This window comes from Vibrio sp. YIC-376, from assembly GCF_052353105.1.
Classification (GTDB): domain Bacteria; phylum Pseudomonadota; class Gammaproteobacteria; order Enterobacterales; family Vibrionaceae; genus Vibrio.
In genome coordinates this window covers 57,672-115,342 of record NZ_JBBWFK010000009.1, presented here as the reverse complement: position 1 = coordinate 115,342, position 57,671 = coordinate 57,672, and the positions used below count along the sequence as shown (strand labels likewise).

The window sequence follows — 57,671 nt, the reverse complement described above, 5'->3', positions numbered from 1 at the left end:
GAAAGATTACAGGATAAAGCTTGCAGCTGGTGCTGAACATCCGGAATTTAACCCAGATGAGTTCCCGGATTTGGATATTGACCGTACTGCTTGGTTACCTAAAAAATAAAATACGTATAGAGATATAAAGCTCCTTTTGTTATTCACTTGAGCCACGACGCGCCAAGCTGATAGGGAAGGGAGTTTTACCTCAGTCTCGAACATCTACTAGGCAAGAAGCTCCGTCCGTAGATATTGGCTGAATAGTCAGTATGAGAAATACACTGCACTATAAAAGGCCTTATATGGTCCCTGTTTTTCGAGGCCTCTACTTTTTTCGGTTGTTTTCCCTATATGGAGAAACGTTCCGTGGATACTGATTCCGGTCAAACTGAGAAGCTCCATTTACATGATGCTCATCAGGTTGATATCCATTTATTGTTAGACGATCTTTCTTCAAGTGAAGAAGGGCTAACTTCCTCTGAAGCTATAAAACGCCTTGAAATCTACGGTGCCAATAATCTACAAGCTAAGGAAAAAACGTCCGAACTCATTAAGTTCTTGCGCTTATTTCTTAATTACTTTGCTGTGTTATTAGTTATTGGTGGTCTGTTGGCCTTAGTTGCCGAACGTCTCGAACCCGGTCAGGGTAACTTGTACATTGCCTATGCGCTATTTGCTGTTGTGCTGCTCAACGTGATTTTTACTTATATTCAAGAGCATCAGACGGAGCGGATCATGGAAAGCTTCGGTAAGTTGTTACCACAAATGGTGACGGTGCTCCGTGATGGTCAGGCAACAAGTATACGAGCTGATACTGTCGTACCTGGCGATGTCATGCTGTTGTCTGAAGGGGATCGCATCTGTGCTGATGGACGACTGCTCGAACACGCCCAGTTAAAAATCGACCTCAGCAGTTTAACCGGTGAAAGCGAACCACAATTACGTCACCTTGAATCAACCAGTCCTAACATACTCGAAAGCCGTAATATGGTGTTTTCCGGAACACTGGTACAAAGCGGTGATGGCAAGGCCATTGTTTACAGTACGGGTATGAATACTCAGTTTGGCCATGTGGTAAAACTTACTAAGGAAACAGATGAAGTTGAAACGCCTATACGCAAGGAGCTACGACGCTTTACCCGTATAATCGGATTTATTGCCATTGTATTAGGCGTGCTCTTTTTTGCAATTAGTGTCGCTATCGGTAAAGGACAAATCGACAGCCTCATTTTTGCCATTGGTATTATTGTCGCGAATGTACCAGAAGGCTTGTTGCCAACCGTAACGCTTGCTTTAACGATGGCAAATAGACGAATGGCGAAGAGAAAAGCCCTAGTCAAAAATCTGGAAAGTATCGAAACTCTGGGCAGCACAACGGTCATTTGCACCGATAAGACAGGCACGCTAACGCAGAATCTCATCAGTGTGAGAACAGTGATTCTGAACCAAAGGGAATTTGTGGTATGGGACCGTTCCATCATGCAACAACAGGGGGTGGATAAGCTCCTGGATGCCATGGTGCTTTGCAACAACGCTTATTTGCGTCAGGAAGGTTTTACTGGTGACCCGACTGAGGGGGCTTTATTGGTTTACGCGAACGGGTTGACCGATGTCGATAATACAAAACAGAGGTTTCATGAATTCCCATTTGATTCTATGACTCGGCGGATGATCACCATCAATAGTAGTGATACCACCGATAACGGCAGCTACGTCGCGTGGTTAAAAGGCGCGCCTGAAGTAGTATTACACAAATGCGATTCTTATCTGCTCGATGGTGAGCAACAAGAAATGAACGACGCAACCCGGCAGCATTTCTTTGATGATTTTCAGCGTTTAGCCAAACGCGGACAACGAGTTTTAGCGATAGCTTTTCTCCCACTAAGCAAGCCATCACTGGATAGTGAAAACGGATTTTCTCTGATTGGATTGATCGGTATGCAAGATCCCCCTCGACCTGAGGTTCCCGATGCACTTCGTCGTTGTCGTCGGGCGGGAATTAAGGTCATTATGATCACTGGTGATTATGCCATTACTGCAGAGACGATTGCTCGCCAGGTTGGATTGGTCAAGGGGGAGGGTACGGTCATTGGTGGTGATGAACTAGCGTGTATGTCTGACTCGGAGCTACAAGCACGATTAACAGAGCCGGAGATCATATTTACACGAACCAATCCTGATCAAAAATTACGAATTGTCCGTACCTTACAATCGCTGGGAGAAGTCGTCTCTGTTACTGGTGACGGAGTTAATGATGCTCCCGCACTTAAAAATGCGGATATGGGCGTCGCTATGGGCGTAATGGGAACCGATGTCGCTAAAGAGGCCAGTAATATGGTTTTAATGGATGACAACTTTGCCACGATCGTTGCCGCCGTCGAAGAAGGGCGGGCGATATTTGAAAATATTAAAAAGTTCATTGCTTATATCCTGACGAGTAACGTACCGGAAATCTTGCCATTTATCGCTTATGTCTTATTAGATATACCTTTGCCGTTGACCGTGGTCATGATCCTCGCAATAGACTTGGGAACCGATATTTTACCGGCGCTTGGTCTGGGTTCAGAAAAGCCTGAATCCGATGTTATGCAGCAGCCACCACGTCCCCGAGAGGAAAGACTGTTCACGATGAACCTGCTTTTCAGAAGCTATGGCGTCGTTGGTATTATCGAAGCCAGCGCTGGTTTTTTCTGCTTCTTCATGGTGCTGTTTGAAGGCGGATGGCAATGGGGTTCGGCATTGCCAGCCAATGACCCCTTGTATCAAACCGCCGTCACAGCATTTTTTGCATCCATTATTATTTGCCAGATCGCTAACGTTCTAATCTGCCGTACTCGTCGCCAAAGTCTATTTAGTATGGGAATTCTGACCAATCGACTGGTAATACTTGGTATCTCTACAGAGTTACTATTACTTGGATTAATCAGTTATGTCCCTATCTGTAATACCTTTTTCGGTACAGCTCCGCTGCAAACCTGGCACATACTACTGAGTGTTCCTTTTGCGTTACTGATTATTCTTGGTGATGAGCTGCGCCGTATGTACATCCGCAAAGAAAATGCTTTTGTATTGAAATGGCTTAATTGGTAAGTCGTTGCGGCTATTATGTTCTTAGTTGCATTTATCTCGGGGAAGGGAATCCACGCTATTCTTTATGCCGAATAGTCTACCGAACATATATCAAGTACAGTATTACACTTACTATAAGTGTTGAAAGTAGAGCACTTACTAGGTTGTAGTGTAGTTGTTTGTACAAGGTCTGGTTTTTACTATGGTTACTTATGACGACAATAGATGCCATTATTGGTAGTAATATAAGAGGCTTGCTGAGCGCAATATCTAAGAAGATCGAATTCATAATGTAGATAGTTTCGCCAAATAACTCGTGGCTGATCGTCACAAAGTGCTCGCGAGATAATATTAAAAAACAATAACCCCCGAAAATGAATATAGTTGTAAATAGAAACAGCTTATTCGTGAATTTTAAAATTTTGTTTTTTATAGTATTTAAATATTGCACCATCATAAAGTCTCTATTTAGAGCTCTCTGTTTTAGTTGCTCTAATCTGACTTTCATTAACATCTTTCCTATATTTTGTTCTTCCAGTTGAGCTTTGTAGCATATAGGATTGTTTCATCGTTTTTTGGTTATTAACCAATCGATTAGGCTCTCAAATTTAGAGTTAAGGTACTGCAATAAAGGATGTCGAATAGTCTGGAAGCTCCCGATTTCGGCCTAACACATATGAGCCTTCTGCCTGTGAATAGGCAACAACATTCCTTTGGCTGCGTCTGCAGCCAATCCTTCTCGAACAACAAAGTTATCTACTTCGCTTTGTCATTTCGGTCATTTAGCATTACTCACGACAGTGACTCGCATTTCATGTGATAGCGTTACAGTTTTAATCGCTCAACTTTGTATAGCCCCCCCAAAACCATAAACTCTTGCTCTCCCTGTAAGCTATGGGGTAGTAGCGATTCAAAACACGCAATTTTGGCAAGAGGAACCTCAACGGCATACACTTTAGAACCAAAACGGAGTGCACTCTCTGCATCAGCTGTAAACGAACTCAAATTATTGAACAGTTTTACTGCCTGCCCATCAATAGTGTGTTCAGGTAACTCAGCACAGCCGCGATATAAGGTCACATGTTCACTGCCCTTATATCGTAAACGTAACTCATGCTGACAAAAGCAATAAAGCAAATCTAACTGTGCATATAGCTCGTTAGTATTGTATGTCGCTCGGGTACAAGCCTGCCTGAATCTAAGGTATTCAGGGGTATCAGGGCCATGTAGCGACTCTCGATGGAAACAGGTTAATAAACCAAAACGTGACTCAACCCAGCTACGCCATGCCGCTCCTTGTTCATTATCAGAATCAAACAACCACCCCAATAACAAACGCCGATAATTCACCTTTGGTCTGGGTGGTGGATCCGCGTTCTCTTGCGCGTTGTAATCATGTTTCGACAAATGAAAAAGCTGAGTCATGAAGTTCTTAAAATGTTCCGCCCGAGTTTCATAACTATCCATGTTTTTAAGGTTATTAAATAATTTGGGATACCAAATATGAATACCGTCTATCTCCAAAGGAATCGGATTGTCCTGATAGGCGATGCTCGCGAGGAGCCAGGAAGGAACATTACAATGATTAAGTGGTAAGCATATTTGCTGAAGTACCTCATTTTCTTCCAGAGAACATAAATAGTGAGTAGTTTGCAACATAGCCAACTCCGTCATTCACGTTCCTCCGTCGTTTTCCCCTTATGAATTTGCTGGGAAAGTTTGAAAAGTTCATCTCCCAATTCAAAAATATCATCATGCATATAAAGTACATCCAACCAGTCAGAGCGTATCCCACTATGTCCGTAGTAAGCACCGGCTAACTGCCCGGCGATCGCTGCTGTTGTATCAGCATCATTCCCAAGGTTGGCGGCAGCCAGAACACACGATTCAAATGACTCGGTATTAATAAAACACCACAAGGCAGACTCTAAACTCTCAATGACATACCCACTTCCTGTTAGCGTGGTATACGTCTTATTGACGAAAGCGCCCGATTTTATAAGCTGAACTTCTTCTGTTTGTGGTTGGTACGGAAGCTCAAAACAACCGTGCTTCTCTCCACCATTGATAAGATGAACTAATATGGAAGACAGCAAACGACAGGCATCGAGGCACAATTCAGAGCCGTGTGTCGTGCGAGAGCTTTCTGCTGCAAATTCCATCGCATCAGAGAGTGTTCGCTGATAAAAAATGGGAACAGGAGCAAGACGCATGATAGAACCATTTCCTGAGCTCCACCTTGCTTTTGACCCCGCGTACGGGTCACCTGTCTTTTGAAAACGACGTAATGCCGATGACACACCAACACCAACATCAAAACAAACGCCAATACTGCTCATATAACCGTTATTCATCCAATCACAGTATTTGTTCATTTGGTCCCGGGCATCAAAACCTAAACATTCAACCAGACTATGGCCCAAACACAACGCCATAGACGTATCATCCGTCCAGTACCCTTTTTTTAAACAGAAGTGTCCTCCACCAACAATATCAGTCAGTGGTTTAAAGGTTCCTGGTGGCTGAAATTCTAATGTAGTACCCAGTGCGTCACCGACCGCTAATCCTATCAAGCATCCTCTTGACCTATCCTGATTAGCCGTTATGGGTAGTATTTTCTCTGAAGAAAAAGACATAACAACTCCATTGTATGTGTTTTGCTCAATCAGATTAGATTGCCACAGATTTTTGCGTGAAAAACCCACATACTTCTCATGGTTAAATTTTTACGTCGTTATTATGTTTGCAAAAATGGTTGTTTATCTTCAGGCTTAGCCAAGGTTTGCCCGTTGTGGGTTAAAGGCAGTGCAAGAAACACTTCAGTAAGTGCTTCTTTGACTGAATGTTTCTTGCTAACTGTTTCTTGCCAACTGAAAGATAACTAAGGCCTACTGACTCGGTGGCTAGACAATATTTGTGATAGGTGATTAGCACTTGTACGCTAAATTGATTGCCATTATTAATGTCTACGTTTGGTTCTACCGCGTTTATTTCACCTTTCGCTTAAGTTTATAGCCCGCTTTTTAATTATTCAGAGCTAGGGGTTTCTTGATCGTTTTCTTGCTCGTTGAAACGGTTTCCAAAGCAGTCTCCTCTTCCACGTTTATTGTTAAAGTTTCCACCATGGACTTGGTTCATCCACTCCTGCATTGCTTCTGGGTTAGCGTGCATTTCTTCCATCCATGCTTGCATGGCCTCAGGATCACCATGAAGTTTGAGCATGGCTTGATACTGAGGACTATCCGGGTTCATCATTGAGTGCATAGAACCAAAGTTGTTATCGCCGTTATTCATATGTGCGAACACGCTTGCTGAAATAGCCAATACACTCGCGGCGGCCAATAATTTAGTTAACGTTTTCATCATTCATCCTCCAACTGTTCCATTCATTTTCATTACAGCAATTTTTGATAATGTAAGTGTGTCGCAATCCCTTTAGTTTCTTACAAATGTTGGCAATCCCGCAGATTGACACACTTTGTCACACATCCTTTTCTGAAATGTTTATATTGAATAATGTGTATAAGCCATTGAGGTTGTTTGATGGAACAAGCCTATCGAATTTTGGTTGTTGACGACCATCAGGAAATAAGAGACTTATTAAAGCGGTTTTTGACTCAGCATGGTTTGAATGTTGTCACTGCAGGTGATGGAGACGGTATGGCGAAAGCCATGCACCATCAGCGGTTTGATCTAATTATTCTGGACCTCATGTTGCCAGGTAAAGATGGCGTAACCTTGTGTCGAGAAATTAGAGCAGCATCAAATATACCGATCATCATGCTTACTGCTCTGGGTGAAGAAATAGATCGTATTGTAGGTTTAGAGGTTGGGGCTGATGATTACCTTGCTAAGCCTTTTAATCCCAGAGAATTGTTGGCTCGCATTAAATCGGTACTTCGACGTCACTTCACGATTCCCAATGTCAATGAACAAGTATCCACAACGCATACAAATTATGTTTTTTCAGGCTGGTCACTCAACGTAACAACAAGAGAGTTGTTTGATCAGGGCGGAGTCTTGGTTTCCTTAACCTCCACGGAGTTTGAACTATTATTAGCTTTTCTTACTCATCCTAATGTTGTTCTGAAAAGAGAAAATTTACTTAAGTTGGTTCAGGGACGAGGTGCGGATGTCTATGATAGAGCGATTGATACGCTCATTAGCCGGCTGCGCAAGAAAATCGAAGCCGACCCTAAAGACCCGAAGCTGATAAAAACGATTTGGGGCGGGGGGTATCAACTGAGTTGTGAGGTCAGCCATGATTAAGTGGATTCGGAGCCTTCGGTTGATATACCAAATCGGAGCCATTGTGTTAATTGGTTTTGGTATCAGCTCGTACCTTTCCATCCATCTGTTATCATCTGAAAGTTCTAAAAGTTTGAGCTTGCTTTCCTCTGCCGCTGCCGTTCAAAGGGTACTGTCAGTCGTTGACATACTAGGCCAAACTCCAGAATCTCTGGATAGTTCAATTGTTCGAGCCAGCAGCAGCTCGGATCTTTCCCTTTCTATTACTTCAAATCCACAGGTCGTAGAAACTAACGTGGATTCTGAGGAAGCGAGGCTGTTGCAAGAAAAGTTTAGGGACAAAGGGATAAAAGAGGTCAATCTATCGTTAGTGAAAAGAGCTCGTCCAATCATGAACATGAGCGATATGCATAACGCCATGATGTCTGGACGCGTTATGGAAATGCCAAGGGATTTTCACTTGGGTTATCTGGCTACAATTGATGGTTCGATTCAGTTGAACAACGGTAAGTGGTTAAATTTTTCGTCTGGCATTCAGGAAGACATTGCGCATTGGTCTGTCAGCGTGATCGTCGCTTTAGTTGTCGTCATGTTTGTAACTTTGACGCTGTCTATTTTTATTATTCACCGTGCTCTAAGACCAGTTCAAACTTTGGGAAAAGCCGCAAAAGAGTTTGCTTTGAACCGTAAAGTCACACCTGTCAGTGATAAAGGGCCGAAAGATTTGATTCCCACTGTCACGGCATTTAACCAGATGCAGGTCGATATCTCTGAGTTTATAGAAGAAAGGACGCGTTTACTTGCGGCCATTTCTCATGATTTAAGAACACCGCTAACAAGCCTTCGTCTCAGATTAGAATTTGCAGAGGATACAGAAGATAAACAGCAAATGCTTAAATCCATTTCGATCATGGAACAAATGCTCAAAGCGACAATGAGCTTTGCTAAAGATGACAGCAAGTTAGAGGAAAGGCAGCGTGTAAATATTGATAGTCTGTTACAGACTATCGTGGATGAATTTGACGATAAGTCTGTAACGGTTCACTACACAAGTCCGGGCCATTTGGTTGAGTCGATGCCTCCAATAACGATACGCAGAATGGTGGAAAACTTAATTAGCAACGCTTATCAGTATGGCGGCGAAGATTGTGAGATTAGATTAAGTGTTACGAAGCTGCCTGAATGTGTTGAGTTTACGGTTTCCGATACCGGAATAGGTATTGATCCCTCAAAATTTGAAGAAGTTTTAAAGCCGTTTAGTCGACTTGATAAAGCCAGAGATACAGACAGTTCTAATGTGGGGTTGGGTTTGGCGACAACCAAAGCACTTGCTAATAATTACGGTGGGAATCTGTGGCTAAGGAACAATAAACCTCATGGTTTGATAAGCACTTTTACGATCGGTTTGAGTCGGTAAGTCGCTTGTGATGATGACTCCTTATAATTCCAACCGTATAGATTACAAGAAAATGATAACTACATGTGGCCTTGGACGATTATCTCAAGGCCAATTTTACGGATATTAATGGTGGTAGATTCTTTAGCAAAAATGGGGATTGCCTAATACTCGCATTATGGCTGAACAGTCTATGAACGGATTACAATATTTGCTGAACTATGCTTTCGCGAGTGAATCAACATTTATTGCCGATTCTGGTTGCACTTCTGTTTTTCTTGAATTATTTGCAGTAGCTGCGTTCGACGTTTCATTTGAATAATTTTAACTAATCTGGCTTCTCTTGTAACACCGCAAACATCGTGAGGTATCTCAGGCTGGTTCTTACCATCACTTTGGTCAACAGTATTTTTCTTCTCTTTCATATCCCTGAACTTTTTATCTAATTAAACACTCAATACACATTTGTCAGGTTTATCAAGGCTCAAACTCACAACAAAAATGAATCATTTGCGAATTAATGATGATATGCAATCTGCATATATGCTAATGATTTCACTTAAGTTTGAATTAACTCTTAGATATGTGTCAACGATTTTTGTAAACGATTACATTCAAGATTGGCATAAATTATAATGATTGTTTATAACGATGGCGTCATGCTTATGACTCGGGACGAGATCGGTTTTTTTGAAGCCACCTCCAGTGAATAGGTACCCACAGTGGCGGCTATCTCGTTTTACTGTTTGCCTTTTGCCAACTTCTTGCCGATCTCAATCGCTGCGGCGAGTTCTTCACGAGCCTGCGCTTCGCTGATTTTCTCCTCACGCGGCTCAACCTTCATCAGCAGAAACGAGGTCTTATTGTTCTTGTTATCCTGAACTCCTTTCTCGACGACTTCCAGCTCGGTATAGACGGTATCGAGCACACAGGCACCGATAGCCGCTGTTCCTGCCGGTAACTCACGGTCAGCAACGAGCCTTGCCGCCGCTGCGGTTCCCTCGGGAATCTCCAACTCTTTCGGCTGAAAACCAGCTTTCCAGCCGTTGATCTGTTTCAGGGCAGCAGGGTGGGAAGCTATCATGGTGATGGCTGTATGATTGGCAACATCCTGACGGTTCATCAATACACACATTTCGATCGGCGTCGTGATGAACGCCTTGGCGTCGACGAGTCGATATTGCTGAAAGGCTTCCACGGTGGCCTGCACTAGACGTCCGTCAATAGTGCTGTTCTCGACCGCACTAAAGGCAAGGGCACTATTGTCGATAGATTGTCTGAAGGTATTGCTTGGCGTACCCGCAAACGTCACGGGGGCACTTAGCGATGGCTGCTGCTCAAAAAGTTTGGTAATAGCAGCATCGTTGAAACTTCCCTTAGATGCCTGTGCAAAAATAGGTTCACTGGCAACCGAGAGAGTTGAAAACAGAAGAGTGGAGGCGACAATGGTGAGCCTTAGCGGTTTTAACATCCTTATTTCCTTACGATGTGGAGTATGAACGGTTTAGTATGGTTATTTCAAATTTGATAAATAATTATTTGAAATATATGAAAACATAGATAAAGCAACCCTATCGAACGAAGACTTCTGTTTGCTAAATCATCATATAAAATACAATACTTATTTTTCTTTTGAGTTTGGTCGTACCAGTTTTAAATCACCGTTGTGAATATTTAATAAAACAGGTTGTTACATTTAGCCTGAATTTTAAGCTCCCCATAGTGCTTTAAAAAATCTCACTTTTAAGACATTTTTCAGTAAAAAACATCCTAATCTCAATCAGGTTAAATAATATTTTTATCAGTACGGCCGAATTTCAGACCGTGGAGCATGGTAAAAACTACGTCATCCATTATATCGGAGGCTACTATGGCTCGATGTTCAACCCTTGCCGTAAGCAACGTTCATGAGAATATTGTATCTACACCTTTACTACCCCTAATACTACTTGTGCTGACGGTTTCTTTGACACCGCAGGCTGAAGCTAGTAAAGCCTCTCTGTTTCAAGATGTCCATGTAAACGAAGAAAACAGCCAAGACATCAAAATTAAGGGTACTAGTATCAAGACAGCACAACTACGTTCCACTGACGATAGGTCTATCAACATGGAGCTTACTGAAGGTCAAGAGGAACAAGGAGTTACTGGTTCGCAAGAGCCACAACTAAGCCAAGTTACAATATCCTCAAGGGATTCAAGACGCTCAAGGTTCACAAAGAGTTTTGGAACTTCAGAGGATTCAGTGTATTCAATAAGCACTAGGGCAGCAAGGTCTGATTGGTCAGCAGATACCTTAGATATCACTGAAGGGAGTACAAGGATTCCAAGGGGAGCAAGGCAATAAAGAAACACGAGTGTTGCTTTTAGAACTTGTTATAACCGCGTCAATAAGGTCTTATCGCGGACGTTAATAAGTATTAAATAATCGTGCTGTGTGGCGGTGTTTACATTTGTACGCTAACACTTCTAATTTGAACAAGCGCATCATCGAGTCAGCTAGCCCTTAGCTGACTCGTTTGTTTTTGGGTACGAGCTTCTGTATTTGTCTGCTATACAAGTAATTATTCAGATATGTGCGTAGTGCAAAGGAGGTGCAGAAATCACTAAGCCCTGTTAACCAATAGAGTTACCGGCCCGTTAAGATTTAAAGGTGACAGCGTAACTTGTAGAATTGCGGATGAGGAGTGATGCTGACAACAATATGCAAGATATTGCCGGTAAGGCAGGCACTTATATTCATCACCATCCTCATGGATTTAGTTAAACAATAATCTTAGTCGTTATTGGCTACTACTCAATATGCTATGGATAGGCTAGGTGCCAAACACCACTTAAACCATCACCAGTTTTGTCACCGGGCTTTTGATCCTTGACCCAATAATAAAGAGGTTTACCCTTATACGCCCATTGTTTACTTCCGTCATCACGACTGATGATACTGAAATCCCCGCTAGCTGCGGCTTCAGAGGAAGCTGAGAGCGGTGGCCAGTTCATTGCGCAGGGACCGTTACACATACTTTTCCCACTGTTGGTTGCATCTTTATCGAAAGTATAAAGTGCCATTCCATTATCACCGACCAGTCTACCATCTGTGGTTTGTACCGGGATTTCAGAAGCTAGCAGGCTGTTGGCTGTGGCTAATAGGGGCACCAAGACAAGTAACATTTTACGTTTCATATCGTTCTCCGAGGTAAAAGGTAAATTGAGTACGGCACTAAATGTACGAATGTTGAACCACAAATATTCCAGTTTGGTTGATGAACTATCGGCAAGTATATTTTCAACTCTTTGAGTTTAGTTCAGGTTCTGTCTCAGTTCAGCTCGTCATAACCCCTTACAGAATCCCGGCTTCTTATGTTCACTATTTCGTTTCGATGATGCTAGTCAGCTCGGAAAGTTCAAGTGCAACAAAGGATATAAATATTAATTGGTGTATAAGTCTAAATGTCGCTTCTTAGTTCGTTAGCGTTTACCAGTAATCTGCAAATCAATTCAGTCGTTTCTGCGGGTTGATTTATTTTTCGACAATACTCTATCACCGGACCACAGATTTCGTTTACTTCCAAACTACGGCCTCGTTCCATATCCACCTGCATGGAAGTTTTGATATCTCCAAAATTGCTGATCAAATCGAACATTTCTTCCACATCAACGTCTGATAGATTTACACCAGCAGCATTTGCGGCTCTAGCTGTCTCTTCCATCATCGTATGTACTGTTCGGCTTAAAATCGGATCTTTGGTTATCATCCCGGTTTTTTGGTCAGTCAATGCCGTCAGAGGATTAACACCATTATTCAAAACAAGTTTACGCCATAGCGCATAACGGACATCATCATAAAGACGAGTATGTATGCCTGCATCGGTGAAAACAGCTTCTAATGTGTTACAAAGCTCCGCCATGGTTGGATTGCTTTCCGCATTGGGCCAGGCTCCAAAGTCAATTTGTCCTGCTCCTTGTACTTTAATATGGCCCGGACTCACAATATGACCGCTGATATAAATGCCCAGACCACCAATTGTCCGCTCCCGGCCAACGTGTTGCTCAATGAACTCCTCATTTGTTACTCCATTCTGAATGGACAGAACAGGGACATTTCCTTGCGCTAGCCAAGACTTCATTTCGTCAAGTATTGATTCGGTTGCTCCGCTCTTTGCGCCAAGGATGAGTAAATCAAAACTATTACAATCATATTCCCGGCATAAACCAACAACGTCGGTAGCTTCAACTGGGGCATTAAACTGAAAATCAGGGTGATCAAGCTTCAGACCATCTTTTTGTAATGAATTTAAGTGCTCACCCCTGGCGACTAATACGCATTCATGACCCGCATCAATAAGTCGAGCTGCAAAATAACAACCGATGCCTCCTGCACCTAACATTGCAAATTTCATTGTATTTCCTTATTTTTCTTGATGTTTCTACTCTCGTAACTTCAGCTTATTTGTTAAACGCGATTTCATGGAGAGCGTTTGCCAACAAAGGCTTAGATTCTGTCTACTATGTCTAATCCTAAATTGAAACGGTGACATTTAAAACTAAAACTACCATGTCCGAAACTGACTAAACGGCTAGGGGGACTTGTTGTCATTACTAAACCACTTTGTTGGTCAGTAATTACCGAGCTTAAATGATGGCAGAAACTGTCATAAGTGTTAGCCTCTAAAAAAGCCCACCTAAGTGGGCTCATTGTGTATCTTTACAAAAGAAACTACTGGAGTAACAAATCCTCAATAAACTGGCAAGTGAGCTCCAAATTACCCTGCTCAACGACATTGGCAAGCCCTCTTCGCGGCTCGTCAGCAGTACCTGGTCCATGACCATCACCCGAAGGGTCAGCTGAATGGCTGCCTTGCTCAAAGTCTGTGTCTTTGATGGCCTCCATGGTCAATGTCCCCCAGTTACACTCTATGGTCATAGCTTGGATGGGCGGGGCCGAATATGCAGCCGATGCAAATAGTGTTGCGAGTCCTGCAAAAATCACAGGTATACACACTTTAGATATATTCATAATCTCCTCCGTTATTTTTACCTGTATTGACGGTGAGTGAACTAAAAATTACCGTCGCTTTATAATGTAGTCCACATCTCTACAGCGCTCCTGAATAGTGATTTATTGGGTAAAATTTAAAAAAGAGAAAAGTTAGCTTGTCGAACATGTAGGGCTACATTGGCTGTGTTTCTTTTGCCGATTTGTCAGATGCTGATACTAATACGGGGTGTTACTTTCCTATCTTGGTTCTTGGTTCTTGGTTTGGTTCAGAAATACGCCAATTAATTTGACCAAACAGGTTTAATGTTGTAAGAGAACAGCAATCATCGTTACTTGTTCTTCTTCAATATCAATTCGATACCAATCCAACGTATACAAAGTGGAAAATCTCTCAGTGTTCACCACAATTAAAGCAGTCAATAAATTGGGTGACATCATGGAAAGACGACACTTTTTAGCTTTGTGGATGCTGCTGTTTGCCCCTTCGTTAAAAGCGGCTAATCCGAAAAAACCAACGCCTGCACAAACGGAAGGGCCGTTTTATCCGGTCGTGGATATACCACTTCGTGACAATTTAATTTTGCACAACGAGGGGCTGGTAGGTGAGCCAATTATGCTGCTCGGTAAGGTTGTCGACACGGAAGGGAACCCTGTTTCTGGTGTCAAAGTGGAGATCTGGCAGTGTGATGGGCAGGGGATCTATGATCATCCGAATCAACCAAGCAATGACAGATTTGACCCTAATTTTGCTGGCTTTGGTGCCGCTGTTACGGGAAATGACGGGCGCTATCTATTCCGGACTTTGTATCCAGTGCCGTATAGCTCTCGTCCTCCCCATATCCATGTCAAATTGTGGCGTGGTGAGCGAGAACTGTTAACCACACAGCTCTACTTAAAAGGCCAGACAGGTAATGAGTGGTGGGGTGGAAAATCACGCGATTATCTACAATTTGATCCAATAAACGTTGACGGGCGATTAACCGGCGAATTTACCTTCGTAATTACCTAGGCGTTGAGGCTTTTCTTGGTATCGACTTATTTAAGTAATACTTTTCCAGCTCAACTAAAAAGAGCACAGAAGATGCGACCACGATAATCCGTAGCCATACATCAAATGCCAGTCCTGTTGTTCCAAATAATACCTGCATGAAAGGCAGATAAGTGAAGCAGACTTGAAAGACAAAGAGTACCGCGATAGCAATTAACACATAGAGGTTGCCAATTAATCCTTGACGGCAAAAAACAGATTCGAGGATAAATCGGGTATTAAACAAATAAAATATTTCAAACATCACCAATGTGTTTACCGCTATGGTACGGGCTTTGGCGATATTTTCTTGCTGCCCCATCTCCCAAACAAACATACCTAAAGTGCCAAACATTAATATGAGAGACACAAAGATCACGCGCCAAATTAGGTGAGTAGTCAAAAGAGGCGTATTCGGATTACGCGGCTTGCGTTGCATTAGGTTAGGTTCTTTAGGCTCGAATGCTAAAGCTAACGCGAGTGTAACAGCGGTGATCATATTGACCCAAAGGATTTGAATAGGCGTGAGGGGCAGGTCTTTAAATCCCCAGACTACGGCTGCCAGAATGACCAGAGCTTCACCGCCGTTAGTCGGGAGAATAAACAGAATCGCTTTTTTCAGGTTATCGTAGACGGCTCGGCCTTCTTCAACCGCAGCGGTAATAGACGCAAAATTATCGTCGGTGAGGACCATTTCTGCAGCTTCTTTGGCAGAGTCGGTGCCAGTAATTCCCATCGCAGTACCAATATCTGAACGTTTGAGTGCGGGCGCATCATTGACGCCATCTCCGGTCATCGCAACTATTTGTTGATGCTTTTGGAGTGTGTTTACCAGACGCATTTTATGTTCGGGGCTAACACGGGCATAGACATCCACTTCTTTAGCGACAGCAAATAGCTCCACATCCGTCAGTGCATCAATTTGTTGGCCAGTAAGCGTTTCGTGAGGATTGATCAGGCCAATCTGTCCGGCAATGGCTTGTGCTGTCAATGCATGGTCGCCAGTCATCATTTTTACGCGTATGCCGGCGTTCTTACATACATCTATCGCATCGATAGCTTCTTGTCTTGGTGGATCGATCAGGCCAAACAGTCCCAGCATAATGAGGTTGTCACTGACGTCATCAAAGCTGAGTTCGAGTTGAGTATAATTGGTTGGTCGATAAGCAATGGCTAAAACCCGCATCCCTTGTTTAGCCATCGCTGCTATTTGGTCGTGCCAGTAAGTTCGATCAATTTCAGTGACTGTGTTATCGGCATTTTTATCGACATGTTGTCGGTTGCAGATGTCGAGAACCTGTTCTGGTGCGCCTTTGATGAATATGAATGCTTCGCCCTCATGATTGTGATGTAGTGTTGCCATAAAGCGGTGTTCGGACTCAAATGGGATAAGGTCGGTTCGGGGAAAGCTTTTTGTTTCCGTTTCAGCATCAATGCCTGTTTTCATACCGGCGATAAGCAGAGCTCCTTCCATCGGGTCACCCTGTATCTGCCATTTTTCATTACGCAAACTGATGGTAGCATCATTGCACAACACGGCCGCCCGAATTGCCTGGATAAGGAATGGATGCTGCTCTGGATAAATGGATTTTTGATCAACGGTCACCTCACCATGAGGATCGAACCCCGTACCACCGATCTCAAACTGAGTATGAGAGGTAATGATTTTTTGCACTGTCATTTCATTTCGGGTTAGGGTGCCGGTCTTATCGGTACAAATAACCGTGACGGCCCCCAGAGTTTCAACTGCAGGTAGACGGCGAATGATGGCATTTCGCTTTGCCATTCTCTCCACGCCAATGGCTAGCGTGATGGTCATAATTGCGGGTAATCCTTCCGGAATGGCAGCGACGGCTAAGCTGACCGCAGCAAGAAACATCTCGGTAATGGGGTAGCCTTGGATCAATAAGCCGTAAGCAAAGGTCGTGAATGCGACGATTAATATGCCAGTGGTTAGCCATCTACTGAACTGCGCAATCTGTTTAAGTAGTGGAGTGGTGGCGGGTTTTACACGAGAAACCAGAGAGCTGATTTTTCCTAGTTCGGTGTGTACTCCCGTTGCGACGACAACACCTGATCCCTGTCCATGAGTAATCATGGTTCCCGAATAGGCCATACAATAACGGTCAGCTAATTCGCTGTCGGAACCGACAGGGAGAGTGTTTTTTTCTATTGTCATTGACTCTCCAGTTAATACCGCTTCAGCGACTTGCAAGCCTTTGCTACGAAACAATCGAAGGTCAGCAGGGACGCGGTCACCTGATTGAAGGATAACGACATCACCAATTACCAATTCTTCTGCATCGATATTAATTTGATGACCTTCGCGTAAAACCAAGGCACTAGGGGCAAGCATGGCTTGAATCGCATTCAGTGCGTTTTCTGCTTTGCCTTCCTGAAGAAAGCCAATGATGGCATTAATTATCACCACGCCCCCGATAACAGCTGCATCCACCCAGTGGCCAAGAACAGCAGTGACGACCATAACGATTAGCAACACATGAATCAGCACATTGTTAAACTGACTAAGCAAGCGTTGAAATACTGAACGTCCATGATTGGTCGGGAGTTTATTTGCACCAAACTGAGAGAGACGTAGCGCCGCTTCTTGAGGAGTCAGTCCGTCTGGTAGGCTGGAAAGCTTAGAAAACGTATCTTCGACGGATTTGTTGTGCCAAAGGTCACTTGTCTCTTCCATGTGTAAGCCTCCTGATGGTGGCACGCGGGAATATGCTCATCGATTGATAATTATAGCCCCAAATAACCTCTTGAAGCGTGATGCGCTTCTTTACTTTTCTGATACTTGTAAGCGGGACAACGTTCTGAATCCTTCTGCTCAAAATGAGTGAGTCCTACAATGTAGAATAATTAATTGCCACTGGAGAATAATGTATCTATGACCACTTCTCGCGCTAAGAGCCTAACGAGTAACTGAGGACTGCTATAATTTATGTAGGTTTACGTAGCAAGGTTAAGGTTATGAGCTCTCAGCGAAAAAACTCACCAAAAGCACCTGATCTTCTTTCATCGGGTGGCTTAAAAGCAGAACCTTCGCCTCCACTGCTTAATCATATTGCTATTCGACCTAAACCCACTAAAACGGTGTGCCCATTTTGTGGTGTTGGCTGTGGGATGCTGCTTTCTTGTGATGAACATGGTCAGGTTTGTGGGATCAGCCCCTTGAAAGAGCATCCAATTAGTCAAGGTCAGCTCTGTGAAAAAGGGTGGAACAGCCTCTACGCCATTTCGCCAGAAAATCGAATTACTCAACCTTTGAAGCGCTGTAAAGATCAATTCATACCAATAAGTTGGGATGAAGCACTTGAAGAAATCAGCTCAACACTTTTAGAGATTATTGAAGAGTTTGGCTCTGACGCGACAGGGGTGATAAGCAGCGCCCGAGCAACCAACGAAGACAATTATGCCGCACAGAAATTCGCTCGCGCAGTTTTAGGTACCAACAATATCGACCATTGTGCTCGAATTTGTCATAGCCCGACGGTGGCAGGTTTGAAGCAAGTGCTTGGTTCTGGTGCGATGACCAACAGTGCCAAGGACCTGTTTGAAGCGGACGTTATTGTGGTTGTTGGGGCTGATCCGACAGAAAATCACAGTGTCCTTGGTGGGCAGGTGATACGTGCCAAACTGGCAGGTGCGAAGTTAATTGTTATCGACCCCAGAGTAACCCGTTTAGCTAAGTTAGCTGATTTACATTTGCAACTGACTCCGGGATCCAACATAGCGCTGATCAATGCCATGATTCATGTGATTTTGAGTAATCACTGGCATGATGAGGATTTCATTTCAAATCGATGCGAGGGCTTTGATGAACTCTCAGAGCACGTAGAGCGTATTACACCGGAGTCGGTAGAACGTATTACTGGTGTCGAAGCAAACCTTATTCGACGGGCAGCTCAATATTATAGTCAAGCCGACCGAGCTATGATTCTGTATGGGATGGGCATTACCCAATTTGTTAGCGGTACCTCCAATGTTATTGCGCTGGCTGATTTGGCGTTGGTTTGCGGACACATTGGGAAACCGGGAACGGGTATTAACCCATTGCGTGGACAAAACAATGTTCAAGGTGCCTGTGATATGGGTTGTCTGCCTAACGTCTACCCCGGATACCAATCTGTGGACGATAGCGATATCCAGCTGCGATTCGCTGACTACTGGGGCTGTGATATTGCATCGACACCGGGTTTAACGTCATTAGGTATGACCAAAACCGCAATGGAAGGGCACTTTCGAGCACAAATCCTGTTTGGTGAGGATCCGGTGGTTACGGATCCTGATCAAAACCATGTTCGACTCGCTTACAGATCACTGGATTTGCTGGTGGTCGCTGAACTGACGATGACAGAGACCGCTAAGCTGGCTGACTATATTCTTCCGGCGGCTTCCTTTGCGGAGAAGTCGGGCACCTTTACTAATTGTGAACGCCGGGTGCAGTTAATCAATCCTGCGATGTCTCCACTCGGTGAATCGATGGCCGATTGGCAGTGGTTGCAAGCACTCGCCAAAAAAATGGGCAGTGAGGCCCTGAATTGGCAAAGCAGTGAAGAAGTGTTCGATGAAATGGCTGCCATTACGCCAGAGTACCAAGGGATGACTTACTCGAAGTTGGATAAGCATCATGGTTTGCAGTGGCCTTGTAACGATTCTGCTCCTGAAGGAACACCAGTTCTCCACGAGAAGGAGTTTCCGATCGGGCGTGCTCGTTTAACGCCAGTGCGGTACATTCCGATAGATGAGTCTCCGGATTCTGACTTTCCATTACTGTTAACCACCAATCGACTGCATTTCCATTATGGGTGTGGTTCGATGACACGCAAATCACCCTTATTGGAGCGGGAAAACCCACCGGGCATTCTGTTTATTAACCCTAAAGATGCTGACCTATTGGGAATTTCTTTATATAGCCCGGTCAGCGTTCGATCAAGACGCGGCTACATCGAAACGCGGGCAATCATCACAGATGATGTGCCAGTTGGCGTGGTTAGTATGCCTTATCACTTTAAAGAGGCTCCATCTAACCAGCTCACTAATACTGCGCAAGATCCGGTTACCAAAATGCCCGAATTAAAAGCCTGCGCAGTGGAGGTTGAACTGCTGCCAGCAGGGCATAAACCGCTCGCTGCTTGGGAAAGACCGGGAGAGTTAAAATGACTAAGACGTACTTATTAGACTCTTTGGATGCTCTCAGATTGCATTTATTGCAAAGCCGGGCGCTTTATCAGGTTGTAGCCAATAGCGAACAGGGAGCGGGTGATTACTATTGGCAGCGTGTGCTTGCACATGATTTGCCGCCCTTTGTGAATCAAAAGCCTACCCATTCGGCAAAGGAATTCTTCTTTACTGAACACGAGCCTCTGTATGTATTCGATGGTAAGATGTTTAAAGAGACGTTACCAAACGTTGAGCCGTTTGTTTTGTTCGGCGTTCAAAGTTGTGATTTGGTGGCGATTCACTATCAGGATCAGTTCTTTGAACAAGATCCGTACTACCAGACTCGACGAAAACAAGCCTTACTCATCGGAATGGATTGCACGATGCCTTGTGAGAACGGCTTCTGTCCGACGGTAAATGCTGGCCCGAGTGTTCGCGACGAGACGGCAGATTTAACGCTTCACCCTCTCGATGAAGATCATTGGTTATTAGTGGTCCTGACAAAGCTTGGAGAAGAGTCGCTTCAAGGGTTAGATCTTAAGGTGGCCTCGACTCACCATCGGAGTAAACGTTGGGAGAACATCGCGCATTGTGAGCAGGCTTTTCCTGATGATCGTTATCTCATCGAAGGGATCGAAAAAGTCAGTGAGGGTAGAGTGCCAGAGGAGTTTTGGCAACAAGTCGGGATTCAGTGTTTAGGATGTTCCGGATGCACAACGCTTTGTCCGACATGCTCTTGCTATGGTACCCGCTCAATCACAGAGAGCAATATCGCAAAGAGCAGTATCACTGAGAACAAGGGCTCTGAAGATGCCAATGTTTCCCGAGACGATACTGTTTCTCAAGTAAGGTTTTGGGATTCCTGCTTATACGAGGGATTTCAACGCGAAGCCAGTTTTCATAATCCTTCTAAGGAAGCCGGAAAAAGGGTCGAGCGTTTTTGGTATCACAAGTTCAGTATTGATTTTGTACCTGAATTTGGACGTTATGGTTGTGTGGGTTGCGGTCGTTGTGAACAGACGTGTCCCGGAGTTATTGGCGTACATTCATTAATGAAAAGGATTGTCGATGATGTTTAGTTTAACTCCAGACAGCATTGAGATTATCGATTATTACGATGATGGGGAAGATACCCGTCATTACAATTTTCGCTTACTAGAGCAAAACCCGAAATGGACAAAAGCCACGAGTGGTCAGTTTTTCATGCTTTGTGTGCCCGGAGTGGGCGAAGCGCCATTTACCTTTACGAAGTTACCTGACGAGTTTGGTAACTTTCGGGCCTTAGTTCGTAAAGTGGGCGCAGTTACTGAGTCTCTGTTTACTAAATATCGAGGCGAAATCATTGGCGCCCGAGGTCCATTTGGCCACGGTTGGCAAACCGACGATTTGGTAGACAAAAAGATTCTTGTTATCGGTGGAGGATGCGGCCTTGCCCCTCTGGTGAGCGTTGTTGAACAACTTATCGACCAGCAAAATTTTACTCAGCTAGAGGTCGTGTATGCAGCACGCAGTAAGCAAACCTTGTTGCTAACACCAGAACGAGAACACTGGAAACACTGTGTTCCTATATTCAATGTGGTTGAAGATCTCTCCGGACTGGACGAAGAAGAGTACTATGTTGGCACGGCGATAGGCATCTTACCGAAAGTCTTACAATCGTTTGGAGAACAGCCGGACTGTGTATTGGTTGCCGGACCAGAAGCCATGATGAGTGTGGTAAGTGAATATTTGGTTTCCTATGGCATTGACGCAAAAGACATCTATCTTTCTGTCGAAAGAAGAATGCATTGCGCGGTGGGATTATGCGGACATTGCTATCTGAAAAACCACTATGTTTGCACTCATGGCCCAACATTACGTTGGGCCGAAGTAAGTGAATTTCTGACTGTTTAGTGCTGTTTAGGTTTGCGTTAAATATTATTCCGTTAAAGCTTATTGCTTTGCGAAATTTCTTGTTCTGCTTTGGCGACAACGGTGCAACCTTTAGCAAAGGAGTCAGGGTTGAGTGATATCGAATCGATGCCGCAAGTGACAAGAAATTCGGCAAACTCAGGATGATCCGAAGGTGCCTGACCACAGATACCGACTTTGCATCCTTTGCTGTGTGCGACACGGATTACTTGCTCAATCAGGGTTTTAACTGCATCATCCCGAGCATCGAACATTGGTTTGAGTTCAGCAGAATCACGGTCAATCCCTAGCACCAATTGAGTTAAGTCGTTACTGCCGATCGAGAAACCGTCAAACCTCTCAGCGAATCGGTCGGCAAGGATAACATTCGACGGAATTTCGCACATCACATAGACTTGCAACCCATTTTCGCCACGTTTGAGTCCTGCTTCTGCCATCACTTCCAGCACTTTGTCTGCTTCGCTGACGGTACGGCAGAATGGAATCATGACGATGATGTTATCAAAGCCAATCTCTTCTCTGGCTTTTAATATCGCTTTGCATTCTAGTTGAAACGCTTCTTTATAACGAGGGTGGTAATAGCGAGACGCACCACGTAAACCCAACATCGGGTTCTCTTCATGCAATTCAAAGAAGTCTCCGCCAAGTAAGCCGCGATATTCATTCGATTTGAAATCAGACATACGCACAATGACTGGTTTAGGATATTGGCTTGCAGCGATTTTACTGACGCCAAGTGCAAGGTTATCCACGAAATAATCCGCCAGTGTGGCAAATCCTTGGCAACGGGTACGGATTTCGTTTTCTACCTCTGGGTCGGTGATTTGTTCTGGGTGTAACAGGGCCATCGGGTGAAGCCCAATATGGCTGGAAATGATAAATTCGATACGGGTTAAACCAATCCCGGCCGTAGGCAGTTGCCACCAGTGGAAAATACCGTCAGGCATCGCTGCGTTGATCATGATTTTCGTTTTGGTTGAAGGCAGAGCTTTGAGATCAATCTCTTGAGTGGTGTAGTTGACCTCGCCTTCATACACCTGACCAACAGCACCCTGAGCGCAGCTGAGTGTCACGACTTGTCCTGATTGGAGTTTGTGTGTGGCGTGTTCAGTACCGACAATCGCGGGCACTTTAAGCTCACGACTGACAATTGCCGCATGGCTTGTTGGCCCACCGGAGTCAGTAATGATCCCTGCCGCTTTGCGCATTAACGGTACCCAGTCAGGGTCTGTGCGTTCAGTGACCAGAATCGCGCCTTCAGGGAATGAGTCTATGTCATCGGGTGACAACACGGTATAGGTTTGGCCGATTGCAACTGCACCACCAACACTGGCACCTTCGAGTAGCACGGGGGCATTGGTTTTTTCCAGTTTGTAGTTGACCAACAGAGCCGCATCGCGGTGTGATTCCACCGTTTCTGGCCTTGCCTGAACCATGAACAATTGCTGAGTTTGGGTGTCTTTTGCCCATTCCATATCCATAGGGCAGCCATAATGGCGCTCGATGATCACTGCCCAGTTACTCAGTTGCAGTATTTCATCGTCGCTCAATACAAGTTGACTGCGCTCTTCGTTACTGGTTGGCAAGGTTATGGTCGGCTGTTCTACTTTTCCTGGCTCATTAAACAGCATTTTTTCCAGTTTATTGCCGAGCTGCTTTTCAATGATCGGGCGTTTGTCAGGCTGTTCAAGCAGTGGTTTATAAACCATAAATCGATCGGGAGTGACCGAGCCTTTAACGATGGTTTCACCCAGTCCCCAGCTGCCGTTAATCATAACCACGTCCGGAAAACCATTTTCGGTGTCCAGACTGAACATTACCCCCGCACATTGCGATTCGATCATCTGTTGCACACCGACAGATAAAGCGACTTGTTGATGTTCGAATCCTTGCTCTTGACGGTAAACAATGGCGCGGTCGGTATAAAGAGAAGCGAAACATTGCTTACAGGCTTCAAGCACCTGTTGGTCACCACGGATATTCAGATAGCTCTCTTGCTGGCCAGCAAAACTGGCTTCTGGCAGATCTTCGGCGGTGGCGGAACTTCGAACTGCGACTGAAGCTAAAGGCAACCCAATTTGTTCGCATAGCGCGTGGTACGCATCCAAAATGGCGTTCTCTTGTTCTGGGGTAAAGCTTGCGTGACTGATGAGTGCGCGTATATTTCGTCCGGCTTCAGCAAGGCTTATCTCTTCGCGATCCATTCGGTTGAGAAATCCCGTAATAGGGTCGTTAAGCTCATTTTGCTGTAAGAAATCTCGGAAAAACTGCGCACTGGTGGCAAAGCCATCTGGCACACGAATACCACTTTCACTAAGCTGGCTGAGCATTTCACCTAAACTGGCATTTTTGCCTCCGACGAGGCTGACATCTGTAGCATGAAGTTGTTGATAGCGATATATCAACGGTTGCGCATTTTGTGTAGACATAGTCAGCGTCCTTTATTCTGTTGTAAGGTTCTGTCTGCCGTCATAGACGCGAAATTGCAGCGCTTATTGACATCGTTCCTGCAGATAGTTTTTCAGTTGGTTATAACTGCGGACCTTGGTGTAGTCTCCTTCCGGGATACTGACGCCGGTGGTCTTTTTCAGAGACGAAAGTAGGTTAAGAAAGTCCATCGAATCGAGATCGCACTCTTCGCGCAAATCTTCATCCAGATCGATTTCGTCCATTTCAATCTCAGGCGCGATATGTTTTATCGCTTCGGCAATCGTGGTTGGTATATTGATATTGTTCATAAAGCCTCCGGATGTTGAAGTTGCTTCGCCAGAGCTTGCAGAAAACGCGATCCAGTGACGCCGTCACTTACGCGATGATCTGCGGCTAGTGTGACTGTCATGATCTCGCCGATTTCTATTTGGTTGTCTTTTACTACCGGGGCTTGACGCTGGCGGCCGAGTCCTATGATCGCTACCTGAGGCGGGTAAATGACACCGGTAATACTGTCGGCTCCCCGTTCCCCGATACTGGTTACCGTTATGGTGGTCTGGCTAATCTCGGAGCTGCGAAGTCGTCCGCGTCGGCTGCGCTGCGCTAAATCACGTAATGCATCCATCGTTTGATCGACGGTTAGCTGGTCAGCGTTAAGAATGCCCGGAATAACCAAACCGCCTTCACGCAGACTGATTGTATTGCCGATGTTCACTTCTGTAGAAGGGGTGAAGTGTCCATCTTGATAAAAGCCGTTGAGATCGGGGAATTTGACGAGCTGACGAGCAATGGCGTTAAGAATAACTGCAGGAAGTAGCAACCGATTTTCTGGCTCGCGCTGTTGATTTTGTGCGGCCAGCCATATTTGTACCTTAGTCAGGTCTATGTCTAATGAGAGATAATAGTGCGGAATCTCTTTTTTCGAGCGACTCATAGCATCACTGATGGCTTGCCGCATTGGTGACATCTGTTGTATTTCAGATGCGCTTTTAACCACAGGTGGTGGAGTAGGAGAATAGGCGTCTTTAGGCAAATCACGCAAGAGAATGGCGCCGTATGGACCACTGCCAGCCAGTGTTGAAAGTTCAATTCCAGATAGATGTGCGGTTTTTCGCGCGACGGGTGATGCGTACTGACGTTGCTGATTGTCAGCAGCATTGGCGGTTACGTCGATGTGCTTTAATAGTTCTGAATTGGTTACAATGTCACGTTTTGGGGGGGGTTCACGTCTCGAACCGGGTTCAAAGTTAGCTGCTCTATCTCTTTTAGGAGCTATGTTTGGAGGTAAGTAGGGAGGTAACTCTTCATCGGTTGCACCAGTTAAAGGTTCAGATGAGTCTTGTGATATTGCGGAAGACTTAATGTCTGCAACACGGGAAACGGGTGTGTTGCTTTCCATTCGAGCTATAACGCTGCCGACAGGCAGTTTGATGTCCGGCTCTATCAGAAGCTCTGTAATGGTACCCGAATGATAAGACTCCATGTCTATCGCACCTTTGCTGGTTTCAATCACCGCAATGATGTCGCCTTTCTCTACTCGATCTCCTGGCTTTACTAGCCATTCCATCAGCGTACCATCCCGCATGTCGGCACCTAGCGCAGGCATGGCGATATCAATTAAGGAGTCATCGTGCTTATTATTTCCCATGAGCTGATTCTCCTTATTTTTCCTGCCAATCAGGCGCCATTAGTGCCGCTTTTGCGGCTCGGACAATTTTGTCCACTTGAGGAATGGCGGCTTGCTCTAAATGGTGGGGATAAGGTATCGGCACTTCTTGCGTACAAACTCTGCCGACAGGAGCATCCAGTTGCCAAAACGCGTTTTCCATGATGATCGAACTGACCTCTCCAGCCAGACTTCCGGTGTACCAACCCTCATCAATGATAACGGCACGGTGAGTCTTCGAAACACTGGTAATGATGGTGTTGGCATCCAGCGGTCTGAGTGATCGCAGGTCAATTACTTCGGCGTCAATGCCCTCTGTTTCCAGCTGATACGCGGCTTGTAAAGTTTTTCCAAGGCTGCCTCCATAGGTGATCAGGGTAATGTCTTTACCGTCACGACGAACCAATGCTTTGTCCATTTGCGCATCAGGTACTTCGGTGATTTGGCCTTCTTCATTGAGCAGCATGACATGTTCAAAAATGATGACCGGGTCGGGATCTTTGATCGCCTGACTGAGCATATAGCAGGCATCATTGTGGGTTGCTGGGCTCAATACTTTTAGTCCAGGGACGTGAGCGTAGAAGTTCTCCCAGCTGTGTGAGTGTTGTGCTGCGAGTTGTTTACCTGCGCCGCAAGCCATACGAATAACGATTGGAACATTGAACTGCCCCCCAGACATATGGAGAAGAGTCGCGGCGGTATTAATGATTTGATCCATCGCGAGTAAGCTAAAGTTCACGGTCATGACTTCAATAATAGGGCGCATACCACCAAGTGCAGCTCCCACACCTACGCCGACAAAACCTGACTCGCAAAGCGGTGTATCAATGATTCTATCCGGGCCAAATTGTTCAAGCAACCCTTTACTAACTGCATAGCAACCGCCGTAACGTCCGACATCTTCTCCCATAAGAAAAGACCTTGGATCATTATTCAGTACGTCGATGATCCCTGCCCGGAGTGCTTCTCGATAAGTCACTTTGTCGGGGGCTTGACTACAGGGATAATGTTCCGGTTGTGACTGGTTTCCGGGGCTATGTACAAAGCGGGTGAGTTGTTCGACTGGCTCCAATTCGCCATTTTCTGAAAAAGTAATCGCTTCGCTTATTTCATCGGCAATTTTAGCTTCGATGTCCGAGAGTTCTTGATCCTGAAAATGGCTGTTTTTTTGCAGCCAATGGATAAGCTGTTTAACGGGGCCTTTCTCTTCCCAAAGTGCGACCTCACTTTTATCTCGGTATAGTTGAGTATCGAAACTTGAGTGACCACGGAAGCGGTAGGTCTGACACTCTATAAAATAAGGCTTTTTCTGTTCGCGGACAAAATCAACGGCTTCAAGGGCTGCGGCTTCCACATCAACCACATTCATGCCATCGACTTGAGTGGATTCAATACCGTAACTTCGCGCTTTTTGTGAAATATTGGTGTTGGATTCGGATAGCGCGAGCGCCGTTCCCATCGCGTAACGATTGTTTTCACAGATGAACAGGACCGGAAGCTCCCACAGTGCCGCGAGATTAAGGCTTTCGTGAAATTCACCTTCGGCAACAGCGCCTTCGCCAAAAAAGCATACCGCAATGGCATCGCGCTGCATTTTCTTATTCGCAAGCGCAAGGCCAGTAGCAAGTGGCAGGCCTCCGCCAACAATGGCATTGCCGCCGTAGAAGTTCAGGTTCTTGTCAAACAGATGCATCGAACCACCACGGCCATGACTGCAGCCATTAGTACGTCCGTACATTTCCGCCAATACGCTTCCCATGCTCATGCCGCGGGCAAGTGCGTGACCGTGTTCGCGATAGGTCGCCACAACTTGGTCATCTTTATTGAGTGCAGACATTACGCCAACGGCTATGGCTTCTTCACCAATATAGAGATGCAGGAAGCCACGAATTTTTTCTAACGCATAAAGCTCAGCGCATTTTTCCTCAAAACGACGAATACGCAGCATCTGTTCTAACTGCCTGAGCAAATGTTCGCGATTGATATGGAGTCTTTTGTTCATTGTTCATCACTCTCCAATGTCGAAATGTCCCCTTCAGGTAAGCCTAGTTCACGTGCTTTAAGCAAGCGGCGCATTATCTTACCACTGCGTGTTTTTGGCAGGTTGCTACGAAAAACGATTTCTTTCGGCGCTACCGCAGCACCGAGACGCTTGCGAGCTAAACCAAGCAAAGATTGCAGAAGTTCTTCATCTGCTTTGACATCCGGCTTAAGTGCAACAAAGGCCTTAACGATTTGTCCTGCAACGGGGTCAGGTACGCCAATAACACCAGCTTCTGCCACCGCAGGGTGTTCCATTAACGCACTTTCAACCTCAAATGGGCCAATCAAGTGGCCGGACGATTTAATAAGGTCATCCTTACGACCGACGAACCAGAAATAGCCCTCTTCATCTTTCATCGCCAAATCGCCACTGAGATACCATTCACCTTTAAAGCAGGACTGGTATTTTTCTTCTTGATTCAGGTAACCGCGAAACATGGAAGGCCAACCGGATTTGAGTGCAAGCTCTCCGACTTGCATGGGTTCGGTCTCCTCACGTAAAGTGCCATCATCGTTTTGATTGACAATGCCAGCTTCAATACCGGGAAGGGGTTTACCCATCGAACCTGGTTTGACGGGCATTGAAGGAACATTCGCAATCACGATGCCGCCAGTTTCGGTTTGCCACCAGTTGTCATGAAATGGCATGCCAAAGACTTTTTCACCCCATTCAACCGCCTCAGGATTAAGTGGTTCGCCAACACTGGCCATAAAGCGTAAATGTGACAAATCGAATTGCTTAGGCAGGGTATCACCGATTTTCATTAGCATACGTATCGCGGTAGGCGCGGTATACCAAACGGTGACCTGCTGATCCTGCAAGATCTGATACCAACGCTCGGCATCAAATTCGGCTTCATCAATAATCATGGTGACCCCAAGACAAAGCGGGGCGATGATGCCGTAGGTTGTCCCTGTTACCCAGCCCGGATCGGCAGTGCACCAATAGATGTCATCAGGCTTAAGATCCAACGCGTAAAAGGCAGAGTGGATATGATGTTGTACGGCCTGATGAACATGGATAACGCCTTTAGGTTTACCCGTTGTGCCGCTGGTAAAGTGCAGTAGCGCCATGTCTTCAGGTTGTGTCGGCTCACAGGAATGGGCTGGGTTAGTATCAGCCATTAGCTTGTGATAGTCATAGCATCCAGGCTCGTCATCCGGGCTGCCATCGATGAGTAATATAGCTTTAATATGCGGTAATTCCCGCCACCAACTTTTGAGTTTTTTACGATATAGACTCTGAGTGGTGACGACCACATTTGCCGAACCGATTTCCATTCGGGAGCGAATAGGCTCCGGACCGAAGGCAGAAAATAGTGGGGTAAAGACACAGCCCGCTTTGAGTGTTCCCATTGCGGCTACGTAAAGTTCCGGTCTGCGCCCTGCAAGGCTGTAAACGCGGCTACCTCGTGGTAAATCAAGTTTTGATAAGAGGTCTGCAAAACGGTTGGTTTGCTCGCTGAGTTCTCGATAGCTGAAATCAACGACGTCATTCTCTTTGCTGATCCAACGCAGAGCCAGTTTGTCTTGACTGGGTTGGTTAAGGTGTCGGTCTAATGCCTCGTACCCAATATTCAAGCCGCCAGAGCTCAATCCTTTAATGGAAGGAGGGGAGAGTGTTGCTTTGTGTGGTTCTAATTGCAGGTTGGCATTGTCCGCCAGCGTTTGGTGAAAAATTGTTTTAACCATAATTTGGCATCCCGCACTAAAGTGAACGATTTCCAGAATAGGAAATAGACCTGCTAAAAGTATGGTTTATCGGCGCGGCTTTTCCACCGAGTATTTAAGAATATACTAATATTTTAAAGCTTCCGATTTTCTTCTGCATAACATGTAAAGCCAAATCCGTTGTATCACTAATTATTGGTCTCAATAAATTAATGATGTAAAACAACCAATCACGTTTTAAATCCCGCCTATACTGTAACAATGCCACAATTAATTAACTTTTATGTCAATAAAATTTAACTAATGACGCTTTGAGGAATCAATTAAAATCAATAATTATTTGGAAATTATATTACTGATTTAATAGTTATTTTTATTGTACTGATAGTGGATCCCTAAATATTGCTTCCTAAACCTTTTAATAAAGGAACCGGATTATGAAAAAGTTCACAAGACAATTATTAGTTACTGCGAGTTTATTACCATCGTTTATGTTTAGTTCAAACGCTTTGGCTTGCAGCGGCGACGGCGAACAGCTTCTTGGAAGCATGTGTGTATTCGCAGGAAACTTTGCTCCTCGCGGCTATAGTTTGGCCCATGGTCAGCTTTTGTCGATATCACAATATACTGCGTTATTCTCTATTTTGGGAACGACGTATGGCGGAGATGGCCGCACAACGTTTGGTTTGCCTGACACTCGCGGACGTGCCGTCATAGGATGGGGAAATGGACCCGGTCTGAGTAATTATCAGATAGGCGCGCGTGGTGGTTCTGAGACGGTGACCCTTTCGGAGTTACAGTTGCCATCTCACTCTCATTTGGCATCTACGATAATATCTGGTGACATAGATATTGACGGAGTGATTAATCTTCACGCATTTAATGATAAGTCAAATACAAGAAGTCCAGCTGGCAGCTCGCTTGCCGAGTCGAAATACTCTACTGAAGCGCCGAATATTATGATGAGCCCTGATTCGGTTTCTTTTAGTTTAGTGGCGGCAAACAACCTTAATGCTTCGACAACAGTATCTAGTGCTGGTGGTAGTCAGTCTCATGAAAATCGTATGCCATATATTGCAATAAGCTGGGTGATTGCGCTTCAGGGTATTTATCCATCGAGAAATTAACTGAATGTATAACACTTTTAATTGGGGCCAGTTACGACTTGTTTTGATCATCTGTAGTCTGGGTTACCCATCTGAAAATTTTGCAGAAAATGAAAACAATTCGCTGGCGAAGGGGTATGAAGCTCTTGCGAGTGGGGACTATTCTCAGTCGTTTGAGATATTTACTCGATTAGCTAAACAAAGCTCTCCTGAGGCTAACTTTGCGTCAGCGTTATTCTATAAACACGGTTGGGGAAAGGTAGAGCAAGACATCGGTAAAGCATGTGACTTATTTTTGTATGCCGCTGAAAAAGGGATACCAGTCGCCCAGCAGGAGTACGGCTATTGCATCATGCAAATCAAGTCACCTGATTCAAATGAGCATCCGAGCGATTGGTTCAAGTTAGCGTACGAGGGTGGGGTCTATGAGGCTGCCTGTGATATTGGTCGTTTATACCTAGGCACTAACTGGCAAGAACGAAATTTGTCGCTTGCAATACAGTGGTGTCAGCAAGCCGCCGAGAGAAGTGCAGTCAAAGCTCAGGTCACACTTGGAGACATCTATATATCAAACTCAGAAGTATTCGATTTAGAGCAAGTGGAGTTTTGGTATACGCAGGCCATAAACAATGGCTCTGGGGAGGCTGCTTATAAGCTTGCAAGCCTTTACCTTAGAGTTGTCGGTGAGAAAAATGGAGATGAATACGCCAATAATAAAGCGCTATATTTAATGGAACTCGCCTCATCTCGTCATATTGAAAAAGCATATGGACCAACGGCGAAGATGTATTGGAAGAAGTTGCAAAATAGCTCTACTGATAGCTCTGAACTGTTGGCTAAAAGCTATGTGTGGGCAAAAGCGGCACATCAAGTGAATCCAACGGCCGATACAGCCCGTTTCCTAGGTGAAATTGAAAGGGAGTTACCGATAAAATGGAAGGAGGAATTAGATTTTCAAGTTAAAGAGTTTAATGAAAGTGGTCGGGATTAGTGTAGAAAGTGACAGAGAGTCGGCAAAAATATTCGCCGACTCACTAGAATGAAGACCATAAATCTGCTTATTAAGTTTCTTAACCTTACAAAGCGCAATCTACGACAAATCTCCGATGTGTTTTCTGAGCGCTGAGACCACCATATTGTGGTCTTCTTCTGACGGCAATCCAGACACAGTGATCACACCAACAAGTCCGCTTCCTTTGATGCGAATAGGAAATGCGCCACCATGAGCGCAGTATTCATTGGCATCGATATGAGGCTGACTTTCAAAGTCACGTTGCTTAGAAGCATTGTAATGACCAAGATAATGAGAGCTGTGACCAAAGCGCAGAACGGATTGACGCTTACGTCTGGCCCAGTCTTGATTGTCTTTACTGGTGCCTGCCATAGCGTAACTAAACAGAACTTGCTCAAACGCATAAACCTCAATCGTTACCGCTGCAGACCGTTCCTCTGCTGCCGATTTTAGTGAGCAGCCGAGTTCCCACGCTGTTCCATGATTAAATTGATTGAACTGTAATTCCGCTTCTTGTTCTAATAGCTCTGATAAAATGTCTTTGCTCATTTACTTGCTCTCACACATTCTTTACTGGCAATTTTTGACCTAAGCGACTGCTTTCCATCGCCAATTCGATAAGTTTGATGTTCCACAGGGCATCCTCAGCATTAACTGGTGGGGCGGTGTTATTGCGAATCGCTTCAGCCATTTTAATGAAATAATGTTGGTAACCACCTCTCTCTGTGGCAACGGTTTCGCTAGAATCCTCGCTATAAAAGCGTCCATAACTATCCGACGTTTCATCTGCCCAGCTCGGTTCGGTCGGCAGAACACCTTCAATTAAACGTGGTTCCTGAGGATCCAACCCGTATTTTTCGTAGGTGCCCTTTGTACCCTTGAGAGTAAAACGTTTATTAGGACCTGCACTAAATAGATCACCATGTACAATCGCTAAGTGATTCGGGTAATGCATTACAACGTCAAAATAGTCAACATTGGTTGAACCTTCACGCATCATCTTACATTCTGCGCTGATAGCGTCGGGTTGACCAAATAGTTCGAGTGCTTGATCGATTAAGTGAGAGCCCAAATCAAATAAAATGCCACCACCATCTGTCGCTTGTTCACGCCAGCGCTGACGTACTTCAGGGCGGAAACGGTCAAAGTGAGATTCAAAATGCTTCAGCTCACCGATACGTTTCTCTTCAATTAGCTTCTTCGCTGTTAAGAAATCGCCATCCCAACGACGATTATGATAAACACTTAATACGCGGTTTTTTTCTTTCGCCAGTGCGATAAGCGTTTCACCGTCCGCAACATTGGTGACGAACGGCTTTTCGATGATGACGTGCTTACCATTTTCAATCGCTTGCTTAGCCAATTCAAAGTGCACATCATTAGGCGCTGTGATGATGACCAGTTCAGCGTCAGATTCGATAAGCATATTACTCGCTGTTGCATAATGCTGCGCACTTGGCCAATCTTTTGCGACAGCCTCGCCATTGCTGGTGCTAATGGCAACCAGCTCAAATTCATCTAGTGCACTGACGAAAGGGATATGGAAAGTTTTAGCGGAAAACCCATAACCGATAACAGCGGTTTTTATTGGTGAAAAAGTCATAACGTCTAACTCTTAGTTAGTGGGCACAAAAGGATTCATGCCTTTGATTCGGAATCGTCTCGATCGAACGAATAGCGATTAGGCATCAGTGTTTCGTTTCAAAATCACTTATACACCGTGCATTAATGCTTACTTTTACGTATCAACGCGTAATTAAAAATCTAATATTGCACATTTACTTACGTATATTCAAGTGATAAAAGGCGTTCTTTACGTACAAATCGAATATAAACACGTATAATTATAAGTGAATTTACGCGTATTCAAGTGTTTAACTTAAGGGGAATACGTTACACTGAGATAAAACTAAGCAGAGTGTGGTGTTTAATGACTCAAGAAGAACGCTTGATTGAGATAGAAGCTCATGTAAAAAGCCATGGAAAAATAACGATAGAAGAGATTTGCCTCCAGTACGACATTTCTTATGACTCTGCACGGCGAGACTTGGTTAAGTTGGCTAACCATCCAGGCATATTGCGGATACGTGGTGGCGCTATCCTAGACGATAAAAAAGTGACGCTTTCTTATAATCAGAGAGCCAAATCGAACCCGATTAAACAAAAGCTTGCTGCCTTTGGGGCTTCGCTCGTGAAAGAACATGACATTGTGTTTCTTGATGCTGGAACTACATGCGCCGCGCTCGCTCACTACCTCGATGTGTCATCTAGCGTAATAACAAACTCTCTTGAAGGTCTAACTGAACTTCGAGATAAAGCTAATATCAAAAAATGTGTGTTGGGCGGAACATTCGATGATTTCTCTCACGCCATACTCGGTGATATGACCACACAGCAGATAAGAAAGTATCAGGCGAACAAAGCTTTCATTGGTGTGAGTGCTTTATCTGAGTCGGGTATCACGACGGATTTAGAAAACGATGCCAACCTAAAGTTGGCAATGGCGAATCAATCTACTCAGGTTATCTGCATTGCGGAAGACGGCAAGTTTAATACTCAGCTGATGTTTCAATCCTGTTCGTGGTCTGACATCGATTTTATTGTCACCAACCGTCGACCGCCGGAAAATATCGCAAAGCAGATGGAAGATCATGGTGTCGAACTTATTGTGGTGAATATAGAAAAGTAATTAGCTTCGGGTTGTAAATCCGGTAAACCATCCAGTGAGAACAATCGTCCCAAAGAGCAGAGTAAGGCGATTAATGTGCCCTAAAGTGTGACATTGTCACAAGGGCGCATCAAACGTAATCTTTTCATTAACTTTCAAATGAAAGCTTGCTGCCAAATGCCTCTTTCCAGTCTTTTTCGAACTGATCCACAGCAGGCTGAACCGCTGGGTGAGCGAACATTTGCGCTGCAACATCTACTGGTAATGTAATCGCTTCAATACCTAGTTTCATCACTTCCATTGCTTGCTGTGTATTTTTAAAACTAGCTGCCAATATCTTTGCTGGAAGTCGGTTTTGATCCAGCAGCAATTGTAGGTCAGCAACCACTTCCACTCCATTACCGTTCATTGCGTCAATTCGGTTTACATATGGCGCTAAATAATCTGCGCCACATAGTGCAGCGAGGAAACCTTGCTGTGCAGAGTAAATTGCGGTGGCTAGTACCTGAATTCCTTCAATTTTCATTATCTTAATTGCAGATAGCCCGATTTCAGTTGCTGGCACTTTCACCACCATATCGTAAGGAAGTTCATTGATTTGGCGAGCTTCCTCAACAATTCCTTCGACAGTCTTACTGACGACTTGAGCGTGAAAGCGAGGGGTGCCACCGAGTGCATCTTGCATGCCTTTTAGGGTTTCATTCAACCCTTGTTTTGACTTCGCCAAAATGCTTGGGTTTGTGGTAATGCCTTTTAGTGGTAGGCATTGGTTGAAGCGTTTTACTTCTGCTACGTCGGCAGTATCTAAGTAGAGTTCAATCATGGTTTTTACCTTAAACAAAATCTTTGTTTTGACGATGGTGACACTATAGATCTGACAATCGAAACAGATATTGATTTTGATCAAATCAAATTTCATTTGAAAGTTTAATAATTTCATTTAACGAAAGTGAAGTGTAAAACACCACGCTAAAATGTAGCTACTGAAACGAAGAGTTACGTTGTAGAGGAATAAGTAAGCGAAGAGGCAAACAGAGATGTATTTCAATATTCAGAGATTCTCGACTCACGATGGAGATGGTATACGTACCATTCTGTTTCTAAAAGGATGCAGTCTGTCTTGCCCTTGGTGCCAGAATCCGGAAAGCCGCAGTGAAAAACGCTCACTGTTATTTGATGAACGCATCTGTCTGGAAGACTGCCAACTTTGTGTCTCTGCATACGATGAGATGGTTTCTCAAGGCATTCTCGATAAAGAAAGGGTATGCGACGGAATCAAACGTGTAGACAACCAAATCACTATCAACCGAAAAGCCATTAATGAGGATCAGTTGATTGCGATGCAGAATGTTTGTCCGACTCAAGCTCTGACAGTATGCGGGGAAGAAGCGAAATCAGATCAACTGTTTGAGGAGTTGATGAAGGATAAGCCTTTTTATGAACAGAGCAAAGGTGGCGTAACTTTTTCTGGTGGTGAGCCTTTGATGCAAGCAGATTTAGTCGCTGAACTTGCAGAGAGATTACAGCAAAACAAAGTTTCTACGGCGGTGGAATCGTGCATGCATGTGCCGTGGAAAAATGTAAAAAAAGTAGCACCACATATTGATTGCTGGCTTGCTGATCTCAAACACACCAACGAAGAGAAGTTTCTAAGTTGGGCTAAAGGTTCACTAAAACGCATCAAAGACAACTTCCGAAAATTAGCTCCGATAGCACAGCGTATTGTGATTCGTGTGCCTGTGGTTCCGGGTTTCAATGACACTATCGAAGAGTTGAAAGATATTATTGATTTTGCCGCTTCATTAGAAAGCTGCCAAGAGCTTCACTTATTGCCGTACCACACCCTCGGCATCAACAAATACCGTTTGCTCGATATGCCTTACGAGTGTTCTGACCAGCCCCTAAATAATCTAGAGCTACTAGAAAGCGCAACGCAATACGCCAGCAAACATACCAAACTTAATGTGATTGTAAGAGGTTAACCATGAACCTGAACACCCTACCAGAACGCATAAAAGCGCATAAATCTGCATTGGTGAATGTTGTTACACCACCTATCTGTACAGAGCGTGCAGAGGCGTACACTCGTGCATATCAGGCAAACGAAGACAAGCCTGTGATTGTTCAGCGAGCGTTAGCACTACAAGAGCATTTGCGTACTCGTACTATTTGGATTAAGCACGATGAGCTGATTATTGGTAACCAGGCGAGCAAGGTACGTGCTGCACCTATTTTCCCGGAATACACAGTACGTTGGATTGAAGCCGAGATTGATGAACTGGCAGATCGTCCCGGAGCGGGCTTCGCAGTAACCGAAGAAGATAAAGTGAGTATTCATACAATCACACCATATTGGCGAGGCAAAACGGTACAAGATCGCTGTTATGGCCTGTTTACTGATGAGCAGCAGGAGATCTTAGCCAGTACCATCATTAAAGCCGAAGGCAATATGACGTCAGGCGATGCACACTTAGCAGTCGATAACGAAAAAATTCTTAAGATCGGCATGAATGGCTTGCTGGACGAAGTTCGCCAGCATAGAGCCAACAATGATGTGTCTACCTTTGAGGGCCTGAAGAAAGAGCAGTTCTATAAATCGGTGGAAATCGTCTTAATCGCGATTCAGGACCATATAGTAAGTTACGCGGATCTTGCTCTTGAAATGGCACAAGAAGAAACGCGTCCAGAGCGTAAAGCTGAACTTGAGGCGATTGCTGATAACTGTCGTCATGTTGCTTTCCACGCACCGACTAACTTTTGGCAAGCGTTGCAGTTGAGCTACTTTGTTCAGTTGATGCTGCAAATTGAGTCCAACGGCCACTCGGTGTCATTTGGTCGAATGGACCAATTCCTCAATGAGTACTACGTGCGTGACATCGAAAATGGAGTGATGAACAAAGAGTTCGCGCTAGAACTGCTACAAAGTTGTTGGTTGAAGTTGCTGGAAGTAAACAAAATCCGCTCTGGCGCACACTCAAAAGCATCGGCAGGTTCTCCTCTGTACCAAAACGTCTGTATAGGAGGCCAAAAGCTAAATAAAAATGGCGAACCAGAAGATGCTGTGAATCCACTGTCGTGGGCGATTCTTGAGTCTTGCGGTCAGCTTCGTTCTACACAACCTAATTTAAGTGTGCGTTATCACGAAGGTTTGAACCAAGAATTCTTGATGGGCTGTATCGAAGTGATTAAATGCGGTTTTGGTATGCCAGCATTCAACAACGATGAAATTGTGATTCCTGAGTTCATCAAGTTAGGTGTAGAGAAAGAAGACGCTTACAACTACGCTTCTATTGGCTGTATTGAAACCGCAGTACCAGGCAAATGGGGCTACCGTTGTACAGGTATGAGTTTCATTAACTTTGCGCGTATCTTGCTTGCTGCACTAAACGAAGGTGTGGATGCAACGACAGGTAAAGCCTTCCTTCCGCATGCTAAGTCTTTAGCGAAAGGTAACTTTAGTCGCTTCGAAGAAATCACATCTTCCTGGGCAGAACAGATCCGTTACTACACGCGTAAATCGATTGAGATTGATACCGTTGTGGATAGTGTATTAGAACAACAAGCGCAAGATGTTTTCTGTTCAGCACTCGTGGACGATTGTTTGGCTCGTGGTAAAACGGTCAAAGAGGGCGGTGCGAAATACGATTGGGTATCGGGTCTTCAAGTTGGTATCGCCAATTTAGGTAATAGCTTAGCGGCAATTAAACATTTGGTTTTTGAAGATGCACAGATCACCCAACCTGAGTTGGCAAAAGCATTGGCGGAAGATTTCGAAGGTATTGAGAACGAGCAACTTCGCCAACGTTTAATTAACTTCGCGCCGAAATACGGTAATGATGATGATTATGTCGATCTACTGCTGGCCGATGCTTACCAAGTGTACATCGATGAGCTAGCGCAGTTTGTCAACACCCGCCATGGTCGTGGTCCTATCGGCGGTGGTTACTACGCGGGCACATCAAGTATCTCTGCTAACGTCCCATTTGGTGCTTCAACAATGGCGACGCCTGACGGCCGTAAAGCAAAAACACCACTGGCAGAAGGTGCGAGTCCGGCGTCTGGTTCAGACCGATTAGGGCCAACTGCAGTGTATAACTCAGTAGGTAAAATCCAGGCCAATAAAATCTTGGGTGGCGTGCTGCTTAATCAGAAATTAAGCCCAGCATCGGTGGCTTCTGAAGGGGATAAATTAAAGCTTTCTATGTTGATTCGTACCTTCTTTAACCACCACAAAGGTTGGCACGTACAATACAATATTGTTTCCCGCGAAACCTTGCTGGCAGCTAAGAAGAACCCGGAACAATATCGTGATCTTGTGGTTCGCGTAGCGGGTTATTCCGCGTTCTTTACGGCGTTGTCTCCAGATGCACAGGATGACATCATTGCGCGCACAGAGCATGAGTTGTGATTAATCTTTCACTTTAGTTTCAAATGAAAGAAAGAGGCATTATAATTGTGCCTCTTTTCTTTTTTGAAGATGGACTTATGAATCCTAGGCAAAATGAAATCCTACAACTCGTTAATGATCGCAAACGAGTTCAGGTTACTGAGTTATCGGAAGCCATAGGTGTTTCCGGTGTGACTATACGACAAGATCTCAATTTTCTCGAAAAAGAGGGCTATCTAAAGCGCGTTCACGGTGCGGCGATGGCTTTGCAAAGTGATGATATCGATAACCGGTTGGAAGTGCGTTTCGATATCAAACAAGCGCTCGCGAATAAAGCGGCTGACTTAGTCGCACCAAATGAAACGGTGTTAATTGAAGGTGGGAGTGCCAATGCGCTACTGGCAAGAACATTAGCCGAACGAGGCGATGTGACTATCATTACGCCGTCTGCCTATATTGCGCACCTGATACGTAACACTGCAGCAAACATCATTCTGCTCGGTGGTGTGTATCAACATCAAGGTGAAAGCTTAGTGGGTCCGCTGACTAAACTCTGTATTGAAAATATTCACTTTAGTACCGCTTTTCTTGGTATTGATGGGTTTCAACCGGATACAGGATTTACCAGCCGCGATATGATGCGTGCTGAGATTGCGGCAACCATTTTATCTAAGAATCGTCGAAACATTGTGCTGACAGATTCCAGTAAATTCGGACAGATCTTTCCTTCAACGATAGGGCGTATTGACCAGATTTCTATTGTGCTTACCGACAGTTCGGCTCCTAAAGTGGATATTGATTTCCTAAAGAACAATGGGATAACCGTTTATTTTGGCTGAATTCTCACTGTGTCGAGTTATGCGCCATATCTGGCTCCCCACAATGGCTAAGGATCTCTGCTCTGGATTGTTCACGGAGTTCAATCGCCGCATTCCAGTCATTACCCTGAGGACAGAGCGGCTGGCTAATGGTCACACTGATATCGCCTCGGCGTGGGAACAGAGAATTACCTCTGAGTTTTGAGCGGGTGCCACACAGGGTGATAGGGACGATGGGTACACCTGAATTTGCGGCAGCAATAAATGCGCCCATATGAAATGGATGCAGACCAGCCATTCTGTATAACGTCCCCTCAGGGAAAACAACCAGCGGCTGGCAGTCGTCGGCATCAACAGCAAGCTTTTTTGCATCTACAACGCTTTTTTCTACGTCAAAACGTTCAACGAACTCTGTGCCGAGTTTAGTTAAGAAAATTCGGGTAAACGGGTTATTCAAAAGTTCACTTTTTGCTACAAAGCGACACTGTAAGCCTGTCACTGCCACAATTACCAGGCCATCGAGATAACTGCAGTGATTCGCGATAAAAATGGAGGGGGAGTGCTGTGTCGGTAGGTGTTCTTTTCCCTGCACTGTGCACTTTGTACCCGTCAGTTTAATTAACGCTTTCGCGCCCCACTGGGTAACTTTCCAGCACATCACCTTGTTAGGAAGTATAGCGACAAGTGTCCAGACGATAGCAGATAGTAATCCGAGGACTAACCAGGCATAGGCGGCGTATCCTACATCTACTAGAGTGCGCGTGTATTTACGTAATTGTGGCATGATCCCAGCAGCAGCTAAATTCAAGGTTTGTAGCCATAGCGCTCTATGTTGCTTTGAAAATGAACCTTTCTCATACAGCTCTTTACAAGCGCTTCGACGAATTTTACCGCTGGAGGTTTTAGGGATGGCGTGAGGCGGCCCAATCACAATATCGTCTACTGGGTTGCCGAGTAAGCGTAGTGCAAGCTTGTTAATTTTCTTTTTGAACTGTTTTATTTTTCCTTTATCGGTTTCGCGACTTTCCGCAAGAACTACTAACTTTTCAGTGCCTGAATGACAGTCGTGACAGCCAAATGCAGCGACACAGCCTTTACGTATCCCATCAATGCTGCCTACCGCTTGTTCCAGTTCATGGGGGTAAATATTGCGTCCTGCTTTTATAATGATGTCTTTGCTGCGTCCGGTGATAAACAGTTCACCGCCTAGTGTGAAGGCACGATCACCTGTAACCAACCAGTCATCATGATAGAGCATTTTTGTTTGGTCGGGATTACGATAATAGCCTTGGGTTGCAGATGGTCCCTGAAATTCAAGTGAGCCTTCTTCTCCTTCAGGCAGTTCCTTTCCAAGTTCATCAACGATACGAATTTGGTGGTCGGGCAGTGGATACCCTAGTCCTATAAAGGGGATCGCATCACTATCTTCTTCTTGTGCAAGTACTGCCCGCCCAAACTGACTTAATGTCTCTCTCTCGAAATATTCAATTCGAGGTTCTCTGACTTTTATAGGAAAGGTGAGCCCAACAGACGATTCTGCCAAGCCGTAAACAGGGGACATTGCTTCTGGTTTAAAACCATACTTGGCGTATTTTTCAGTGAAGTTCTTGATGGATTTCGGACTTACTGGTTCAGCACCATTCCACGACAGTCGCCAACTGCTTAGATCCAATCCCTCCAGATCGCTTTCTTTCACCCGAGCAACGCAGAGTTCGTAAGCAAAATTCGGAGCAGGAGAAAGCGTTCCCCGATGTCGATGAATAGCCCACAGCCAACGCTGAGGTTTAGTTAAAAAGAGCAGCGGTGACATGATCACCAAAGGAATCGCATGGTAAAGACTTCCAAGCCATGCACCGATTAACCCCATATCGTGATAGACAGGCAACCAACTGACAAACACATCGTCGGACTTGGCACCGATGACTTTTCCCATTGCTCTAATATTGGCCAATAAATTCGAATGAGTTAGTGTCACGCCCTTCGGTACACCAGTACTGCCTGATGTATATTGCAAAAAAGCGATGTCATCACTCTTTGCAACACCGACATCAGGAGCCGTTGATGTATTCTCAAGATCGTGAGAGGTCACAATTGAATCGATGGAGGGAACTTGTAATTTGAGTAAGTGAGCAAGGGGTTTCGCCTCGGGAACCGTGATTAATAACTTCGCCTGCGCGTTGTTTAGGATGCTGGCGTGGCGAGTTAAATGATCTTCAATTTGCTGAATTCTAGCTGGTGGATAGATTGGTACGGGGATAGCTCTGGCGTAGAGTATTCCGAAGAAACTGTAAAAATAATCGGTGCTAGTTGGTAGCATGATCGCGACGCAATCGCCTGGTTCTATACCCGCATTAATAAGTCCTGCGGAAACGTTAAGTGCTTGATCCTTAAGTTTCTGATAGCTGACCTCAACCACTTCGTCAGCGTTCTGATAGACGTAAAGGTGAGGCCGAGCAGGGTGATTTTCCACGTGCCAGTCGAGCAGAGCCTGAAGGGTATTTACTTCTGTTGGGAGATTATTGACTGAATCGAGTTTGATTTCGCTCGTCGATATACCGAGCAAAGCGGCTTTATCTGAAGCAACCGCTTGTAAGACCGCATGCACAATATCTTGAGGCGATGAGATACTCGATAACGCTTTATCTGGGAGAGAAACGTCAAATTTACTTTCGATACGAGTTAAAAGCTCTGCGCGAGTAAGACTGTCAAAGCACAGGTCACGATCGAGGTCGCTCTTTATGTTTACAGAAACTGATGAGAGGAATTCAGGATCTAGTTCAAGCGCTAGATCCTGAACAATCTCTAAAACAGTTTGTGTAATACTTTCAGAATCTTTACTTGTTCTTCCATTATTGTCAGACATGCTTAAGCTTCCTGATCAAAGAAAAGTTTCGACTCGATTTATTCAGTCATAAACGTTTACCGTGATTAAAGCTTAGACCACTTAAGACGTTACATGTTCTGATAGTTCGGGCCACCACCTCCTTCAGGTGCTTTCCAGGTAATATTCTGCGATGGATCCTTAATATCGCAAGTTTTACAGTGCACGCAATTCGACGCATTGATCTGAAACTTTGGCTTTCCTTCGACATCAATCACTTCATACACACCTGCAGGGCAATAGCGTTGGCTAGGTTCATCAAACATCTTCAGATTTACCGCTATTGGAATATGAGGGAAGGTCAGTACTAGATGACATGGCTGATTTTCTTCATGTTGTGTACCCGATAGAAAAACCGAAGAAGGCTTATCGAAACTAATTTCACCATCTGGCTTAGGGTATTCAATTGGCTGACATTCACTGATCGGTTTGAGTTGCTCATCATCATGCGAATTATCTAAAATTTTCCATGGGAGCGGCTTGTGAAACAGTGGTCGCCAAAGATTATGCTCAAAAGTGGAAAGAGCACCACCAAACAGGCTGCCAAACTTATGAATATTGGCACCAAAATTACGCGTCTCCGTTAACTCCTCATAAAGCCAGGATTCCTCGAACAGCGATTGATAATCTGGCTCTGATGAATAATGTGACAGCGCATGGGCGATCGCTTCTGCCGCTAATAGTCCGGATTTCATTGCAGCGTGATTTCCTTTGATTTTCGCCACGTTTAGTGTGCCAGCATCGCAACCAATCAATAGACCGCCGGGAAATTGCTGTTTAGGCAGAGAGTACAACCCACCTTTTGCAATGGCTCTGGCACCGTATGCGACACGTTGTGCGCCTTTGAGTTGTTTTTTGATGGCTGGGTGATGTTTAAAGCGCTGGAATTCGTCAAATGGACTCAGATATGGGTTGTCGTAATTGAGGTCAACGATTAACCCTACGGCAATTTGATTGTCTTCCATATGGTAAAGAAAACCGCCACCAGTCGTTTTAGTTTCGCTTAATGGCCAGCCTGCTGTGTGAATCACATTTCCGGCCAGTTCGTCTGTACTATCTTCATGCTGCCAAATCTCTTTAATTCCCAACCCGTAATGCTGCGGCTGCTTTCCGGCATCTAAGTCGAATCTTTGGATCAGCTCCTTTCCCAAATGACCTCGGCACCCTTCGGAAAATACCGTGTATTTTGCTTTCAGCTCGATGCCTGCTTCAAAGTTGGGTTTAGCTTGCCCGTTTTTATCCAGACCCATGTCACCAGTGTTGATGCCAGTGACGGCTCCAGATTCATCATAATTAATACTGGCCGCTGCAAAGCCAGGAAAAATCTCTACGCCAAGTTCTTCTGCTTGCTTAGCCATCCAGCGGCATAGGTTTGCAAGGCTAATGACGTAGTTGTTTTCATCGTTATGCATTGGTTTTGGTATTAGGGGATGGGGTATTTGGATATGGTTGAGTGGTGTCGTCAGATAGAAAAACTCATCGTTCTGAACGCAGGCGGATACCGGTGCGCCCATCGCTTTCCAGTCAGGAAAGAGTTCATCCAAAGCTCGGGTTTCAAACACGGCACCAGAAAGAATATGAGCACCAACTTCGGAGCCTTTTTCAACCACGCAAATAGACAGAGGGTCGTGTTGGCGTTGCTGATTGAGTTGAGCTAACCGACAAGCGGTGCTTAAACCCGCAGGGCCGGCACCTACGATCACGACGTCAAACTCCATGCGTTCTCTTTCCATGTGTCTGTTTCCTTTCTATCAAGTTCATCTATGTTACTGTCATATAAAGAACTATAGCTCAGTTAACGTAAACGTGAGCCAAAGGCGAAAGATATTCAAGTTGGATAACGGTGTTTGTAGGAAATTTAGGTTACATTGTCACGTCATTATAGAGGCTTTAAAATCGATATTCCTATATATCAGGACTTATTGGGCTTAGAAATAAAAAGGCTCCCATACTGGAAGCCTCTGAACTTGATTAAAAGTTATTTAGTACTTGCTCTCTGAAGATGCTCAGCCAGCACTTTGGTAAACCTTGCTGCTTCGCCACCCGTACATGCACGGTGATCAAAAGTGATTGATAACGGCATGACTTTAACCGCGATCGCTTTTCCATCTCTAATTACTACGCGTTCAATGATGCGACCTGCTCCGACAATCGCGACTTGAGGAGGTGAAACGACGGGTGTTGCAAATATGCCACCAATTGCGCCGAAGTTAGACAGCGTAATGGTTGCATGTTGCAAATCTTCACGATTGATCTTCCTTTCGCGAATACGTTCTACGGTTTGATCGAGCCAACGACGAACGTCTTTTGGTTCATACTCGTCGGCGTGACGCAGAACCGGAACATACAAGCCATGACGACTGTCGACAGCGACACCGAGGTTAACGGTAGTATGAACACAACGTGTCATGGTTTCTGCATCAAACCACGCGTTTAATGCAGGCTCTTCCTGACAAGCATGGACGATAGCCTGAACCAAACGAATACTGATGTCTTCCGTTGGTCCCCAGTTTTCAAGCAATGCTTCTTCGGTGATGGTAACAGAAGCAACGTTGTGGTGAGACTCCGCCATGGCAGAAACCATAGTACGACGTGCACCTTTGAGTACCTCAGTCCCCGGACGTTGCTTACCTGCTTCATCATAGATGTCGGAATCGATGATCAAACCATTTGGCCCGCTACCAGCTATCGCATTTAAATCCACACCGAGTTTCTTCGCGAGCAAGCGAGCAGAAGGCAGAGCAGTGATTAGGTTGTTGTTCAATGTACCGTCGGTGCTTCCAACCCAGAAGTCGTCGACGCTTACGTTTTGTGCTTTTTGTGACACGTTACCTACAACCGTGGCGGCGTCTGCAGTCTGTCTTTGCTCAACCTTTTTCTTCTCAGAGGATGGCTGATGTTCCGCGCCGCTCTCATCGATTTCAAGAAGTAAAGCACCAATGTTGACGATATCGCCTTCTTCACCATGGCGGCTGACTACTCTGCCAGCGTAAGGTGCAGGAACATCTACTGTTGCTTTTGCAGTCTCGACCGTCAGGATGACTTGATCTACATCGACCATGTCACCCACACTTATGTGCCATTTTACGATTTCTGACTCAGCGAGACCTTCGCCGAGGTCGGGTAAGTTAAACTTCTTCATTTCCAATCCTCCACGAGCTCGCGTGCTGCATTCACAATATCTTCTTCCTGAACTAAGAAATAATCTTCGTTACGATAGTAAGGCATGATGGTATCCATTCCAGTAACCCGTTTAGGTGGTGCTTTTAATAAACACATCGCGTGTTCAGCGGTACGAGCTAATAGCTCAGAGCCGACACCGCATGTTTTACTCGCTTCGTGAACCACGAGCAGGCGTCCGGTTTTTTCCAGTGAACGGAAGATAGTTGCTGTATCGATAGGCTTGATACTGGCGAGATCTAGAACTTCTACTTCAATGCCTTGTTTTGACAATGTCTGAGCCGCTTGTAAGGACTCTACGACACACGCACCCCAGGTGACCAATGTGATATCGCGGCCTTTACGTAGCGTAAAACAAGTATCCAGAGGTAAGGCTTCTCCGTTATCGATGACTTCAGATTTCACAGTGCGGTAGATTCTTTTTGGCTCAAAGAACATGACCGGATCATTACTGCGAATCGCGGCTAGCAGTAGGCCGTATGCGCGTTGAGGCGACGAAGGAACGACGACTTTGAGCCCCGGCGTATGAGCGAAAAGTGCTTCCACACTTTCTGAGTGATGCTCAGGCGCGTGAATACCACCACCAAATGGTGCACGAAATACTGCCGGGCAGCTAAGACGACCGCGAGTGCGGTTTCTCATTCGTGCTGCATGGCACACTAAATGTTCCATTGCAGGGAAGACGAAGCCTTGGAATTGGAATTCCGCAACCGGACGTAAACCTTGGGTTGCCATCCCAACCGCTACACCGCCGATCAGGGCTTCTGCTAACGGTGTATCAATGACTCGCTTCAATCCATATTTCTGTTTGAGTCCTACTGTAGCACGGAATACGCCCCCATTTTCGCCGACGTCCTCACCAAGGACGACTACGCTTGGGTCGTGTTCCATTTCATGATGCAGTGCGAGGTTTACTGCTTCAACTAACGTGAGTTCAGCCATGTTTGCCTCCCTGCATTCGCATTGCCTTGTTGATGAGTTCATCTCTTTGTGAATGCAATTCATGAGGAAGAGACTCATAAAGATAATCAAAGCCAGACTCCGGAGCCTGCTCTGGCATGTTCAAGTAACGTTTTACGGCTAACTCGACTTGTTCCTTGCACTCAGCAAGTAACTGTTGTTCTTGCTCATCACTCCAGGCACCTTGGTTGATCAAGAAGGTTTTGAGTCGACTTACAGGTTCAAACTGCCATGCGGTCTGAACCTCATCTGCATTACGGTAACGCGTCGCATCATCAGCCGTCGTGTGATCGCTAAGACGATAGCTGACGGCTTCTATCAGTGTCGCACCTTTACCTTTTCTTGCTCTTTCAAGCGCTTTCACGGTGGCGTCAAAAATGGCTACAACATCATTGCCATCGACGGTAATGCCAGGAATACCAGCGCCTTTTGCTTTTTCAGATAAAAACTCAGCGGCACATTGGAGGCTACGAGGGACAGAAATCGCCCACTGGTTGTTGTTGACAACAAATACGAGAGGGATATTCCACGCACCTGCACAGTTGATGGATTCCAGGAAGTCGCCTTTTGAGGTACCACCGTCGCCACACATGACCAAGGCCGCTTCGTGGTTGCCTTGAATCTTCAGTGCGGAAGCAACACCCACTGCGTGTGTGCATTGAGTCGCTATAGGCACACAAAATGGCAGGTCTCGACTTGGAATAGGGCTACCTTCTGGTGCGAAATCGCTACCGCGCTCATCACCACCCCAGTATTGAAGATTTTTTTCCATACCAATACCACGACACCACATAGCAGGCATGTCGCGATAATAAGGCACGAATACATCGTCGGCTTTAAGTGCACGGCCGACTGCGATCCCAATAGCTTCAGAGCCAAGATGAGAAGGATAGGTTCCTAATTTACCTGTGCGTTGCAGAGCAACGGCTTTGTTATCATAGGTACGAGTTAATACCATGTCTCGGTAAAACCCGACCAATGTTTCTATGTCAGCCCAGTTGGGTAGTTGGCTGACTAGGTGCCCATGATGGTCGATAAACCGGTGCATGGGTAATGCCTGAACGTTCATCTCAAGCTCCTTTTGACGCTGCGGGTCTTTTGGACTGCAGCTGTTCATTATCAAACCAAAGTTTGTATGGGTACTCAAACTTTGATATCAGCGTAAAAGGTTATGCCTCAGGTTGCGTTTGTTAATGACCGTTATCATCCTTTCAGTCATTTATTCCTTTAACAAAGCTGTGTTTGGTTGAAACACAAAGCGCTAGCGATACTGCTACTGAGCGCCTAACCCTTTGATTAGATCTTGGTATAACCAGACATAGTAAGTGTAAACAAAATGTTAAATTATGCTTTAATTTGACTTTTATCCAACAGTAAAGTTTTGCTTACACCAAGGTTTTATAGAGTTATATGCTGGTTTTTTGAGGGCGGGATTTTGATTTCTGAAGGTAATCACTAAATATTGGCTACTATTTGTAACAATATTAGGCTGTAAAATTTAACAAACTGAACCATTATTATTGAAACTTGATAGCTGAGGAGCCCGGGAGTGGGTAATTTCTTCCCTATGGAAAGGATTCAAGGTAGTGTTGCGGCACAGTGAAGTAGTTTCTATTCCAACAACTTGCGTTAGCAGGACAACGGATTATTTAGATCGCTATACTCAAGAACCTCACGGTGAAAACTGAGCTTTTGTGTATAGATAGAGTGCATTATGGAGAAGTTATGTATCGCGCCCACGTTTATTTCCCATTGCGACAGCAAGATAAAGCACAAGCGTTAAATGAGATCATTCGTCAAGAACGTCAGGATGTTCTGCGTGTTTGTCCTTTAGTCGGCCAGTTGCAAGGCCCCCACAAAATGCCGATGTTTGAGATACATCTCGAGTCGATTAGCGAAGAGTTCATCGCTTGGTTAGATATCATTCGTGGTGACTTTTCGGTGCTTATTCGACCGGTGAGTGAGCAAGAGCGACTCGACTATACGGAGCATGCTATCTGGCTTGGGCGTGAGTTGGGCGTGTTTGAAGAAAAATTGGGAAAGTAGCGTCTTTTTAGCAGATGCTTTGCTTGTTTAGTAACCATTACTAGCGATTCTAGAGCTTGGACTAGGATAGAGAATCTAGTTCAGGCTCAAATATTTCAGCTAGGCTTACCGTACTTTCCGTATCTCCTATCAGCGGCATTCCTGCCTGTTTTGTGCTAAACCTACAAGAGTTTTCGCTATACCGCATCTCATTACACATTGAGTTGTGTATTTGTCGGAGGTAACGGAAATATAGTCACGTTTGTACACAGGTGTAACGGATAAAAATCTGATAACACCAATGTATTGCCTGATGCAGATTACATCTGCGAATTGTTGATAATAAAAGGGAAGTGAAGTTTACGAACCCAGCACCATTGGCAGTGAAATCGACTTAACTAAGAGGGGGAAGGGTATGTTGACAATACTCCTGGTCGTACTTGCACTGTATATTTTTTGGTTGCTATTTCGCAATGGTCCAGCGTTCGAAGAGCCAGCGCCAGACAGAGAGCGTAATTGGGTTGGCCCCACAGATAATAAGGAAGAGTGGCAGGGTTACCGTTCTGAAGTTTTCCAGCCATTCAGTTCCCAGACCTCTTTTTATGCTATTGCATACTTCGCTAACTTCGTTGCAGCAGCTAATGCGATTTCATGGTCAACCGTTTACGAGGGCGAATACCATTTCATTATTAGCCGATTTGGTAGCTACTTTGAAATCAATACCTATGATGCCATGCTGGTGGCTGGATTCGTAGCCTTGGCGTTCTTTGTGATTAATTGGCAACTTGCGATGCATTGTGCCGGTATTCTTAGCCAATATCTGGTTCGTATTTTAATCATTAATCGGGCACGATTTGCCGCGATCAGTTTAGTGTTCTGTAGTTACTTTGCGTATTTGCTGACGGTCGGTATTTTCTGGTTGTTCCATGATAGTTATTCCATCTGGCAAGGGCTAAAACTCACGCCTATTTTTTTTATTTTGGCTTTGCTGGTCGTTTTCGCACTACCGTCGAGGAAAAAGGAACCTAAAGGAAAAGAATAAAGCCCTGTACAGTAGTAATTCATGCATCGTTGAGTTAGCATTGCCGACCTTTTTTCGTCAGTGGGAGGATCCATGTATATCGGCTTTGACTATGGCACTGCAAACTGTTCAGTGGCAAAAATGGAATCAGGTGAGCCAGTGTTGCTAAAGCTTGAAGAGAGTAACCCTTACATTCCCTCCACACTTGCGGCTCCGACTCGTGAGTCGGTGTCTGAACATCTATTTCGTCATCGAGATATCAAACCGTTAGATCAGGTTGGAGAACAAGTTCTTCGCCGCGCGATTAATTTAAACCGAGAAGAGAGTATCGAACTGGAGCCTGAAGACATCGATTTTGGTCAAGCAGCTCTTAATCGTTATTTAGAAGATCCTCGCGACATATACTACGTGAAATCACCGAAGTCTTTTTTAGGGGCATCTGGCTTACGTGACGTCCAAATAGCCTTCTTTGAAGATCTGGTCTGCGCCATGATGGATAACATCAAGTCACAGGCAGAAAATGACGCTCAGCAGACGATTACCGATGCAGTAATAGGTCGGCCAATTAACTTCCATGGCCGCGGTGGCGATAAAGCCAACATTCAGGCGGAAGGTATTCTTTTGAAGGCGGCCAAGCGGGCTGGTTTCAAAAATGTAGAGTTCCAGTTCGAACCAGTGGCCGCTGGCTTAGAATATGAAGCGACATTGACCGAAGATAAGACGGTTCTCGTGGTCGATATCGGTGGTGGTACAACGGACTGCTCGCTGATTCAGATGGGGCCATCATGGGCTGGTAAAGCGGACAGAACGGCGAGTTTGCTCGCACACAGCGGTCAGCGTATTGGCGGAAACGATTTGGATATTGCTCTGGCCTTTAAACAACTGATGTTTCCGTTTGGCATGGAAAGCAAAATGGAATCGGGCATTGTTATGCCAACCACTCAGTTCTGGAATCCAATTGCGATTAACAATGTAGAAGCTCAGAGTGACTTCTATTCTCGTGAAAACCTGGCGGCATTAAAACTGCTACACAAACAGGCGCAAGAACCAAACAAGCTTGCACGCTTACTTGAGGTTTATCATGAGTCTTTGGGTTACAACATTGTTCGACGCGCTGAAGAGGCGAAAGTAGCGCTCTCGGATCAGGATTCGTACCGTGTTGGTATTAACTTACTGTCGGAGTTAATCGAGGTGGATGTCCAGCGTAATGACATGATAGAAGCCATTCAGTCGCCGAAAAATAAGATGACGGCGTTAGTCACCGAAGCCGTAGAGCAGGCGGGTGTGAAACCAGACGCGATCTTTATGACGGGCGGCTCGGCTCGCTCACCAATTCTGCGCGATGCGGTACAGACAGTGCTACCGAATATTCCTGTGGTCAGTGGTAACTATTTCGGCTCCGTTACCGCAGGGTTAGCACGTTGGGCTGAGGTGTGTTTCAAGTAAGAAACATTAAGTTACAGGGTAATGCTTCCGCTTGTGCTTTTGAGGTTCTCTCTCGCCTTTGAGATCTGAAATGACATATTTAGAGTGTGTAGTATAAAAAATAGCCCGGCCAAATGGTCGGGCTATTTTTATCATTAATCTGCCGAGTGATTAATGGCTCATGTGTTTTTCCATGTGATCTTTGCTTTCTACCGCCATTTCTACTTCCACTTTACCTGCCTTTTTAAACGTAAGCGTCACAGGGAAACGGTCACCTTTTTTCGGAGTCTGCGTCGGGTTAAAAATCATCAAGTGAAAACTTCCTGGCTCCAGTGCCACAGTATCGTTTGCTGGGACAGTAATTTCATCGACCTTAACCATCTTCATCACACCGTCTTCCATAATGTGATTGTGCAGTTCGATACGTCCTGCGACAGGGCTTTCCGCTGCGATCAATGCGTCTTCCTTATCACCATGGTTATTAAGCTGTAAGAAGCCGCCAATAACAGGTGCATTCGGTGGTGCTTCACGGCTCCATGGGTGAGCAATTTGGATATTGCCTGCCTCATATTCGTGAGCAAGGCTCATTGGGCTAGCAATTAAAGCAACAAGAGTGGTAACAAGGGTTTTAATCTGTTTAAGCATGTGTGTTTTCCTTTTGAAAATAATGGGCTCCCCTCATCCAGTAATGGGTTTGGGGTTATTGTTATTTTTAAACCTGATTGATCAATATGAGCTCAGGCAGGAAAAGTACACGGAGGAGATTGCTTTGGTGCGACATGCTTGTAAACGAGCTTACCGCATTGAGTAAACTGGTACAGAGTTAGCGAGCTTTTGACACGTCGTAACCAATGAATAGTGGCCAGATAGAACCCAATACCGACCAACAAGAAGAACTGCACTGATTGGAGCAGAGGACACTCAAATTGGAAACCATCATGTAAATGAAGGCCATCAATAAACTCTGATGAAGCATCACTGTTAGCTGTAATCAGTGTATTGATGTCGACCCATTTGAATCCGTCTGCGGTACACAGCAGCACTTGTTCGTTCTGAATCTCATTAAGCCAGTTTTTGCTATGGACTTGAGTTGGGTTCATGACAGCAGTGGAAGCAAGATACAGCTGAAACAACACCGCGATAATGATCGCTAGAGCTGCTATTCGTTGAGTTCGATGCTGTACGTGGCTGGTTTCCATGCGGTTTGGGGTCTGGATTGAGTCGGCGCAGAATACTAACAAATAACCTTACGTATGTAACGGTGAGATTTATAAAAAGTGATACAAGTGTAGTTGGTTTGTATTATTTTTCCGCGTTACATTCGCGAGCGAGCACAATTACTGACCAACGCTAATTTTCAACGCGTTGTAGGCTTTGGTTTTAGGTCAAAGTGCTGATGAAATTACGTGCTAGATTTGCAGGATATCAAGTCAAACTGAACATCTATTCCGCACTTGTTTGCCATTAACGGAATTATGACAGTAATTTAATAAAGGATACGGTATTCTCTTACCCCTTTGTATATGCCTGAGCGTGTCCTTATTTGAATGTAGGGGGCGCATTCTTAAGAAATTCTCCAATGAAATACGAACAACAGATCGAATTTCGATACCCTAAAGGCCGATTTGCTATGGTGAGTGTTTACGCATTCACTGGCGCGGCTATTTTAGCGTCGACCATTTTTTCACTTTTGCTTTTTTTGTCTATTGACGAAGACCCAATGATGCAGACCTTGTTTGGTGGTCTGGCAATCATTTTTGAAGCTGGCAAATTTTATGCGTGGTACGAGTATGGTGAGCGCCGTGCACACAGAAACTACACCGGTGCGGTTACCGCATTAGTGTTTTACTCTGTGCTTGCTGTGATCTCCATCGGCGGAAGTGTTGGTGGCATAAACAGTGCGACTAACAGTGCACAAAGCCATATCTCAGTTGAACAGGCGAAAGTTGAGGCGTTCAATCGTCAGATCGCATCCATCGATCAGCAAATTGAACTCAATAATATTGCTGCTCAGAAATACATAGAGATGGAGCGTATCGCCACAGGGGTAACCCGTATCCAAGAGCAGAATAATGCGCTACGTGAAGAGCAACAACGATTAGCGATGGAGCGTGACAGTCTACCACCAGTAACTCAGGGTTCGGTGATAGGATTGATTGACAGCTTAGCGAATGCATTCGGGACGACCTCTCAGCAGGCTCAGCTTGGGTTGGTAGTGTTCCTATCAATTTTACTTGATTTCTTTGCTGCCTTTTTTGTTGGCTTAATTGGTGAAGAGCAACGTTTCCGTCATTTCTATCGTCGTCACGAAGGTGTTAGGTTAGAACGAATTCGCGATATTGAGCCAGAACCAGTTGGTTATCTTCCTCACATTAAAGAACAGCAAGAACTAGTGGTTCAATCGCAGCCAGTTGAAGAAGCTAAAGAACCTGATGAGCCAAAACCTCTTTTGGATCAGGTTAGCGATGCGCTCTGTACGCGTCAGATAACCTGCACTAAAAAAGCGGTAGCAAAGCAGTTTAAATTATCCGCTGAAGAAGTTGATACGGTATTTGAAACGCTCGCTGAGCAAGGACTGGTTGGGAAGAAAGCTAACCACCATTACCACTGGATTGGTGAAAAAGCAGCGGCATAACTAGTATCATATCTTCTGAGCAATTTCATAAAATAAAGAGCGTCGGTTGACGCTCTTTTGTTATCTGTGGGTTGGGAATAGAGCTGGTGAAGGTTCGACAGGTTAATTACTCAACTTTTTAGTGACATCTTTCACCGTTTTCTTTTCTTTCTCCGGAGTGACAGCATCTACGGCTTTGCCTGCAAGCCCGTCGTCTGGAATCTTATCAGCTGCCGTATCTTTTAATGCTTCTTTCGGTGTACAACGACCGCCAACACCAACTACCGCTTTTGTTGCTGCGGCTTTAGCTGCCTTCTCTGCATCACAGTCTGGATCCAAAACTCCTGCAAAAGTAGCTGTTGAGCCAAAAAGAAGCAGAAGTAGAGCTAAGTTACGTTTTTTCATTGCTGTCCCCCGGTGGGCTGAAAATATAGATAAAGTGTAATTGAGTTGAGTGAATTTGTTAGGCAATAAAGTTGTTTTGCGATTCAGCTTAGTGGCGTGCGAGTTATATACCTATGACCTGAAAGCAAAGTTATTCCTAACCTCCAGTGAAACAAGAAAAAATTGGAATTTGCAGTAGACTGAATATAGCGAAGGGGAAATTCAAGGAGTGAATATGCTTGCTTATATGGTCAGCCGAAGTATTGAAATCGACAAATCTCAAAAAGAGATCATCGACTATCTTAAGGATTTTAAAAACTGGCCAGTATGGTCGCCATGGGTCATTCTCGAGCCGGGTTGTGAACTCGACTATCTCGGTGAACAAGGGCATGTCGGAGCGGCTTATGAATGGGACGGTAAACGCATAGGCGCGGGATCCGTTGTATTAGAAAGTACTCAAGAACATCGGTTGGATATGGAGCTCCACTTTTTCCGCCCGATGAAAAGTCATGGTAAAGTTACCTTTATAGTGACGCCGTCACAAAATGGTTGTTTGGTCGAGTGGCAAATGCATTCATCTGTGCCTTGGTATCTATTTTTTGCTAAGAGCTTATCTAAGTCGATCATCGAGATGGATTTTGATCGGGGACTTAGGATGCTCAAAAGCCAATTAGAAACAGGGCAAGTTCTGTCAGAACTCGTGGAGATATCTAATCGCAAGCAACCAACCATCCATTATGTCGGTATCAGAGGCTCTGGCATTATTCCCCAACTGGGTTCTATCTTGAGCGAACATATGGAGCGATTGAGAGAGTTAGCCGCTAGCGAAAACTTGCCAGTGAACGGCGAACTGTTTTGCTACTACCAATCAATCGATGTGAATACTGGTCAGTTCGAATTTATCACTTGTCTGCCATTAGAGACGGAGGTTACTGCACCAGAAGGGTTTGTTTCAGGCACGATACGTGAGTGTGATACGTTTGTGGTAGAACATCGTGGAGAGTATCAACTGCTGGGAAACGCTTGGGCACTGGCAATGAACTTAACCCGTCATAGTGGCATTAAGGTGAAGACTTCACCGCTTGGAATTGAGCGCTACTTAAATAGCTCAGAACAGACAGAACAGGCAGAACTTCGTACTGAGGTCATTCTTTTCGAAAAGTAACTTAAGTTCGAGTTGGTGGATGACTAGTCGTTAATGAGTATGTTCAAAAACACTATTTATTCTTTTAACAACAATTAAATGTGACATAAATCACACTATGTGTCTCAATATTTAAATGTACAACTAATTGTCATAAATATTTAATATTCCCATGGGTTGCCAAGAAACTTTATATTGGACATAGTGTTATTAAGCCGCAAAAAGCGGCTTTAGACAGGGAATAGGAGATTACATATGCATAATGAAATGATTCAACCTTCGCACTTCGGCATCATTAGTCGTACTTGTATCGCATCATTGCTAATGATGGCGGGTGTTTTCACTCTTCTTTAACAGAGTTGTAGAGCATCAGTATCTACATTGAAAACGAGGCAATATTCAGGGAATTACCTTAAGTTTATATAAGGTATTCCCCTGAAAGTAACAAAAATTCAAAGCAAATTAGCTTAACAAGCTAAAAACCAAAGCACTCACCGCAACAACACCCGTCATTAGTACAAAGTAAGTGGAAAGTTTTCCACGATATTGCTTCAGAGCTTCTATTTTGTATACCGCAATCATTGGCATGATAAATAAGATCATCGCGATTACAGGTCCAGAAAGTGCCTCCATCATGCCCAGTATGCTTGGGTTCAGAATGGCCGCAATCCAAATCGACAAAAACAGCACTACAACGGTTACCATATCAGCTCGGCGCTGTGGCAAGTTTGAATTCTTTGTAAGTAAACCGTTCAGGCTTTCTCTTGCTCCCAAAAAGTGACCGAGAAATGACGAAGTAATAGCTACAAATGCGACTAAAGGCCCTAGTGTTGCGATGAATGGGTTTTCCGTGGCATTCGCCAGATAGGAAAGAACCGATACATTCTGGGCTTTTGCTTCGGCAAGCTGCTGGGGGGAAAGTGCTAAAACACATGAGAAGACAAACAGCAGTACAAACGCAATCAGCATAATGCTTGTGCGATGCAGAATGCGCTCAGCTTTGAATTCTGCATCTTTCCTGTAGTGACGGCGCTGTACGTTAGCAAAACTGGAAATGGCCGCAGCGTGGCTAAAAGAAAAAATGACAACAGGTATTGCTAACCACATGGTGTTTGCAAAAGATGCGGCTTCAGGCGCGTTTAACACCGGTGCAGTCCAGTTCGGTATCAAATAAAACGATAGCAAGGCAAGGATAGCAACCAATGGGTAAACCATAACGGCAAATGCACGCAGCATTACTTTCTCTCCAGCCATCATAATTGAAATCAAACCAAAAACCAGAACGCCGGAAAGCAGAGGTCGAGGCAGGGATTCCATACCAGCCTGATTGAGCATAAAGCTATCAACCGTGTTAGTAATACCCACACCATAGATCAAAAGGATCGGGAAAATGGAAAGAAAATAAAGTAAAGAAATTGAACGTCCTGCTTTCGGACCAAAATGCTCTTCTACCACATCCGTAAAATCGGCATTTTTAATTTTTGAAGAAAGGACAAATCGTGCTAAGCCACGGTGTGCCAAGTATGTCATCGGGAAAGCGAGGATAGCCATTGTCACTAAAGGCCAAAAACCACCAATACCTAGATTGATTGGCAGGAATAGAATGCCGGCACCAACAGCAGTGCCAAATAAACTCAATACCCAATGTGTATCATGTTTCGACCAGGTAGCTGTGTTTAACTTGCTAGAACTTAAGGATTTTTGAGACTCTTTCACTTAAGAATTGCCTTTGTGTAATAAATAATATGGCAGATGGTACATTTATTAGTGATTCTGATCACATGAGAAAGGTGGTGAATCATACTGTTAAAAAGGCAATATCGTAACTTTTCAAACCATGAATATTTTCAAAAACCAGTTGATTATATCTATTTTAGATTTTCAAATTGAAACTATTATCTTATTTTTAATGAATTTATAGTTTTTGATTTTGTGATTAAACTTTAATCAAAGAGGAATAGGCTATACCCATAACATATTTCTGGATTTGAAAATCTATCCTCTTAGGGTAATAGTGATAACTTTTTGATGCTTACTAACAAGGTTGCTTATGGTGCCAGTTGAGCAATTCTGCACGAAAATGAATTCCATTTGCACATTATCAGTGCGACTAAATGGAGTGTAAAAATACCCATATATTGCAACGTATTGATATGTAAGGAATATAAAAGTTGGCACTTCGATTGCAATGTAATAATTGTTCATCGTTAACTCGATGCGCCGCTCTCCTTAGCAGGCGGAGAAGCGGGATAGGGTATTACTTTTTTGTTATATATGTACTAACAGCGTTTAAGGCAGTGCAGCCTCTCTCGATTCGGGAGAGGTTTTTTTTTGTTTGTTAACGGGACGGCCGAAAACGGCAGGAGGCGAGATGTCACAAGGATACAAAAAAGCACTTGTCCTTATTGTGGTGTTGGATGTGGCTTAGAAGTGAATTC

46 protein-coding genes (2 of these 46 cut by a window edge) are annotated in these 57,671 nt (G+C 44.7%); 20 read left to right on the top strand and 26 right to left on the bottom strand.

Annotated features, from left to right (window positions below; translation table 11 throughout):
• Positions 1 to 109: the 3' end of an alanine/glycine:cation symporter family protein gene (locus tag WJM94_RS17380; protein WP_444495457.1), read on the top strand. Its footprint begins 1,316 nt before the window's first position; only the last 109 of its 1,425 coding nucleotides appear in the window; its start codon lies off the left edge, out of view; the stop codon is at positions 107 to 109.
• Positions 110 to 348: 239 nt separating this feature from the next.
• Complete coding sequence (locus tag WJM94_RS17375; RefSeq protein WP_444495456.1) at positions 349 to 3,072, top strand: cation-translocating P-type ATPase; 2,724 nt, start codon at positions 349 to 351, stop codon at positions 3,070 to 3,072.
• Positions 3,073 to 3,876: 804 nt separating this feature from the next.
• Here the strand turns inward: WJM94_RS17375 and WJM94_RS17370 are convergent.
• The 3 genes from WJM94_RS17370 to WJM94_RS17360 form a co-directional block, all read right to left on the bottom strand.
• On the bottom strand, positions 3,877 to 4,725 hold the full coding sequence (locus WJM94_RS17370) for an NAD(+)--dinitrogen-reductase ADP-D-ribosyltransferase (RefSeq protein WP_444495455.1): 849 nt from the start codon (positions 4,723 to 4,725) through the stop codon (positions 3,877 to 3,879).
• Positions 4,722 to 5,687: an ADP-ribosylglycohydrolase family protein gene (locus WJM94_RS17365; RefSeq protein WP_444495454.1), complete on the bottom strand. Its 966-nt coding sequence runs from the start codon at positions 5,685 to 5,687 to the stop codon at positions 4,722 to 4,724. The genes WJM94_RS17370 and WJM94_RS17365 overlap by 4 nt, the downstream gene beginning before the upstream one ends.
• A 391-nt stretch (positions 5,688 to 6,078) precedes the next feature.
• The gene (locus WJM94_RS17360; protein WP_444495453.1) at positions 6,079 to 6,417 is read right to left on the bottom strand and encodes a hypothetical protein; all 339 of its coding nucleotides are present in this window, start codon (positions 6,415 to 6,417) and stop codon (positions 6,079 to 6,081) included.
• Between the two features lie 177 nt (positions 6,418 to 6,594).
• Between WJM94_RS17360 and WJM94_RS17355 the strand changes: the two genes are divergently transcribed.
• Both WJM94_RS17355 and WJM94_RS17350 read left to right on the top strand, forming a co-directional pair.
• Complete coding sequence (locus WJM94_RS17355; RefSeq protein WP_444495452.1) at positions 6,595 to 7,320, top strand: response regulator; 726 nt, start codon at positions 6,595 to 6,597, stop codon at positions 7,318 to 7,320.
• A 43-nt stretch (positions 7,321 to 7,363) separates the two neighbouring features.
• Positions 7,364 to 8,716: a sensor histidine kinase gene (locus tag WJM94_RS17350; protein WP_444495451.1), complete on the top strand. Its 1,353-nt coding sequence runs from the start codon at positions 7,364 to 7,366 to the stop codon at positions 8,714 to 8,716.
• Between the two features lie 224 nt (positions 8,717 to 8,940).
• Here the strand turns inward: WJM94_RS17350 and WJM94_RS17345 are convergent, their stop codons facing one another.
• The 5 genes from WJM94_RS17345 to WJM94_RS17325 all read right to left on the bottom strand — a co-directional run bounded on the left by WJM94_RS17345 (position 8,941) and on the right by WJM94_RS17325 (position 13,706).
• Complete coding sequence (locus WJM94_RS17345; RefSeq protein ID WP_444495450.1) at positions 8,941 to 9,120, bottom strand: hypothetical protein; 180 nt, start codon at positions 9,118 to 9,120, stop codon at positions 8,941 to 8,943.
• Positions 9,121 to 9,434: 314 nt separating this feature from the next.
• Complete coding sequence (locus tag WJM94_RS17340) at positions 9,435 to 10,166, bottom strand: prephenate dehydratase domain-containing protein (protein ID WP_444495449.1); 732 nt, start codon at positions 10,164 to 10,166, stop codon at positions 9,435 to 9,437.
• A gap of 1,331 nt (positions 10,167 to 11,497) precedes the next feature.
• Complete coding sequence (locus WJM94_RS17335; RefSeq protein ID WP_444495448.1) at positions 11,498 to 11,872, bottom strand: COG4315 family predicted lipoprotein; 375 nt, start codon at positions 11,870 to 11,872, stop codon at positions 11,498 to 11,500.
• 263 nt (positions 11,873 to 12,135) lie between these two features.
• Positions 12,136 to 13,089, bottom strand: a complete 954-nt coding sequence (locus WJM94_RS17330) for a ketopantoate reductase family protein (RefSeq protein WP_444495447.1) — start codon at positions 13,087 to 13,089, stop codon at positions 12,136 to 12,138.
• 317 nt (positions 13,090 to 13,406) lie between these two features.
• Positions 13,407 to 13,706 carry a hypothetical protein gene (locus WJM94_RS17325; protein ID WP_444495446.1) on the bottom strand — a complete coding sequence of 100 codons (300 nt, stop codon included), beginning with the start codon at positions 13,704 to 13,706 and terminating at the stop codon, positions 13,407 to 13,409.
• Between the two features lie 418 nt (positions 13,707 to 14,124).
• Between WJM94_RS17325 and WJM94_RS17320 the strand changes: the two genes are divergently transcribed.
• Positions 14,125 to 14,697, top strand: coding sequence for a dioxygenase family protein (locus tag WJM94_RS17320; protein WP_444495547.1), 573 nt, complete (start codon positions 14,125 to 14,127; stop codon positions 14,695 to 14,697).
• On the opposite strand, the gene WJM94_RS17315 is transcribed toward WJM94_RS17320, so the two are convergent.
• A complete protein-coding gene (locus WJM94_RS17315) occupies positions 14,690 to 17,413 on the bottom strand; it encodes a cation-transporting P-type ATPase (protein WP_444495445.1) in 2,724 nt (907 codons plus the stop codon). The genes WJM94_RS17320 and WJM94_RS17315 overlap by 8 nt on opposite strands.
• Positions 17,414 to 17,694: 281 nt before the next feature.
• On the opposite strand from WJM94_RS17315, the gene fdhF reads away from it, so the two are divergent.
• From fdhF to WJM94_RS17300, 3 genes are read left to right on the top strand one after another with little or no spacing between them, the layout of a single operon-like run.
• Entirely contained in the window at positions 17,695 to 19,887 is a 2,193-nt protein-coding gene (gene fdhF / locus WJM94_RS17310) for a formate dehydrogenase subunit alpha (RefSeq protein ID WP_444495444.1), read from the top strand.
• A complete protein-coding gene (locus WJM94_RS17305) occupies positions 19,884 to 20,966 on the top strand; it encodes a 4Fe-4S dicluster domain-containing protein (RefSeq protein WP_444495443.1) in 1,083 nt (360 codons plus the stop codon). The genes fdhF and WJM94_RS17305 overlap by 4 nt, the downstream gene beginning before the upstream one ends.
• Entirely contained in the window at positions 20,956 to 21,780 is an 825-nt protein-coding gene (locus WJM94_RS17300; protein WP_444495442.1) for an iron-sulfur cluster-binding protein, read from the top strand. The genes WJM94_RS17305 and WJM94_RS17300 overlap by 11 nt, the downstream gene beginning before the upstream one ends.
• A gap of 32 nt (positions 21,781 to 21,812) precedes the next feature.
• On the opposite strand, the gene ppsA is transcribed toward WJM94_RS17300, so the two are convergent.
• The 5 genes from ppsA to acsA all read right to left on the bottom strand — a co-directional run bounded on the left by ppsA (position 21,813) and on the right by acsA (position 29,629).
• Positions 21,813 to 24,227 carry a phosphoenolpyruvate synthase gene (gene ppsA / locus WJM94_RS17295; RefSeq protein ID WP_444495441.1) on the bottom strand — a complete coding sequence of 805 codons (2,415 nt, stop codon included), beginning with the start codon at positions 24,225 to 24,227 and terminating at the stop codon, positions 21,813 to 21,815.
• 63 nt (positions 24,228 to 24,290) lie between these two features.
• Positions 24,291 to 24,536 (bottom strand): acyl carrier protein, encoded by a 246-nt coding sequence (locus WJM94_RS17290; protein WP_444495440.1) that lies wholly within the window; start codon positions 24,534 to 24,536, stop codon positions 24,291 to 24,293.
• A complete protein-coding gene (locus tag WJM94_RS17285; protein ID WP_444495439.1) occupies positions 24,533 to 25,876 on the bottom strand; it encodes a dihydrolipoamide acetyltransferase family protein in 1,344 nt (447 codons plus the stop codon). Before WJM94_RS17285 ends, WJM94_RS17290 begins: the two co-directional genes overlap by 4 nt.
• Before the next feature lie 13 nt (positions 25,877 to 25,889).
• Positions 25,890 to 27,896, bottom strand: coding sequence for a pyruvate dehydrogenase (acetyl-transferring) E1 component subunit alpha (pdhA, locus tag WJM94_RS17280; RefSeq protein WP_444495438.1), 2,007 nt, complete (start codon positions 27,894 to 27,896; stop codon positions 25,890 to 25,892).
• Positions 27,893 to 29,629: an acetate--CoA ligase gene (gene acsA / locus WJM94_RS17275; protein ID WP_444495437.1), complete on the bottom strand. Its 1,737-nt coding sequence runs from the start codon at positions 29,627 to 29,629 to the stop codon at positions 27,893 to 27,895. The genes pdhA (WJM94_RS17280) and acsA overlap by 4 nt, the downstream gene beginning before the upstream one ends.
• Positions 29,630 to 30,045: 416 nt before the next feature.
• On the opposite strand from acsA, the gene WJM94_RS17270 reads away from it, so the two are divergent.
• Both WJM94_RS17270 and WJM94_RS17265 read left to right on the top strand, forming a co-directional pair.
• Positions 30,046 to 30,735: a phage tail protein gene (locus WJM94_RS17270; RefSeq protein WP_444495436.1), complete on the top strand. Its 690-nt coding sequence runs from the start codon at positions 30,046 to 30,048 to the stop codon at positions 30,733 to 30,735.
• Positions 30,736 to 30,739: 4 nt separating this feature from the next.
• Positions 30,740 to 31,705, top strand: a complete 966-nt coding sequence (locus WJM94_RS17265) for a tetratricopeptide repeat protein (RefSeq protein ID WP_444495435.1) — start codon at positions 30,740 to 30,742, stop codon at positions 31,703 to 31,705.
• A 99-nt stretch (positions 31,706 to 31,804) separates the two neighbouring features.
• Here WJM94_RS17265 and WJM94_RS17260 read toward each other — a convergent pair whose 3' ends face one another.
• Positions 31,805 to 32,275 (bottom strand): heme-degrading domain-containing protein, encoded by a 471-nt coding sequence (locus tag WJM94_RS17260; protein WP_444495434.1) that lies wholly within the window; start codon positions 32,273 to 32,275, stop codon positions 31,805 to 31,807.
• A gap of 10 nt (positions 32,276 to 32,285) precedes the next feature.
• Complete coding sequence (locus WJM94_RS17255) at positions 32,286 to 33,329, bottom strand: oxidoreductase (RefSeq protein ID WP_444495433.1); 1,044 nt, start codon at positions 33,327 to 33,329, stop codon at positions 32,286 to 32,288.
• A gap of 327 nt (positions 33,330 to 33,656) precedes the next feature.
• Here WJM94_RS17255 and WJM94_RS17250 point away from each other — a divergent pair, with 327 nt between their 5' ends.
• The gene (locus WJM94_RS17250) at positions 33,657 to 34,415 is read left to right on the top strand and encodes a DeoR/GlpR family DNA-binding transcription regulator (RefSeq protein ID WP_444495432.1); all 759 of its coding nucleotides are present in this window, start codon (positions 33,657 to 33,659) and stop codon (positions 34,413 to 34,415) included.
• Between the two features lie 127 nt (positions 34,416 to 34,542).
• Here the strand turns inward: WJM94_RS17250 and WJM94_RS17245 are convergent, their stop codons facing one another.
• Positions 34,543 to 35,217 (bottom strand): fructose-6-phosphate aldolase, encoded by a 675-nt coding sequence (locus tag WJM94_RS17245; protein ID WP_444495431.1) that lies wholly within the window; start codon positions 35,215 to 35,217, stop codon positions 34,543 to 34,545.
• Between the two features lie 214 nt (positions 35,218 to 35,431).
• Here WJM94_RS17245 and WJM94_RS17240 point away from each other — a divergent pair, with 214 nt between their 5' ends.
• The 3 genes from WJM94_RS17240 (at position 35,432) to WJM94_RS17230 (ending at position 39,620) form a co-directional block, all read left to right on the top strand.
• Positions 35,432 to 36,376 carry a glycyl-radical enzyme activating protein gene (locus WJM94_RS17240; protein WP_444495430.1) on the top strand — a complete coding sequence of 315 codons (945 nt, stop codon included), beginning with the start codon at positions 35,432 to 35,434 and terminating at the stop codon, positions 36,374 to 36,376.
• Between the two features lie 2 nt (positions 36,377 to 36,378).
• Positions 36,379 to 38,802 (top strand): formate C-acetyltransferase/glycerol dehydratase family glycyl radical enzyme, encoded by a 2,424-nt coding sequence (locus WJM94_RS17235; RefSeq protein ID WP_444495429.1) that lies wholly within the window; start codon positions 36,379 to 36,381, stop codon positions 38,800 to 38,802.
• A gap of 77 nt (positions 38,803 to 38,879) precedes the next feature.
• Complete coding sequence (locus WJM94_RS17230; RefSeq protein ID WP_444495428.1) at positions 38,880 to 39,620, top strand: DeoR family transcriptional regulator; 741 nt, start codon at positions 38,880 to 38,882, stop codon at positions 39,618 to 39,620.
• A gap of 4 nt (positions 39,621 to 39,624) precedes the next feature.
• Here the strand turns inward: WJM94_RS17230 and WJM94_RS17225 are convergent, their stop codons facing one another.
• The 5 genes from WJM94_RS17225 to pdhA (WJM94_RS17205) form a co-directional block, all read right to left on the bottom strand.
• Positions 39,625 to 42,462 carry an AMP-binding protein gene (locus WJM94_RS17225; protein WP_444495427.1) on the bottom strand — a complete coding sequence of 946 codons (2,838 nt, stop codon included), beginning with the start codon at positions 42,460 to 42,462 and terminating at the stop codon, positions 39,625 to 39,627.
• Positions 42,463 to 42,551: 89 nt separating this feature from the next.
• Positions 42,552 to 44,213, bottom strand: coding sequence for an electron transfer flavoprotein-ubiquinone oxidoreductase (locus WJM94_RS17220; protein WP_444495426.1), 1,662 nt, complete (start codon positions 44,211 to 44,213; stop codon positions 42,552 to 42,554).
• 245 nt (positions 44,214 to 44,458) lie between these two features.
• Positions 44,459 to 45,622, bottom strand: a complete 1,164-nt coding sequence (locus WJM94_RS17215) for a dihydrolipoamide acetyltransferase family protein (RefSeq protein WP_444495425.1) — start codon at positions 45,620 to 45,622, stop codon at positions 44,459 to 44,461.
• The gene (locus WJM94_RS17210; RefSeq protein WP_444495424.1) at positions 45,619 to 46,602 is read right to left on the bottom strand and encodes an alpha-ketoacid dehydrogenase subunit beta; all 984 of its coding nucleotides are present in this window, start codon (positions 46,600 to 46,602) and stop codon (positions 45,619 to 45,621) included. Before WJM94_RS17210 ends, WJM94_RS17215 begins: the two co-directional genes overlap by 4 nt.
• Positions 46,595 to 47,689: a pyruvate dehydrogenase (acetyl-transferring) E1 component subunit alpha gene (pdhA, locus tag WJM94_RS17205; RefSeq protein ID WP_444495546.1), complete on the bottom strand. Its 1,095-nt coding sequence runs from the start codon at positions 47,687 to 47,689 to the stop codon at positions 46,595 to 46,597. Before pdhA (WJM94_RS17205) ends, WJM94_RS17210 begins: the two co-directional genes overlap by 8 nt.
• Before the next feature lie 656 nt (positions 47,690 to 48,345).
• Between pdhA (WJM94_RS17205) and WJM94_RS17200 the strand changes: the two genes are divergently transcribed.
• The 3 genes from WJM94_RS17200 (at position 48,346) to yegD (ending at position 51,112) form a co-directional block, all read left to right on the top strand.
• Positions 48,346 to 48,666 (top strand): DOPA 4,5-dioxygenase family protein, encoded by a 321-nt coding sequence (locus WJM94_RS17200; protein ID WP_444495423.1) that lies wholly within the window; start codon positions 48,346 to 48,348, stop codon positions 48,664 to 48,666.
• Positions 48,667 to 49,060: 394 nt separating this feature from the next.
• The gene (locus WJM94_RS17195; protein ID WP_444495422.1) at positions 49,061 to 49,687 is read left to right on the top strand and encodes a hypothetical protein; all 627 of its coding nucleotides are present in this window, start codon (positions 49,061 to 49,063) and stop codon (positions 49,685 to 49,687) included.
• Between the two features lie 72 nt (positions 49,688 to 49,759).
• Complete coding sequence (gene yegD, locus WJM94_RS17190) at positions 49,760 to 51,112, top strand: molecular chaperone (protein WP_444495421.1); 1,353 nt, start codon at positions 49,760 to 49,762, stop codon at positions 51,110 to 51,112.
• 150 nt (positions 51,113 to 51,262) lie between these two features.
• On the opposite strand, the gene WJM94_RS17185 is transcribed toward yegD, so the two are convergent.
• Complete coding sequence (locus tag WJM94_RS17185; RefSeq protein WP_444495420.1) at positions 51,263 to 51,736, bottom strand: copper chaperone PCu(A)C; 474 nt, start codon at positions 51,734 to 51,736, stop codon at positions 51,263 to 51,265.
• A 92-nt stretch (positions 51,737 to 51,828) separates the two neighbouring features.
• A complete protein-coding gene (locus WJM94_RS17180; RefSeq protein ID WP_444495419.1) occupies positions 51,829 to 52,290 on the bottom strand; it encodes a hypothetical protein in 462 nt (153 codons plus the stop codon).
• A 380-nt stretch (positions 52,291 to 52,670) separates the two neighbouring features.
• Here WJM94_RS17180 and WJM94_RS17175 point away from each other — a divergent pair, with 380 nt between their 5' ends.
• Positions 52,671 to 53,726, top strand: a complete 1,056-nt coding sequence (locus WJM94_RS17175) for a Preprotein translocase subunit SecY (protein WP_444495418.1) — start codon at positions 52,671 to 52,673, stop codon at positions 53,724 to 53,726.
• 102 nt (positions 53,727 to 53,828) lie between these two features.
• On the opposite strand, the gene WJM94_RS17170 is transcribed toward WJM94_RS17175, so the two are convergent.
• Positions 53,829 to 54,110 carry a hypothetical protein gene (locus WJM94_RS17170; RefSeq protein WP_444495417.1) on the bottom strand — a complete coding sequence of 94 codons (282 nt, stop codon included), beginning with the start codon at positions 54,108 to 54,110 and terminating at the stop codon, positions 53,829 to 53,831.
• A 214-nt stretch (positions 54,111 to 54,324) separates the two neighbouring features.
• Here WJM94_RS17170 and WJM94_RS17165 point away from each other — a divergent pair, with 214 nt between their 5' ends.
• The gene (locus tag WJM94_RS17165) at positions 54,325 to 55,254 is read left to right on the top strand and encodes an SRPBCC family protein (RefSeq protein WP_444495416.1); all 930 of its coding nucleotides are present in this window, start codon (positions 54,325 to 54,327) and stop codon (positions 55,252 to 55,254) included.
• 441 nt (positions 55,255 to 55,695) lie between these two features.
• On the opposite strand, the gene WJM94_RS17160 is transcribed toward WJM94_RS17165, so the two are convergent.
• Positions 55,696 to 56,949 (bottom strand): aromatic amino acid transport family protein, encoded by a 1,254-nt coding sequence (locus WJM94_RS17160; protein ID WP_444495415.1) that lies wholly within the window; start codon positions 56,947 to 56,949, stop codon positions 55,696 to 55,698.
• A 714-nt stretch (positions 56,950 to 57,663) separates the two neighbouring features.
• Here WJM94_RS17160 and WJM94_RS17155 point away from each other — a divergent pair.
• Positions 57,664 to 57,671: the 5' portion of a hypothetical protein gene (locus tag WJM94_RS17155; protein WP_444495414.1), read on the top strand. It continues 118 nt past the right edge of the window; only the first 8 of its 126 coding nucleotides appear in the window; the start codon lies at positions 57,664 to 57,666; its stop codon lies beyond the right edge, outside the window.

Coding starts and splice junctions, on each gene's coding strand:
- WJM94_RS17240 (WP_444495430.1), top strand. CDS start 35,432: ATGTATTTCAATATTCAGAGATTCTCGACTCACGATGGAGATGGTATA.
- WJM94_RS17250 (WP_444495432.1), top strand. CDS start 33,657: ATGACTCAAGAAGAACGCTTGATTGAGATAGAAGCTCATGTAAAAAGC.
- ppsA (WP_444495441.1), bottom strand. CDS start 24,227: ATGTCTACACAAAATGCGCAACCGTTGATATATCGCTATCAACAACTT.
- pdhA (WP_444495438.1), bottom strand. CDS start 27,896: ATGAACAAAAGACTCCATATCAATCGCGAACATTTGCTCAGGCAGTTA.
- WJM94_RS17290 (WP_444495440.1), bottom strand. CDS start 24,536: ATGAACAATATCAATATACCAACCACGATTGCCGAAGCGATAAAACAT.
- WJM94_RS17370 (WP_444495455.1), bottom strand. CDS start 4,725: ATGACGGAGTTGGCTATGTTGCAAACTACTCACTATTTATGTTCTCTG.
- WJM94_RS17220 (WP_444495426.1), bottom strand. CDS start 44,213: ATGGAAAGAGAACGCATGGAGTTTGACGTCGTGATCGTAGGTGCCGGC.
- WJM94_RS17305 (WP_444495443.1), top strand. CDS start 19,884: ATGACTAAGACGTACTTATTAGACTCTTTGGATGCTCTCAGATTGCAT.
- WJM94_RS17325 (WP_444495446.1), bottom strand. CDS start 13,706: ATGAATATATCTAAAGTGTGTATACCTGTGATTTTTGCAGGACTCGCA.
- WJM94_RS17195 (WP_444495422.1), top strand. CDS start 49,061: ATGTTGACAATACTCCTGGTCGTACTTGCACTGTATATTTTTTGGTTG.
- WJM94_RS17360 (WP_444495453.1), bottom strand. CDS start 6,417: ATGATGAAAACGTTAACTAAATTATTGGCCGCCGCGAGTGTATTGGCT.
- WJM94_RS17245 (WP_444495431.1), bottom strand. CDS start 35,217: ATGATTGAACTCTACTTAGATACTGCCGACGTAGCAGAAGTAAAACGC.
- WJM94_RS17170 (WP_444495417.1), bottom strand. CDS start 54,110: ATGAAAAAACGTAACTTAGCTCTACTTCTGCTTCTTTTTGGCTCAACA.
- WJM94_RS17200 (WP_444495423.1), top strand. CDS start 48,346: ATGTATCGCGCCCACGTTTATTTCCCATTGCGACAGCAAGATAAAGCA.
- WJM94_RS17165 (WP_444495416.1), top strand. CDS start 54,325: ATGCTTGCTTATATGGTCAGCCGAAGTATTGAAATCGACAAATCTCAA.
- WJM94_RS17330 (WP_444495447.1), bottom strand. CDS start 13,089: ATGAAATTTGCAATGTTAGGTGCAGGAGGCATCGGTTGTTATTTTGCA.
- WJM94_RS17215 (WP_444495425.1), bottom strand. CDS start 45,622: ATGAAGAAGTTTAACTTACCCGACCTCGGCGAAGGTCTCGCTGAGTCA.
- WJM94_RS17180 (WP_444495419.1), bottom strand. CDS start 52,290: ATGGAAACCAGCCACGTACAGCATCGAACTCAACGAATAGCAGCTCTA.
- WJM94_RS17230 (WP_444495428.1), top strand. CDS start 38,880: ATGAATCCTAGGCAAAATGAAATCCTACAACTCGTTAATGATCGCAAA.
- WJM94_RS17175 (WP_444495418.1), top strand. CDS start 52,671: ATGAAATACGAACAACAGATCGAATTTCGATACCCTAAAGGCCGATTT.
- pdhA (WP_444495546.1), bottom strand. CDS start 47,689: ATGAACGTTCAGGCATTACCCATGCACCGGTTTATCGACCATCATGGG.
- WJM94_RS17345 (WP_444495450.1), bottom strand. CDS start 9,120: ATGAAAGAGAAGAAAAATACTGTTGACCAAAGTGATGGTAAGAACCAG.
- WJM94_RS17335 (WP_444495448.1), bottom strand. CDS start 11,872: ATGAAACGTAAAATGTTACTTGTCTTGGTGCCCCTATTAGCCACAGCC.
- WJM94_RS17270 (WP_444495436.1), top strand. CDS start 30,046: ATGAAAAAGTTCACAAGACAATTATTAGTTACTGCGAGTTTATTACCA.
- WJM94_RS17340 (WP_444495449.1), bottom strand. CDS start 10,166: ATGTTAAAACCGCTAAGGCTCACCATTGTCGCCTCCACTCTTCTGTTT.
- yegD (WP_444495421.1), top strand. CDS start 49,760: ATGTATATCGGCTTTGACTATGGCACTGCAAACTGTTCAGTGGCAAAA.
- WJM94_RS17355 (WP_444495452.1), top strand. CDS start 6,595: ATGGAACAAGCCTATCGAATTTTGGTTGTTGACGACCATCAGGAAATA.
- fdhF (WP_444495444.1), top strand. CDS start 17,695: ATGAGCTCTCAGCGAAAAAACTCACCAAAAGCACCTGATCTTCTTTCA.
- WJM94_RS17365 (WP_444495454.1), bottom strand. CDS start 5,687: ATGTCTTTTTCTTCAGAGAAAATACTACCCATAACGGCTAATCAGGAT.
- WJM94_RS17255 (WP_444495433.1), bottom strand. CDS start 33,329: ATGACTTTTTCACCAATAAAAACCGCTGTTATCGGTTATGGGTTTTCC.
- WJM94_RS17225 (WP_444495427.1), bottom strand. CDS start 42,462: ATGTCTGACAATAATGGAAGAACAAGTAAAGATTCTGAAAGTATTACA.
- acsA (WP_444495437.1), bottom strand. CDS start 29,629: ATGGTTAAAACAATTTTTCACCAAACGCTGGCGGACAATGCCAACCTG.
- WJM94_RS17320 (WP_444495547.1), top strand. CDS start 14,125: ATGGAAAGACGACACTTTTTAGCTTTGTGGATGCTGCTGTTTGCCCCT.
- WJM94_RS17235 (WP_444495429.1), top strand. CDS start 36,379: ATGAACCTGAACACCCTACCAGAACGCATAAAAGCGCATAAATCTGCA.
- WJM94_RS17210 (WP_444495424.1), bottom strand. CDS start 46,602: ATGGCTGAACTCACGTTAGTTGAAGCAGTAAACCTCGCACTGCATCAT.
- WJM94_RS17265 (WP_444495435.1), top strand. CDS start 30,740: ATGTATAACACTTTTAATTGGGGCCAGTTACGACTTGTTTTGATCATC.
- WJM94_RS17300 (WP_444495442.1), top strand. CDS start 20,956: ATGATGTTTAGTTTAACTCCAGACAGCATTGAGATTATCGATTATTAC.
- WJM94_RS17260 (WP_444495434.1), bottom strand. CDS start 32,275: ATGAGCAAAGACATTTTATCAGAGCTATTAGAACAAGAAGCGGAATTA.
- WJM94_RS17315 (WP_444495445.1), bottom strand. CDS start 17,413: ATGGAAGAGACAAGTGACCTTTGGCACAACAAATCCGTCGAAGATACG.
- WJM94_RS17185 (WP_444495420.1), bottom strand. CDS start 51,736: ATGCTTAAACAGATTAAAACCCTTGTTACCACTCTTGTTGCTTTAATT.
- WJM94_RS17285 (WP_444495439.1), bottom strand. CDS start 25,876: ATGGGAAATAATAAGCACGATGACTCCTTAATTGATATCGCCATGCCT.